Source organism: Massilia sp. ZL223 (assembly GCF_018119395.1).
Classification (GTDB): Bacteria; Pseudomonadota; Gammaproteobacteria; order Burkholderiales; family Burkholderiaceae_D; genus Telluria.
On the sequence record NZ_JAGPWD010000012.1, the window covers coordinates 54,472 to 112,142 of the forward strand.

General features: G+C 63.6%; 45 protein-coding genes (2 of these 45 only partly in view). 10 read left to right on the forward strand and 35 right to left on the reverse strand.

Translation table 11 applies throughout. The features are described from left to right. From KBW95_RS10230 to KBW95_RS10240, 3 genes are all read left to right on the forward strand, one after another. A protein-coding gene (locus tag KBW95_RS10230; RefSeq protein WP_211528166.1) for an L-type lectin-domain containing protein crosses the window boundary here: on the forward strand, positions 1 to 227 show its 3' end. The gene continues 628 nt to the left of window position 1, outside the view; the window shows 227 of its 855 coding nt (coding positions 629–855); the start codon falls outside the window, past its left edge; it ends in the stop codon at positions 225 to 227. Between the two features lie 417 nt (positions 228 to 644). Beyond that, the gene (locus KBW95_RS10235; RefSeq protein WP_211523823.1) at positions 645 to 881 is read left to right on the forward strand and encodes a hypothetical protein; all 237 of its coding nucleotides are present in this window, start codon (positions 645 to 647) and stop codon (positions 879 to 881) included. A 126-nt stretch (positions 882 to 1,007) separates the two neighbouring features. Further along, entirely contained in the window at positions 1,008 to 1,466 is a 459-nt protein-coding gene (locus KBW95_RS10240) for a DUF2778 domain-containing protein (RefSeq protein WP_211528167.1), read from the forward strand. Between the two features lie 350 nt (positions 1,467 to 1,816). Here KBW95_RS10240 and flhA read toward each other — a convergent pair whose 3' ends face one another. Together flhA and flhB are read right to left on the reverse strand one after the other, a co-directional pair. Next, positions 1,817 to 3,928 (reverse strand): flagellar biosynthesis protein FlhA, encoded by a 2,112-nt coding sequence (flhA, locus tag KBW95_RS10245; RefSeq protein ID WP_211528168.1) that lies wholly within the window; start codon positions 3,926 to 3,928, stop codon positions 1,817 to 1,819. Then, positions 3,925 to 5,121 carry a flagellar biosynthesis protein FlhB gene (flhB, locus tag KBW95_RS10250; RefSeq protein ID WP_211528169.1) on the reverse strand — a complete coding sequence of 399 codons (1,197 nt, stop codon included), beginning with the start codon at positions 5,119 to 5,121 and terminating at the stop codon, positions 3,925 to 3,927. Before flhB ends, flhA begins: the two co-directional genes overlap by 4 nt. 283 nt (positions 5,122 to 5,404) lie before the next feature. On the opposite strand from flhB, the gene KBW95_RS10255 reads away from it, so the two are divergent. Beyond that, positions 5,405 to 5,665: a hypothetical protein gene (locus tag KBW95_RS10255; RefSeq protein ID WP_211528170.1), complete on the forward strand. Its 261-nt coding sequence runs from the start codon at positions 5,405 to 5,407 to the stop codon at positions 5,663 to 5,665. 134 nt (positions 5,666 to 5,799) lie between these two features. Here the strand turns inward: KBW95_RS10255 and KBW95_RS10260 are convergent, their stop codons facing one another. The 24 genes from KBW95_RS10260 to KBW95_RS10375 form a co-directional block, all read right to left on the reverse strand. Then, on the reverse strand, positions 5,800 to 8,637 hold the full coding sequence (locus tag KBW95_RS10260) for a YjbH domain-containing protein (RefSeq protein ID WP_373888782.1): 2,838 nt from the start codon (positions 8,635 to 8,637) through the stop codon (positions 5,800 to 5,802). A 96-nt stretch (positions 8,638 to 8,733) separates the two neighbouring features. After that, a complete protein-coding gene (locus tag KBW95_RS10265) occupies positions 8,734 to 9,873 on the reverse strand; it encodes a glycosyltransferase (protein WP_229429660.1) in 1,140 nt (379 codons plus the stop codon). 324 nt (positions 9,874 to 10,197) lie between these two features. Beyond that, the gene (gene wecC / locus KBW95_RS10270; RefSeq protein ID WP_211528172.1) at positions 10,198 to 11,442 is read right to left on the reverse strand and encodes a UDP-N-acetyl-D-mannosamine dehydrogenase; all 1,245 of its coding nucleotides are present in this window, start codon (positions 11,440 to 11,442) and stop codon (positions 10,198 to 10,200) included. Continuing rightward, positions 11,443 to 12,531 (reverse strand): non-hydrolyzing UDP-N-acetylglucosamine 2-epimerase, encoded by a 1,089-nt coding sequence (gene wecB, locus KBW95_RS10275; RefSeq protein WP_229429661.1) that lies wholly within the window; start codon positions 12,529 to 12,531, stop codon positions 11,443 to 11,445. It abuts the gene before it with no gap. After that, positions 12,443 to 13,900, reverse strand: coding sequence for a glycosyltransferase family 4 protein (locus KBW95_RS10280; RefSeq protein WP_229429662.1), 1,458 nt, complete (start codon positions 13,898 to 13,900; stop codon positions 12,443 to 12,445). The genes wecB and KBW95_RS10280 overlap by 89 nt, the downstream gene beginning before the upstream one ends. Then, positions 13,809 to 15,458 carry a heparinase II/III family protein gene (locus KBW95_RS10285; RefSeq protein WP_211528174.1) on the reverse strand — a complete coding sequence of 550 codons (1,650 nt, stop codon included), beginning with the start codon at positions 15,456 to 15,458 and terminating at the stop codon, positions 13,809 to 13,811. The genes KBW95_RS10280 and KBW95_RS10285 overlap by 92 nt, the downstream gene beginning before the upstream one ends. Further along, positions 15,455 to 17,584 carry a bi-domain-containing oxidoreductase gene (locus tag KBW95_RS10290; protein WP_211528175.1) on the reverse strand — a complete coding sequence of 710 codons (2,130 nt, stop codon included), beginning with the start codon at positions 17,582 to 17,584 and terminating at the stop codon, positions 15,455 to 15,457. The genes KBW95_RS10285 and KBW95_RS10290 overlap by 4 nt, the downstream gene beginning before the upstream one ends. Next, positions 17,581 to 18,363 (reverse strand): AglZ/HisF2 family acetamidino modification protein, encoded by a 783-nt coding sequence (locus tag KBW95_RS10295; protein ID WP_211528176.1) that lies wholly within the window; start codon positions 18,361 to 18,363, stop codon positions 17,581 to 17,583. Before KBW95_RS10295 ends, KBW95_RS10290 begins: the two co-directional genes overlap by 4 nt. Positions 18,364 to 18,366: 3 nt before the next feature. After that, entirely contained in the window at positions 18,367 to 18,978 is a 612-nt protein-coding gene (hisH, locus tag KBW95_RS10300) for an imidazole glycerol phosphate synthase subunit HisH (RefSeq protein WP_211528177.1), read from the reverse strand. After that, a complete protein-coding gene (locus KBW95_RS10305; protein ID WP_307727644.1) occupies positions 18,975 to 20,126 on the reverse strand; it encodes an N-acetyl sugar amidotransferase in 1,152 nt (383 codons plus the stop codon). The genes hisH and KBW95_RS10305 overlap by 4 nt, the downstream gene beginning before the upstream one ends. Before the next feature lie 3 nt (positions 20,127 to 20,129). Continuing rightward, positions 20,130 to 21,182, reverse strand: a complete 1,053-nt coding sequence (locus tag KBW95_RS10310) for an acyltransferase (protein WP_211528179.1) — start codon at positions 21,180 to 21,182, stop codon at positions 20,130 to 20,132. After that, positions 21,175 to 22,353 (reverse strand): hypothetical protein, encoded by a 1,179-nt coding sequence (locus KBW95_RS10315; RefSeq protein WP_211528180.1) that lies wholly within the window; start codon positions 22,351 to 22,353, stop codon positions 21,175 to 21,177. The genes KBW95_RS10310 and KBW95_RS10315 overlap by 8 nt, the downstream gene beginning before the upstream one ends. Continuing rightward, positions 22,354 to 23,601 carry a hypothetical protein gene (locus tag KBW95_RS10320; RefSeq protein WP_211528181.1) on the reverse strand — a complete coding sequence of 416 codons (1,248 nt, stop codon included), beginning with the start codon at positions 23,599 to 23,601 and terminating at the stop codon, positions 22,354 to 22,356. It abuts the gene before it with no gap. A 6-nt stretch (positions 23,602 to 23,607) separates the two neighbouring features. Then, a complete protein-coding gene (locus tag KBW95_RS10325) occupies positions 23,608 to 24,927 on the reverse strand; it encodes a lipopolysaccharide biosynthesis protein (RefSeq protein ID WP_211528182.1) in 1,320 nt (439 codons plus the stop codon). Between the two features lie 14 nt (positions 24,928 to 24,941). Further along, positions 24,942 to 26,006, reverse strand: coding sequence for a pseudaminic acid synthase (gene pseI / locus KBW95_RS10330; protein WP_211528183.1), 1,065 nt, complete (start codon positions 26,004 to 26,006; stop codon positions 24,942 to 24,944). After that, positions 26,003 to 26,539 (reverse strand): UDP-4-amino-4,6-dideoxy-N-acetyl-beta-L-altrosamine N-acetyltransferase, encoded by a 537-nt coding sequence (pseH, locus tag KBW95_RS10335; RefSeq protein WP_211528184.1) that lies wholly within the window; start codon positions 26,537 to 26,539, stop codon positions 26,003 to 26,005. Before pseH ends, pseI begins: the two co-directional genes overlap by 4 nt. 40 nt (positions 26,540 to 26,579) lie before the next feature. Beyond that, a complete protein-coding gene (pseG, locus tag KBW95_RS10340; protein ID WP_211528185.1) occupies positions 26,580 to 27,665 on the reverse strand; it encodes a UDP-2,4-diacetamido-2,4,6-trideoxy-beta-L-altropyranose hydrolase in 1,086 nt (361 codons plus the stop codon). Positions 27,666 to 27,669: 4 nt separating this feature from the next. After that, complete coding sequence (locus tag KBW95_RS10345) at positions 27,670 to 29,697, reverse strand: aminotransferase class III-fold pyridoxal phosphate-dependent enzyme (protein WP_211528186.1); 2,028 nt, start codon at positions 29,695 to 29,697, stop codon at positions 27,670 to 27,672. 3 nt (positions 29,698 to 29,700) lie between these two features. Then, complete coding sequence (locus KBW95_RS10350) at positions 29,701 to 31,305, reverse strand: aldo/keto reductase (RefSeq protein ID WP_373888783.1); 1,605 nt, start codon at positions 31,303 to 31,305, stop codon at positions 29,701 to 29,703. A gap of 5 nt (positions 31,306 to 31,310) precedes the next feature. Further along, positions 31,311 to 32,468 carry a UDP-4-amino-4,6-dideoxy-N-acetyl-beta-L-altrosamine transaminase gene (pseC, locus tag KBW95_RS10355; protein WP_211528188.1) on the reverse strand — a complete coding sequence of 386 codons (1,158 nt, stop codon included), beginning with the start codon at positions 32,466 to 32,468 and terminating at the stop codon, positions 31,311 to 31,313. 2 nt (positions 32,469 to 32,470) lie between these two features. Next, positions 32,471 to 33,469, reverse strand: a complete 999-nt coding sequence (pseB, locus tag KBW95_RS10360; RefSeq protein WP_211528189.1) for a UDP-N-acetylglucosamine 4,6-dehydratase (inverting) — start codon at positions 33,467 to 33,469, stop codon at positions 32,471 to 32,473. Between the two features lie 84 nt (positions 33,470 to 33,553). Continuing rightward, positions 33,554 to 34,759, reverse strand: a complete 1,206-nt coding sequence (locus tag KBW95_RS10365) for a GNVR domain-containing protein (RefSeq protein ID WP_211528190.1) — start codon at positions 34,757 to 34,759, stop codon at positions 33,554 to 33,556. Positions 34,760 to 34,833: 74 nt separating this feature from the next. Beyond that, positions 34,834 to 37,341: an SLBB domain-containing protein gene (locus tag KBW95_RS10370; RefSeq protein WP_229429664.1), complete on the reverse strand. Its 2,508-nt coding sequence runs from the start codon at positions 37,339 to 37,341 to the stop codon at positions 34,834 to 34,836. A 616-nt stretch (positions 37,342 to 37,957) separates the two neighbouring features. Further along, positions 37,958 to 39,103, reverse strand: a complete 1,146-nt coding sequence (locus KBW95_RS10375; RefSeq protein WP_211528191.1) for a glycosyltransferase — start codon at positions 39,101 to 39,103, stop codon at positions 37,958 to 37,960. Between the two features lie 243 nt (positions 39,104 to 39,346). Here KBW95_RS10375 and KBW95_RS10380 point away from each other — a divergent pair, with 243 nt between their 5' ends. Next, entirely contained in the window at positions 39,347 to 40,519 is a 1,173-nt protein-coding gene (locus tag KBW95_RS10380) for a hypothetical protein (RefSeq protein ID WP_229429665.1), read from the forward strand. A 153-nt stretch (positions 40,520 to 40,672) separates the two neighbouring features. Here the strand turns inward: KBW95_RS10380 and KBW95_RS10385 are convergent, their stop codons facing one another. The 3 genes from KBW95_RS10385 to KBW95_RS10395 all read right to left on the reverse strand — a co-directional run bounded on the left by KBW95_RS10385 (position 40,673) and on the right by KBW95_RS10395 (position 43,632). Next, positions 40,673 to 41,659 carry a fumarylacetoacetate hydrolase family protein gene (locus tag KBW95_RS10385; protein ID WP_211528192.1) on the reverse strand — a complete coding sequence of 329 codons (987 nt, stop codon included), beginning with the start codon at positions 41,657 to 41,659 and terminating at the stop codon, positions 40,673 to 40,675. Between the two features lie 40 nt (positions 41,660 to 41,699). After that, positions 41,700 to 42,782: a phospholipase A gene (locus tag KBW95_RS10390; RefSeq protein ID WP_211528193.1), complete on the reverse strand. Its 1,083-nt coding sequence runs from the start codon at positions 42,780 to 42,782 to the stop codon at positions 41,700 to 41,702. Positions 42,783 to 42,915: 133 nt separating this feature from the next. Continuing rightward, on the reverse strand, positions 42,916 to 43,632 hold the full coding sequence (locus tag KBW95_RS10395) for a pseudouridine synthase (protein WP_211528194.1): 717 nt from the start codon (positions 43,630 to 43,632) through the stop codon (positions 42,916 to 42,918). A 267-nt stretch (positions 43,633 to 43,899) separates the two neighbouring features. Here KBW95_RS10395 and KBW95_RS10400 point away from each other — a divergent pair, with 267 nt between their 5' ends. After that, positions 43,900 to 44,262, forward strand: coding sequence for a hypothetical protein (locus tag KBW95_RS10400; RefSeq protein ID WP_211528195.1), 363 nt, complete (start codon positions 43,900 to 43,902; stop codon positions 44,260 to 44,262). 252 nt (positions 44,263 to 44,514) lie between these two features. On the opposite strand, the gene KBW95_RS10405 is transcribed toward KBW95_RS10400, so the two are convergent. The 4 genes from KBW95_RS10405 to KBW95_RS10420 form a co-directional block, all read right to left on the reverse strand. Further along, entirely contained in the window at positions 44,515 to 45,516 is a 1,002-nt protein-coding gene (locus tag KBW95_RS10405) for a S49 family peptidase (RefSeq protein WP_211528196.1), read from the reverse strand. 35 nt (positions 45,517 to 45,551) lie between these two features. Continuing rightward, complete coding sequence (locus tag KBW95_RS10410) at positions 45,552 to 45,923, reverse strand: Rieske 2Fe-2S domain-containing protein (protein WP_211523853.1); 372 nt, start codon at positions 45,921 to 45,923, stop codon at positions 45,552 to 45,554. Between the two features lie 2 nt (positions 45,924 to 45,925). Beyond that, a complete protein-coding gene (locus KBW95_RS10415) occupies positions 45,926 to 46,585 on the reverse strand; it encodes an HAD-IIIA family hydrolase (protein WP_211523854.1) in 660 nt (219 codons plus the stop codon). A 65-nt stretch (positions 46,586 to 46,650) separates the two neighbouring features. After that, positions 46,651 to 47,634, reverse strand: a complete 984-nt coding sequence (locus KBW95_RS10420; RefSeq protein WP_211528197.1) for an RluA family pseudouridine synthase — start codon at positions 47,632 to 47,634, stop codon at positions 46,651 to 46,653. An 800-nt stretch (positions 47,635 to 48,434) separates the two neighbouring features. On the opposite strand from KBW95_RS10420, the gene KBW95_RS10425 reads away from it, so the two are divergent. The 4 genes from KBW95_RS10425 to glp all read left to right on the forward strand — a co-directional run bounded on the left by KBW95_RS10425 (position 48,435) and on the right by glp (position 55,881). After that, positions 48,435 to 51,458, forward strand: coding sequence for an Rne/Rng family ribonuclease (locus KBW95_RS10425; RefSeq protein ID WP_211528198.1), 3,024 nt, complete (start codon positions 48,435 to 48,437; stop codon positions 51,456 to 51,458). Positions 51,459 to 51,586: 128 nt separating this feature from the next. Beyond that, positions 51,587 to 52,900: a chromate efflux transporter gene (chrA, locus tag KBW95_RS10430; protein WP_211528199.1), complete on the forward strand. Its 1,314-nt coding sequence runs from the start codon at positions 51,587 to 51,589 to the stop codon at positions 52,898 to 52,900. Then, positions 52,893 to 54,002, forward strand: a complete 1,110-nt coding sequence (gene moaA / locus KBW95_RS10435) for a GTP 3',8-cyclase MoaA (RefSeq protein ID WP_211528200.1) — start codon at positions 52,893 to 52,895, stop codon at positions 54,000 to 54,002. The genes chrA and moaA overlap by 8 nt, the downstream gene beginning before the upstream one ends. 4 nt (positions 54,003 to 54,006) lie before the next feature. After that, on the forward strand, positions 54,007 to 55,881 hold the full coding sequence (gene glp / locus KBW95_RS10440) for a gephyrin-like molybdotransferase Glp (RefSeq protein WP_211528201.1): 1,875 nt from the start codon (positions 54,007 to 54,009) through the stop codon (positions 55,879 to 55,881). Between the two features lie 10 nt (positions 55,882 to 55,891). On the opposite strand, the gene KBW95_RS10445 is transcribed toward glp, so the two are convergent. After that, complete coding sequence (locus KBW95_RS10445; RefSeq protein ID WP_211523860.1) at positions 55,892 to 56,548, reverse strand: PEP-CTERM sorting domain-containing protein; 657 nt, start codon at positions 56,546 to 56,548, stop codon at positions 55,892 to 55,894. Between the two features lie 251 nt (positions 56,549 to 56,799). Then, a protein-coding gene (locus KBW95_RS10450) for a DNA recombination protein RmuC (protein ID WP_211528202.1) crosses the window boundary here: on the reverse strand, positions 56,800 to 57,671 show its 3' portion. Its footprint extends 448 nt past the window's final position; 872 of the gene's 1,320 nt are visible here — the last part of the coding sequence; its start codon lies off the right edge, out of view — the gene reads right to left on this strand; the stop codon is at positions 56,800 to 56,802.

Sequence of the window (57,671 nt, forward strand, 5' to 3'; positions counted from 1 at the left end):
ACAAGCTGGCGATCGACATCGCCTCGGTCCTCGGCACCAACCAGGCTTATGTCGGCTTCACCTCGGCCACCGGCGCGGCCAGCCAGAACCACGACCTGCTGAACTGGACCTTCGCCGACACGGCCGAGCTGCCGGTGGATGTGCCGGAACCGGGCAGCCTGTGGATGCTGGGCCTGGGCCTGGCCGGACTGGCGGCGGGCAAGCGGTTGGGCAAGCAGCGGGTTTGATTTTCGGCTGACAGCTGCGAGGGCGGCTGTTCATGTGAACTTGGGTCCCGGCCTGCACCGGGACGACGTTGAGTGAAAGTGCGGATGAATATCGTTTAGCGATTTCAGCCCGTGCCTACAGCACGTCGTCCCGGGGCAGGCCGGGGCCCGAGTTTTTTCACCGCTCATCTACCTTGTTCTTGACTTACGCAGGCGCGCGCTATCAAACTGGCAAGCATGCGAGAATGATCACAGAGTAGGAAATTTGCAACAGTGCCATCATACGTTTGCACTTTTCTTATTCAATTTGTATGAGCTAGCGCACAGTCATGCAAAATTTGCCTGAAAGCATATTATCGCCAATTGTAACGATCACAAATAAAGTGCATACTTGACCACAATCGGAACGATTCCGTCAGCGTCATGAAAGGGGCAGCAATGAAATTTCGGATACCGAAGCGTCACCCTGGGACGACTGATTTCGCGACATTCCTGATCCACTGCTGCGATGCCCTCGACCGCAGCCTCCCCGCCCTGCGCACCGTCTTCCTCATCGCCGGCGTGATCGCCGCTGCCCTGCGTACTGGCCTGCTGGCCGATTTCCTGTTTGTGACCGGCCTGTTGCTGCAGTTCTCGATCTGGTTCGAGAACTGGTGGCTGCACAAGATCCGCTGACGCCTGCTCACCTCCGGCGGATCGCTTTCGCTACTGGCCAATCAAGGCTTGTACTCGATCAAAGATCGTTTTTAATGGCTGACTATGATCGGAAGCTTGCACTGCAAACTTCCGGGAGAGAGGCCAATGTTAGCGTGTACCTTCGAGCTGAACGGCGAACCGATGAGTCTATTCAAGACGAACAAGATGCAGTTCGCCGCGTTTTCCGGCTTGGGCGCCCACGCAAACCGCAGAGAGTTCGCCTGTCACGCCGGCATTGGCCCGATTCCGCCCGGCGTCTACTACGTACTCGACCGTCAATCGGGCGGCCGGCTCGGCCTTCTGCGCGATCTCTTCAGCGCCAAGTCAGATTGGTTCGCACTCTACGCGGCGGATGGGAAAATCGACGATGAGACCTTCTGTAACAAAGTAAAGAGGGGAAGCTTTCGGCTACATCCGAAGGGCAGTCTCGGTATCAGTCAAGGATGCATCACTCTCGAGAACCGGGCCGATTTCAGCATCCTGCGCGCCCGTCTCAAGGCAAGCAGCCAGATCGCTATCCCAGGCAGCTCCTTGAAAGCTTATGGCCGGGTGACGGTCAAGTGAGTACGGCGGGCAGGCGCGCAGGTCTTTGTGCATGGGTCTTTGCGGCCACGTTCGCAGTTGGACACATATGGCTCGTGCGCCCGGATCTCGGCCCGCCAATACCTCGTGCACTGTCACTCCGGCTCGTCGAGCTCTACGGCTCGAGCAACGGAGAAGAGCTGCGGGATCTCGAAACGCTGGTGGCCCTCAGCAGTGCGTTCACCTTGGTCCTGGTGGTGACGGTATCCGGCTTGCTGATCTGGCGGCAGCTCAGGAAAAAAACGCGCCTGTAGCGCTGGAAGGGGCAGAGCCGTCGCGGCTCGCCCCTCGCTCATCATCGGGCGCGGCGCCCCTCGCCTGCCCAGCGACCTTTACATCTGCGCGCCCACCAGGCTCGTCACCCGGATCGTCTTGGTTTCCGGAATCTCCGCATGCGACAACACCTTCAGCTGCGGCACGGCGCGGCGCAGGAAGCGCGACAGCAGCACGCGCAACGGCGCCGGCACCAGCAGCACCGGAGTGAGGCCCATCTGTTCCTGCTGCTGGGCGGCCTGGGCCGCCTGCTGGGCGATGGTGTCGGCCAGGCCCGGCTCGATACCGGTGCCGTCGCCGCCGGCGCTCATCGCGCCCATCAGCAGGCGCTCGAGGCGGTTGTCCAGGGTCATCACCGACAGCTCGCTGGCGCCCGGGAACAACTGCTGGACGATCGCGCGGCCCAGCGCCACCCGCACCATCGCGGTCAGCTCGGCCGGATCCTGGGTCTGGCTCGCGTACTCGGACAACGCCTCGATGATGGTGCGCATGTCGCGGATGTGCACGCCTTCCACCAGCAGGTTCTGCAGCACTTTCTGCAGGGTCGACAGCGGCATCATCTTCGGCACCAGGTCCTCGACCAGCTTCGGGGTTTCCTTGCCCAGGTGGTCGAGCAGCGCCTGCACTTCCATGCGGCCCAGCAGTTCCGAGGCGTGGGTGGTGATCAGGTGATTCAGGTGGGTCGCCACCACGGTGCCGGCGTCGACCACGGTATAGCCCATGCTTTGCGCCTCGTCGCGCAGGCCGGCTTCGATCCAGATCGCCGGCAGGCCGAAGGCCGGATCGGTGGTCACCAGGCCCGGCAGCGTGCCGCTCGCCATGCCCGGGTTGATCGCCAGGAACTGGCCGTTCATGGCCTCGCCCGCGCCCACTTCGACGCCCTTGAGCGTGATGCGGTAGCCCGAGGGTTTGAGCTCGAGGTTGTCGCGGATGTGCACCGGCGGCGCCAGGAAACCGACTTCCTGGGCGAACTTCTTGCGGATCCCCTTGATGCGCTTGAGCAGCTCGCCGCCCTGGGTCTTGTCGACCAGCGGAATCAGGCGGTAGCCCACTTCCAGGCCGAGGGTATCGACCGGCATCACATCCTGCCAGGTGGCTTCCTCGGACTCGGCCGGGGCCTGGGTGGCCGCCGCGGCCTGCTCTGCCGCGGCCGCCGCTGCTTCCTGGGCCGGCTTTTGCTTGGCGCGCTTGGACAGCAGGTAGCCGCCGCCCAGCAGCGCGCCGCCCAGCATCAGGAACACCAGGGTCGGCATGCCCGGGATCACGCCCAGGCCGAAGATGATGCCTCCGGTGATGTACAGCGCCTCCGGGCGTGCGAACAGCTGGTTGGTCAGCTGCGAGCTGATGTCTTCGTCGCTGGCCACGCGCGACACGACCATACCGGCCGCGATCGAGATGATCAAGGAAGGCAGCTGGGCCACCAGGCCGTCGCCGATCGCCAGCAAGGTATAGGTAGTGGCGGCGTCGCCGACCGCCATGCTGTGCTGGACCACGCCGACGATCAGGCCGCCGATCACGTTGATCAGGGTAATCATGATGCCGGCGACCGCGTCGCCCTTGACGTACTTGGACGCACCGTCCATCGCGCCGTAGAACTCGGCTTCCTGGGCCACTTCGTTGCGGCGCTTGCGCGCGTCGGCTTCGCCGATCAGGCCGGCGTTCAGGTCGGCGTCGATCGCCATCTGCTTGCCCGGCATCGCGTCCAGGGCGAAGCGTGCGCCGACCTCGGCGATACGGCCCGCACCCTTGGTGACGACGCTGAAGTTAATGATGGTCAGGATGACGAACACGACGATACCAACCGTGTAGTTGCCGCCGATCAGGAAGTGGCCGAAGGCCTCGATCACCTTGCCCGCGGCCGCGCCGCCGGTATGGCCTTCAGTCAGGACGATACGGGTGGACGCGACGTTCAGCGCAAGGCGCAACATGGTCGAGACCAGCAGGATGGCCGGGAAGGCCATGAAGTCGAGCGGCTTGACCGTGTACAGGGCGGTCAGCAGCACGATCACCGACAGCGCGATGTTGAAGGTGAAGAACACGTCGAGGATGAAGGCCGGCAGCGGCAGGATCATCATCGCCAGCAGCAGGATGATCAGCACAGGCGCGGCCAGCGCCTTGCCGCCGCGGCTGCCCAGGCCGCTCAGCCAGGTGGGAAGTTTCAGGCTGTTCATTGCATCACTCCATTATTCGAGTCCGGGCGCGACGGTCGCTGCCGGGCCAGCTGGAAGGCCGGGTCATGCGGGTCCATCTCCGGCGGCACGGCCAGCTTGCCCGGCCGGTCCGGATAGGCGCCGTCGCCCTTCTTGTAGGCGCGCAGCTGGTAGACGTAGGCCAGCACTTCGGCCACCGCCGAGTACAGTTTCTCGGGAATCTCTTCGTCGATGTCGGTGTGCTTGTACAGCGCACGGGCCAGGGCCGGCGCTTCCAGCATCGGGACCTTGTGCTCGCCGCCCAGTTCGCGGATCTTGGCCGCGACATCGTCCACGCCCTTGGCGACCACGCGCGGCGCGCCCTTCTGGCCGTCGGCGTATTTCAGGGCCACGGCGTAGTGGGTCGGGTTGGTGACGATCACGTCGGCGGTCGGCACGTTCTGCATCATGCGGCCGCGCGCCATCTCGCGCTGCATCTGGCGGATCTTGCCCTTGATTTGCGGGTTGCCGTCCGATTCCTTGTGCTCCTGGATCATTTCCTGGCGCGTCATCTTCATCTTGTCGTGGTAGTGCCAGAGCTGGTAAGGGCCGTCGATCAGGGCCACCACGCCCAGGGCGCCGACGATGAACAGGAAGGCCTTGGCGATCATCTCGCCGGCATGGGCGCTGCCCGCGTTCAGCGGTTCGACCGCCAGGCCCAGCATCGCTTCCTTCTGGCCCATGATGACGACCCAGGCGACCGCCCCGACCAGCACGGTCTTGGCGATCGCCTTCAGCAGTTCGATCAGCGAATTGGTCGAGAACATGTTGCCGATGCCCTTGATCGGGTTCAGCTTCATAAAATTGGGCATGAAGGCCTTGGACGAGAACAGCCAGCCGCCGATCAGCAGCGGCGAGACCAGGGCGACCAGCATGATGGCGCCGGCGATCGGCAGGCAGGCCAGCATCACGCCAAACACGTCGTTGAACACGCGCTCGAGCAGGACGTCGGGGTTGTAGACCTGCTCGCGGTCGAGCGAGAGGCCGGATTGCAGGGCGGCGCCCAGGCGCCCGACCAGCGAGCCGCCGAACATCCACAGGGTGGCGCCGGCGGTCATCAGGACGGTGAAGGTGGCGATCTCGCGCGAGCGGGGAACGTCGCCTTCCTCGCGTGCTTTCTCTAACCGCCTGGGTGACGCTGGTTCGGTGCGTTCCGCGTCGCTGTCGTCCGCCATCTATGCTCCTGGGCCTGCAAATCGTTGTCGAGCCAGGATTATCGCCGGGATTTCCTAGAATCTATATTCTGAGAAAGAGGTAAAAGCACCCGTTATTTACGCTGTGGAAGGATTTGGTAGCATAAAGATAATGAGGTCATTTGATACGCATATATACAATTTTGTGACAAGTTTTGGCGTTTTCACATTACCGGATTAATACAACTCAACTTTTCGTTGCTATAATGCCGTGGCAGTTAATGCACCATACGGATATACCGTCACTTTGAACAAAGGATCTACAATGAAGAAGCTCCTCGCTATGACCGCTGCCCTGAGCCTGATGTCGGCCCAGGTGTTCGCACAAACCGCATCGACCGAAACCCCTGCTGCGCAGTCGACCACCACCACCACCACCGCTACCACCACCACCGCTACCGGTGTTGCTGGCACCGGCCTGTCGACCGCTGCAATGGTCGCTATCGGCGCTGTGGTCGCTGGCGTTGCAATCGCTGCAGCTGACAGCGATTCGAGCACCAGCCACTCGGCAACCACCCACCACTGATCGACGGCGCCGCGAGGCGCTTGCGACAATGGAAAAACTGGCCGCAATCGCGGCCAGTTTTATTTTGCGGGTGCGGCTGGCGCACATGTCGCATCCTTGCAAAAGCAAACCGGCCGCACGAGGCGGCCGGTCGATCAGTAGGTAGTGCTCCAGGTCACGCTGAGCTCTTTCCTGCCTGGCGTAATCGCCAGGCGCGAGCGCGGATCCTCGCGCTGGGCCTGCCACAGCCAGCTGCCGATCGCATACCCCACCAGGCCGCCGCCGACGACATCCGACACCCAGTGCTGGCGGTCCGCCACCCGGCCCATGGCGCCGACCGCGGCCAGGCCGTACAGCCAAGGCGCGTCGTATTCCTGGGCGAATGGCGTCACCGCCGCGAAGGCCACCGCCGCATGGTTCGACGGGAAGGACGCATCCGAGCGCTTGCCTGAGCTGCTGAAGGCGCCGCGCTCCTCGTAAGGGCGGGCGCGGCCGACCAGGCGCTTGGTGGCCATCGACACCCCTGCGGCGCCGGCGATCGACTGGAGCGAAATGATGCCCATGTTTTGCATGCGGTCGTCGCCGAAGGCGATCGCCGAGCCCGCGGCACCGGCCAGCAGCCAGGGCATGGCCTTGCCGACGTTGCCGTAGGCATTGGCCGCGCGCGAATCCGCGTGCTTCCTGATGATGCGGTCGACCGGCTTGTCCAGCGCGGCGCCGGCCAGGATCGCGCCGCCGCCCAACAGGGCGCCGCCTGCCCATTGCGGCAGGGTCGGCGAGTTCGACACCGACTGCTCCAGGCGCCAGCGGAAGGCCGGCCAGGCGCTCGGCAGGGGGCGTACCGGCTGGGTAATGACGTCCAGCTTCTGCTCGTCGCGGCGCTCGGCAAAATTGCCCAGACCATCATAGGCGGTGAGGTCTCGGCGCGGATCTTCAAGCATTTCGTAGAGGTCGCCGGGAGTGGCCACCATCTGGCCGACGTCGCGCGTCCACGGTGAGATCGCCACGCCTGCCACTGCTTGGGTATCGCTCGGCAACATCGAGTTGATCGGGATCGACAAGAAGACGCCTTTATCATAGTACGGCTCGGCGGGGGTACCAGGACCCGTCGTATCGCGACCATTGGTGCGGGTGTACCACGCGCCGATCTCGATGCCTGAACGGAAGCGGCGCTTGAACTCGAAGCGAGCCCCCTTGTCTCCAGCCAGAAAGCGCCCTGCCCGTGCGCTCACGGTCATATCGTAAGGCAACCTGTAGTGCATAGTCCCCAGCGTCGTCACCGTCCGGTAATCGCGCTTGTCAAACCATCCCTTGAAACCGCGCTGCTCGAGCGCATCAACCGCAAAATCGGCAGCCCATCGGCTGTCCCTCGGCAAATACAGCACCTGGCCACCCAGGCCGCGGTACATCTCTTCGTACAAGCCGGCTGAGAAGCGGGCGTATACGCGCTCGGCTGGAAGGGCATAATGGTTGACCAGCATCCTGTTTAGCTTGAGGCGACTACCGCGCTTGTACTCGGCAACGTCGCTTCGCACGTGCGGAAGCAGGCTGTTCGAGGTCTGCGTCACGCCCGACACGTTCTCGAACAGGTTGAGCTTCAACGCGGCGTTCAGGTAGGTGCCTTCCGCGAGACGTCGGTCGTAGTTAGCAGCGGCCCAAATCTCGTAACGGAGGGCGCCGCTGGGATCGTTGAAGAAGAAACTGGCTTTAGGCACAACCTTGAAACGATTTGTTTCGCGATCCTCGGATTGCGCACTGACCATCTCTCCTTCGTGACCGACCTGCACGTTCAGCCCGCCCTGCTCGCCTACCGCCAGCAACATCTGGTTCTCGTCGATAAGGATGCGGTCCGCCGGCGTGGCGTAGCGCACCACCGTCGTCTGCAGGAACGCTTCACGTCCAACCATACCAGTCAGGTAATCCGACATAGTCGGCAGGTCGAGAAACTCGAAGGTGGCGACTGGCTGTTCGAGCTTCGTATACGTCACCTTGATGGCACGCGTGCCGGTCGGCGCGAATGCCAGCGCGGTCCGCGACGCGCGCCCAACGGCGCGACCGAGATTGGAAATGCGCTTGCTGGTCAGGCTCAGTTTGAACGTGGTGCCGTCGACTTCGATGCGAATGTTCTTGAAACCCTGTCGGGCCAGGGCGTCGATCAACGCAGCCGAGTGTTTTGGCTGATCTTGCCATTGGGCCAGGGTCGCACGCACCGGCGCGTTTTTCGGCTGGTAATAAGGCGGCTCGAACAGCTTGGGAATGAACTCGCGTTCAGAGAACGGAATACTTACATAGGCGTTGGCGCTGAAATGATTGCGGTGGCGGGCCACTTGCGCGCCCAGCCATCCCCAGCGGTATTCGACACCGAGCGCCGGGCCTTTTTCGCGCGAGCTGGCGGAAGTCAGGTTGGCGCGAAAGTCCCTCTTGTAATCGTTCGCGTCGTATTCGGCGACGACCGACCAGCCGGGCAAAGACTGCGGGCTCCAGCGCACCCCGGCGAACGGCCCTTCCGGACGTCCACGGCCGAAGCCCAAGCTTGCTTCGATATTGTGTGCGGGGCCGAAGGTCTTCGTGGCAACAATATATTTGCCCTTGAACAGCTCGGTGCCCAGCAGGTCGGTCGCTCCCACGGCAACGGCGGGAAGCCAGTCGGACTCGCTCCAGAGACGCAGCTTGGCGTCCGCCACCTTGTCCTTGTAGCGACCATAGTCCTTGCCGTAGCCACCACTAAAGCCTTGGATGCCCGAGATCGCGACGTAACGACCGGTAAACTGGAGAAAGGGCAGCACCGTGGCAGTTGCCCACAAGCTGCCGTAGGGCTTGTCGTAGCCGTAGCCGGCCGAGAAAGTTCCGTCCGCCTCGACGACAGCGGAAGGCATGTTGATATATCCGGATTGGCCCTGAAGGGTCGGTGTCGCTGCGATGGCATTAGCCGCACCGAGCACCAGCCAGCTGTAGCAGCCACCTTTGAAGGAAGTCCTAAGTCGAGTCAGCACACTAAGCAAACGCCACGGAGGGCGTGATTAAAAACATGGGATGGATCACGGCTCGATACGGGCACGCCGACATGCCGGCCGCCCGCGAAGCGGCGATCAGGCGGTCATCGAGAGGTTGTCTGCATCCATCTCTTCATTGGCCGCCGCCGCGGGGACAGCGAGCGCCAGGCTGCGCTTTACCGAGGCGAGATACCAATAAAAGCATAAATAGACGGCGAAGCTGAGCACGAACGACAGCCCGAGTGTAACTGGCATATCCGGGAAACTGATGGCCAGGCAGGCAGGCAGTGCCGCAATCGCCCAGGAAAACGGCGACACGGAGGAGTTGCGCAGATCGGCGCGCAGGTTCGGGAACCACCGCAGGGCAATCGCCACCTTGACCAGGCTGTGCAGGTGGTGACTGTCGGGCTGGCCCGGATCGCTTCTGGTCCACAGACGGCGCGCGATGGTGAACAAGGTTTCGAAGATTGGGTAGGCGCAGGCCAGCAGCGGCGCCCATGGCGAGACACTCAGATTGCGCGCGGGAATCATCACTGCGATCCAAGCCAACAGGAAGCCCAGCAGGTAGGCTCCACCGTCGCCAAGGAACAGCTTACCAAATGGGAAATTAACAAAGAAAAAACCCAAGGTCACCACTAACACCGCAAAGCACATTTTGGCTAGCACGACATCGCCGCAGTTTAGGGAGATAACACCTAGCGCAGCCAGGCAGATGGCGACTGTACCGCTGGCCAGACCATTGAACCCGTCGATGATGTTGACGGCATTGGCTACTCCACCAACTGCGAAGGCGGTAAACAGCACCGACAACGGAGCGAACGCGAGCAACTGGTCGATGCCCCAGATTCCGGTATGGGAGAGGCTGACGCCGGTAATCGCCCAAGCGAGCATCCCGCTGGCCATGGTCGCGAGCAGACGCGTACGCACCGAAACCCCCTTGGTCAGGTCTTCGGCGACGCCGAACAAGAAAGCCGGCAGGCCCGCGAGCAAGATCGGCGCGAAGAGTGTGCGCAGCGGGGCGTCGGCGGCGGCGCAGGCCGCAATCAGTCCGAGCATGATGGCCACGCCGCCGACACGTGGGGTCGGGACAGTGTGGAATTTCTGCACACCGGCAGTCCCGTCGAGCGTCAGCTTGCCATGCCACTTGGTGGTCAACACGGTGACGACAGCGCATGCGAAGGCGACGACGAATCCGAGTCCCACTCCGCCATCAACAAAATTAAGCAAATTCATCATTTAATGACTGGAGGTTCTCGACTTCCCAATAAAGATCGTAGACAACAAAACAGCATCTTAACATAAGGAAACTTGAATCCAGACTATTCCAGTATAAGAATCACGCATAACGTTGTTTCTAAACCGCATATATCCATTAATCAATGTGAGTTACCCCAAGTCATTGAATTCGAATGGAAAACCGTCTTTGATATGCTGTTGACATAAACATTACGCGGCTGGAATCGACGCTAATTCAGACACAAGGATCTGCTTCACGCCGTAAACGTTGCGCTTGTCTTTGCGAGGCGGAGATGGTCCGCCTCGCGAAGACAAGTTGACTGCTCAGGCGGCCGGACGCGCCTGTTCGGCCAGGACCCCGCAAAAATCGAGCGCATTTGCCTGGGCCAACGCTGCTTTCACCTTGCTATCGGTGAACTGACGATGTTTAACGAGCACGGCGATCACGTCGGCCGTGGCGATGGCCTCATCGACTTCTGCCAGCTCGAATTTCCCATGGCTTTCGATGTTCGGCTCGACTGCGATCACGTCGTAGCCCTGATCGAACAGCGCTTCCGCGATCGACAGGGCGGGAGATTCGCGCAGGTCATCGATGTCCGGCTTGAAGGCCAGCCCAAAGCAGGCGATCTTCGCCTTGCGTCCAGTACGGGCGTTGGCGTCTGCAGCGGCAATCTTCATCTGGTCGATAGCCCATGCGGTCTTGGCGTTGTTGACCTCCCGTGCCGTGCGGATCAGACGCGCATTTTCCGGGTCGCGCGCAACGATGAACCACGGATCGACTGCGATGCAATGTCCACCGACGCCGGCGCCTGGCTGTAAGATGTTCACACGCGGGTGGCGGTTGGCGAGCTGGATGAGCTGCCAGACATTGATGCCCTCCTTGGCGCAAATCAGCGACAACTCGTTGGCAAAGGCAATGTTCACGTCGCGGAAGCTATTCTCGGTCAGTTTGCACATCTCCGCGGTCTTGGCGTCGGTCTCGAGTACCTGGCCATGGACGAAGGTGCGGTAGAACCCTGCAACCGTCGCAGTCGCCTCCGCGGTCAGCCCGCCGATAACACGGTCGTTCTCCACCAGTTCCGACATGATCTTGCCGGGAAGGACGCGCTCCGGGCAGTAAGCGATATGGACCGTGGACACGTCCACTCCGGCTTCGGACAGTACGTCGGCCATGTGCTGGGTCGTCCCGACCGGAGAAGTCGATTCCAAGATCACCAGGTCGCCTGGCTTCACAAAGCCGGCGATACTCCGGGTGGCTGCCAGCACGTAGTCAATATTCGGCTGGGGGATGCCTTCGCCCTCGTGGAACGGGGTCGGCACGCAGATCATGTAGACATCACCGGGCTGCGGCGTGGTGAAGGCTTTTAGACGTCCCGAAGCGACCGCCGAGCGGACAAAGGCGTCGAGATCGGGCTCGACGATGTGGATGCGACCCTGGTTAATTGTATGGACCGCATCGGCATTCAGGTCGACGCCGACCACATCGTAATTGCTGCTGGCGAGCAAAGCAGCGGTGGGCAAGCCGATGTAGCCCAGACCAACTACGCAGACCGTCTTTTTCCTTAACATTTAAAATTTCCTCAACACTTCAATAATTCGTTCGCAAGCGTCACCGCCGCCATAGGGATTGTGAGCCCACGCCATTTGGCGGTAGCTATCCTCGTTCGTCAGCAACTCGGCGACGTTGGCGACGATCCGCTCGCGGTTGGCGCCCACCAGGCGCACCGTCCCCGCTGCAACCGCTTCGGGACGCTCGGTGACGTCGCGCATCACCAGCACAGGTTTACCCAGGCTCGGCGCTTCTTCCTGGATGCCGCCGCTGTCCGTCAGCACCAGATAACAATGCCTGAGCAACAGCACGAAGGGTTCATAGTCGAGCGGCTCGATCAGGTGCACGTTGGGCAGCCCGGCGAGGATCGCCTGCACTGGTTCGCGCACGTTCGGGTTCAGGTGCACCGGATAGACGAAGCGTACCGCTGGAAAGCGCTCTGCAAGTTCCTTGAGCGCCTCGCAAATCTGCAGGAACCCGTCGCCGAAATTCTCGCGGCGGTGCCCCGTGATAAGGACGAAGCGCTTGCTGCGCCAGTCGACAGGCAGGCGCATCGCGAGGAAAGTCTCTACCTCGTCCTGCCGGCGCGGATCGGAATCGATCTTCTTGAGCATCCACAGCAGCGAATCGATCACAGTATTGCCGGTCACGTGGACCTCGTGTTCCTTCACGCCTTCCGCCAACAGGTTGGCGCGGCTTTGCTCGGTTGGCGCGAAATGCCAGCGGGTGAGCTTCGAAGCGACTTGGCGGTTGAACTCTTCCGGGAAAGGCGAGTGCACGTCATGGGTGCGGAGGCCTGCCTCGACGTGCCCAACCGGCACCCCGGCGTAGAAACCGGCCATTGCCGCCGCCAAGGTCGTCGTTGTATCGCCGTGGACAAGCAAGGCGTCAGGCCGGTATTCGCGCAACACATGGCGCATGCCGAGCAGCACCGACGAAGTGACGTCGAACAGATCCTGGCCTGACTTCATCAGGTCCAAGTCGATGTCGGGGACGATATCGAATACGCGCAGGGCCTGATCAAGCATCTGCCGATGCTGCGCTGTCACGCACAACATCGTCTCGAACTGGGCGGGGTTCCCCCGCAAGGCGTGGTACAGCGGCGCCATCTTGATAGCTTCCGGTCTCGTTCCGAATACCATCATTATTTTCTTGGTCATGCTTAGTCAGCTTCCTCAGGATATTCAACATGTTGCCAGCCAAGTTCTTGCGGTCATAGCGCTTGGCAGCATTCAGCCCATTGCGGCGATAGGTATCGAAGCGCGCGGTATCGGCGCGCAGGCGCAACAGAGCGTCAGTCAGCTGTTCCGCGTTATCGGACTCGAACACTTCCCCGACGCCTTCGTCGCGGACGATCTGGGCCGATTCACCCGGCACCCCATGCAGGACGGGAATGCCCATGCCCATGCATTCGAAGAGTTTCGACGGAATCACCGAGCCAAACAGCTCGGTCTTGCGCAGGTGGATGATCGACACGTCCAGCAGGGACCAGTAGTGCGGAACCTCGGCCTTGGGCACCGAGTCCAGGAACAGCACGTTATTCAACTCCATGGAATTCGCCAGCGCGATCAAGTCCGCCTTGCGGGCCCCATCGCCCAGGAATAACAGGCGGACTTTCTCCGCCCCCGGGGTCTCCTTCAGCCTGCGGGCAGCCTCGAGCAGGGTTTCGAGCCCGTGTGCCATGCCGTGGGTGCCGATGTAGCCAGCCACGAAGCAGCCTTCAAGCCCTAGCTTGCGCTCGAGCTCACTGTGTTTGTTCTGCGGACCGAAATTGCTCAGATCCACTCCGTTGGTGACGACATCGATTTTTTTCGGATCGACGCCGCGTTTGGCCAGCACGTCCTTGAACGCATGGGTCACGCCGACGATACGGGTGGCCTTGCGATACAGGAACATCTCGAGCCGCTCCAGCATGCGGATTGCGAACGAGTCGCCCAGGGCGCCTACCGCCTTGATGGACTCGGGCCAGATGTCGCGCAGCTCGAAAACCCATGGCTTACGCTTGAGCAGGCCCACCACGTAAGCGGCGCAGGCCGTGAAGAATTGCGGAGAGGTGCCTACCACGACATCCGGCTTGCGCACGAACAAGGACGCCAGCGTCGACGTCGCCATGAAGCTCACGTAATCGAGGATACGGCGCGCCGTGCCTTCGTTGGCCGTGATGTAGGACCAGACACGGATTACCCTGATGCCGTTCATGGTCTCAGTCTGCCAGAGTTTGTTCTTATACCCTGGAAACACCTTCCCTTTTGGAAAGTTTGGAGCGCAAGTAATCACTGTAACCGCCGCCCCCTTGTTGACCCATTCGCGACAATGCTCATAGGTGCGGCTGGCCGGAGCGTTGACTTCCGGGGGGAAATTGTCCGTTAGAAATAGAATATGCACATCAGATCCAGTTGATGGTGATGGTTGCTGCCTTGTCGTCCAGCTCGACGGCAATGCACATGGTGTCTTGGACGGGGCCGAACACAGGTCCATAGCGCGCCGGCTCGAGGCTGGCGCGGCCTGCCGCAACCTCGAAGACGCAGCGCTGTCCGCCTGCGAGCTTCAGCACGAACGACTGCCCTTCTCCGGCCTCGACGGCAACGTCGGGGTGCAGGATGTAGCGCGCCTTGGCACGCATGAAGCCGCCGCTGACGAGGTCGGCGATCTCGAGCCTGCCGTTGCGCAAGGTCCAGCTACGGCGGTGCACCGGCTTGCCCGGCAGGCGCCGGTAGCCGTCATGCGAGCAAGCGACCTCTACCTCGCCGTCGGCGCAACGCGCGGCGTAACCGAACGGATAGGCTCGCCGGGCAACCCGGAACCCGGACCAGACTTCGGAAGAGCTCTGGCCGTCGACCTCCACGGTGCTGTGCGAGCAGGTGGCGCGCTCACGCTCGCGCTCCGGGCCGAGTCCGTAGCGCGAGGTTCCGCCGTTGACGATCACGCGTTGCCTGAACAGCGACAATTCGAACGAAAGCGTATCGGCGTGCGCATGGCCCGGAAGGTAGTCCGGCCCGACCGGGCCGACATCGAGCAGCGCTACCGCTTCCGCCGCCTCGAGCCGCACGTAGCCGCTCTCGGGCCAGGCTTGGCAGGCCGGCAGCGGCGCCCCGGCGGCAACCGGAAGCGCCAGTTGCAGCCGGCGGGCATAGGCTTCGAGCCCCGCATGGTCCGGCGCGATGCCCAGCGCGGCGTCGTTGAACAGCGCTATCCCGCCGTCGGGATGGGACATCCCGCGCAACCAGCCAAGCATGCGGACGGCCGTTTGCTCCCAGTCCCGCACGACGCCCGCATCGATTCGGCCCGGGCGGGCACCCGCCACATTCACGAGGTCGAGCATGTCTTCCAGGAAGATTGCATGGTACATCGGGCTGCGTTCGAAGTTCCCGCCGTCCGCCAGCACCTGCTCCGGCAGTTCGCGCGCGATGATGCGCAGGCCGAGCGCGAGCCACTTGCCTGCCTCGGCACCCTCGAACGCCAGGCCGGCGAAGACCAGGGCCTTGGCGTTGGCGAACAGGTGATTGCCCAGCAGGTGGCGCTCGAGACGGCCCGTAAGCCATCGAGTCTGCACCGCCAGGCTATGCAGCGCCGCTGGCGGCAACGGGTTCCCCGCGCACATCCACTTCACCCAGTTGACGATGCGCAGCGAAGTCGGATACGGCTCCCACGCGGTTCCCGTACCCGGCGCGTTATCGGCGACCCATTGCGCGATCAGCGCCGCATGCCAAGCGGCCCGCGAAGCGCCGCCTTCGGCGTTCAGATCGTCGAAGTAATGCTGGTTGTAGCGCCACAGTTTCTCCAGCCTAGGGTTGTCCCAGCCGATGTCCTGCAGGCGCGCCTGCGTGCCCAGGAACGAGAAGCTGCCTGGTCCGGTCATGCTCGGCGCGCGTCGCGCCGGCTCAACCCAGCGCCCGAGCGCGGCGGCCGGCGCCGGCGCCGGCGCGGTGTCGACGCGCGGCCGCAGTAACCGGAACGCGAAGCGACCGTACACCTGCACCGGCTTGAGGTGCCTGATCGTGTGCCAATACTTTCCGGCACCTGCGAGTACACTCAACGCAAGGCCTCGCCGATCTCGATCGCGACGCGGCTGACCTCGAAGATCTCGTCGACTGGAATTGGCGCACCGGCGCTGCGGGCGACCGCGCCGATGAAGGCGGCGGCGCAGGCCTTCTGGCCCTTGTCCTGGCGCCACAAGTTCATTTTCTTGAACCCCGGCCAGCCGAAGCCGCTCAGCTTGCGGAAGTTATCCAGCTGCAGCACGCGCCCCTCGGCGAACACCTCCAGACGCTCCTTCGGGAAGGCTTTGCTGCCGTTGGCGAAATAATGCACAGTGCCGATCGAACCGTCGTCGAAGCTCATCGTCACAGACACCGAGTCGCGGGTGGCGCTATCGAGCGCCATGTGGCGCCATTCCTTGATGCGCGCACCGGCCAGGAAGCGCAGCAGGTCGACGAAGTGGCAGGCCTCGCCCACGATGCGTCCGCCGCCTATTTCGGCGTCCTGGGTCCAGTGCGAGGCGGGAATCGCGCCGGCATTGACCGTCATGATGAAGGACTTGGGTCCCTGCACGCCTGCGAGCAAGCTCTTGATCTTTTGAACCTGGGGGGCGAAACGACGGTTGAATCCGACCATCAGCACCGGCGCGGCACCGCGCGCCAGGGTGGCCTGCTTGAAGGCGCGCTCGATGCCGGACAGTTCGTCCCGGGTCAGGCACAGGGGCTTCTCGACGAAGACGTCGCGTCCCGACTCGAGCGCCTTGTGCACGAAATGCGCGTGCGTGTCATGGCGGGTGGTGACGACGATTGCATTGGTGCCTTCGTCGGCGAACACGCGCTCGGTATCAGTGGTGGTTTCGTCGAAGCCGAACTTGCGGGCAGCGGCCAAGCCGCTCACTCCGGTACTGGAGGCAACGCTGCGCAGGCGCGCGCCCGCCTCTTTAAAGGCTGGAATCAGCACTGCGCTCGCGTAGTTGCCGGAGCCGATGAAACTGACTGCGGGCGCGCTGCTCGCCGCGCCAGACGTTGCGGCGGCGGCAACAACCTGTACGGTGCGTCCTTCGCGCGTGAGCGCCACTCCCGGATACTGTAGCAGGATGCCCCAGGACGGCGCCGCCCCACCTACCAGCTCGTAAGCCTGCTGGGCGTCGGCGATGCCAAAGCGGTGCGAGATCAAGGGCTTTACGTCCAGGCGGCCATCGGCCACCATGTCGAGCACCGCCTCGAAGTTACGCTGCTCGGTCCAGCGCACAAAACCGACCGGGTAGTCGTTGCCCTTCTCCTCGTAGTTCGGATCGTAGCGTCCGGGGCCGTAAGAGCACGACACCTGGAAGGTAAGCTCTTTCTCGAAGAAATCGGCGCGCGACAGTTCCAGGCCGGTGACGCCGACCAGCACGATGCGCCCGCGTTTGCGGCACATGAGCGCGGCCTGGTGCATCGGCTCGCTGCTCTTGGTGGCGGCGGTCACGATCACGGCGTCGACGCCGCGGCCGCGCGAGTACGCCTGCGCCGCTGCGACCGGGTCCTGGCCGGCCGCCAGGTCGACCACCTCGGCGCCAAAACTGCGCGCCAGCGCCAGCTTGTCTTTGTCGAAGTCCAGGCCCAGCACGCGGCAACCGTGCGCGCGCAGCAGCTGCACGGTCACCAGTCCGATCAGACCCAGGCCGGTCACCACGACCGTCTCGCCCAGGGTTGGGTTGGCCAGGCGAATGCCCTGCAACGCGATGGCGCCGAGCACGGTAAAGGCGGCCTCTTCGTCGCTCACGCCGTCCGGCACCTTTGCGCACAGGTTGACCGGCACGCTGACCACTTCGGCATGCTTGCCGTTGCTGATGACGCGGTCGCCGGCCTCGAAGCCGGCGACGCCCGCGCCTACCTCGGCCACGCGTCCCACGTTGCAGTAACCCAGCGGGAGGGGTTGGTCGAGCTTGTTGAACACCGCCTCGATGGTCGGCTGCAGTCCGTCGGTCTTGATCTTGTCAAGCACCATGCGAACCTTGTCCGGCTGCTGGCGCGCTTTCTCGATCCAATTGGCTTTGCCAAATTCGACAAGCATGCGCTCGGTGCCGGCCGAAACCAGCGTCTGGGTGGTCTGGATCAGCAACTGACCGCGCTTGACACCGGGTGCGGGCACGTCCGCCACTTCGGTCGCGCCGGTTTTCAGGCTTTGCAAAATCTGTTTCATCGTACGCCCATCCCGCTTGCGCAGAGCTGGTCCTTCTCGTCCCGGTTCGGGTAATTGATCAACACGGCCCTATACTTTCCTTTGAATACAAACAGGCTGCCGGCGGCAGCGCCAATGGTTCCATGACGGCCGATCAGGCCCTCGATATCGGTCAGGCTGCCGGCACCGCCCAACACCGACATCGGCAGCGTGGTCGCGTCGCGCACCTGGTCGACCAGGTCCATGTCGTAGCCTTTCATCACGCCATCTTGGTCGATCGAATTCAGCAAAATCTCGCCAGCGCCCAATTGCGCCACCTTTTTCGCGAACTCGACGGGATGCATCCCGGTGGCGCGCGTGCCGTTGTGGGTGAACAGCTCGTAGCGCTTGAAGAAGCCGGACTTCTTGACGTCCAGGACGGCTACGATGCTCTGGCTGCCGACCCGTTTTGCGGCGTCGGCGATGATGCCCGGATTGTGCACGGCGGCCGCGCCGACAGCCACCTTCTCCACGCCCAGCGTGATAATGTGCTCGATCTGTTCGGCGGTCTTCACACCACCGGCATAGCACAGCGGCATGCGACATTCCGCCGCCAAGTTGCGGATCAGGTTGTAGTCCGGCTCGCGGTTATGCGCGGTCGCGTCGATGTCGATGACGGTGAGCTCGTCGACTTCTTTCTCGTTGAAGATGCGTACGGCATTGATCGGGTCGCCGACATACTTAGGTTCGCCGAAGCGGACCGTTTTCACCAAGCCGCCGTTTTGCACCAGCAGGCAGGGAATGATTCGTGGACGCAGCATCGGTCAGATCTCCGCAAAATTCTTCAGTAACTGCATGCCCCAATGATGGCTCTTCTCCGGATGGAACTGGGTGCCGTAGACGTTGCCAGAACGGACTGCCGACGCGTACTGGCCGTTGTAGTCTGTGGTGGCAAGCACATGTTCCTGGCTGTCCGGGACGAAGTAATACGAGTGCAGGAAATAGAAGCGCGGGTCATCCATGCCATGGAACAGGCTCTCGCCAGCGCGCGGCAGGGCGTCGTTCCAGCCCATGTGCGGCAGGCGCGCTTTCTGGGTGAAACGGCTGTCGTCGAAGCGCTTCACGCGGGCCGGGATCCAGCCCAGGCCCGGCAGCTCGCCTTCGTCGCTGCTGTCGGCCATCATCTGCATGCCTACACAGACGCCCAGCACCGGGCGCTGCTCTTCCTTGACCAGGCGGTCCAGCGTCTCGCGCATGCCCGAGGCATTGAGCCGCGCCATGGCCCAGTCGAATGCGCCAACGCCCGGCAGGATGATCTTTTTCGCGCTCTCGAGCTCCTGCGCCGTACGGGCCGGCCTGGCCTCGATGTGCAGGCGCTTGTACATGTCCGCGAAAGCCTGGATGTTCCCCAGGCCGTAATCGACGATCGTGATCATCGCTTGCCCCCGACTTCCAGGCCCATAGCCTTCATCACCTTGGCGCCAGCGTCGTAGATCCAGCGCTGCGACTTGTAGTCCCGGTAGGTCTTGTTGGGGGCCTCGAGGTAACCCTTAAGCTCGTTCACCGTGATGCCCAGCTTGGTCGCGACGAACTCGAAGTCCTGGGCGATGGTCGCCTCATCATAGGGTCTGGTGGCCAGCTTGGTCAGCGCTTCCTCGCGGGTCATCTGCCCGGTCAGGATCAGGCTCGAGAACTGGACCTTGCGCGTGTCGTAACCGAACTTGACTGGCAGCCAGTAGCTTTCGTAAAAGCGCGTGAAGCGCGATTCGAAGTGCTTTTGCGGATAGGGCTGCCAGCCGAACCTCTCGCTCAGCAGCTTGACGGCGTCCTGCTTGATGTACTCGACGTTGTTCAGCGGGCGGACGACCTTGATCTTCTTGACATACGGCAGCCAGATCTTGTGCCACAAGATCGAGGTCACCGGATAGCGTTTGAGCGGGCGCTGGCCAAACTTGCGATGGATGTCGCGCAGCTGGATCGAATCGGACTGGTAGTACATCCACTCGACCGGGTTGCGCACGCATTCGGTCGACAGGTTGGCCCCGGTCAGGATGTACTTGACGTCGTACTTCTGGGCGAACTTGTACATGGTCGCGAAGAACGAATGATCCTGCGGCGTATCGATGTGCGATACGCCGGACTTGAAGAAGGCCAGCTGCAGGTCCTTCATTTCTTCCCAGTCGATGACCTCGGTGTACAGGTCCAGGCCGAGGCCGTCTACCAGCTTCTCGATGTTGTTGACGGCGATCTGCGAGTTCCAGCCGGCGTCGACATGAAAAACGAGCGGGCGCAGGCCCAGCTTTTCCTTGGCGATGTACAGCAGGTAGGAGCTGTCGATGCCGCCGCTCATGCCGATGATGCAATCGAAATCGCGGCCTTCGCCGGCCTTCTTGATTTCCGCGACCATCGCATCGAGTTCGCGTTGGCCCTGCTCACCGGTGTGCCAGTTCGGCAATGTGTGCGCATAGTAGGAATTGCAGTGGTCGCACACGCCTTTGTCGTCGAACACGATCTGGGTATCGGTCGTGTCCATCACGCAGTTCGTGCAAACTTGGTAAGGCCGCGTCTTGTTCATTTCACTCATTGTTTATTTTCGATCAATCTTCACTTTTGCACTCAGCGCCGGCTTCTCCACCACGTACCAGGAAAGCACGGCAGCCACTACGCTCAACGTCGCCGTCGCCAGCAGGCTGAATTGCCCGCTGAGCCAGCCTGAATAAAGCACTACATTAATCACCGGCATATGGTAGAGATACAAGCCGTATGAGAAATCGTTACGCCGGATAAAGTCGTTCAACGCAGTGGGCAGGCGCAGCGGACGCTTGGCCACCTTGAGGATCAGCGCGGCAAGCAGTGCGAACGACAAGGGGCTGATGGCGTTACTCGAATTCAGCTCGTACGGGCCGAAAAACACCATCGAGGCCAGGAAGACCGCCAGCACCACCGCCAGCGGAATGCGCCGCAGGAACCCGTCGACCCGGTCGCGATAGGCGTGGACTAACATGCCGGTGATGAACATGTATACCCAGGGCAGGAAGGACACGTAGACCAGTTTCATCGGCACGCTGCTCCAATCCAGCTTGTAGCGGAAGAACAGGTTCAGCGCGAGCGACAGTCCGAACAGCGTGGCCAGCAGCGCGCGCCGGCGCATGAACATCCAGTACAGCACCGGCGTGATCAGGTAGAACTGCAACTCTACCGAGATGGTCCACAGGGCCCCGTTCAGGACGCCCACGCCGAAGCCGCGCATGAAATCCGGGTTATAGAACTGGAACAGGCTGGCCTGCCCGGCCAACCAAGCGGCGAAATGCGCGATCGTGAACGACTGGCTCGACAAGTAGCCCAGAGCCAGAACCGTGCCCAGGGCGACCAGGATCGACGCCCACAGCGCCGGAAAAATGCGCAGGAAGCGGTTGCGGAAAAAGGCCGCCAATCCGGCCGGCCGCGAACGCTCGTAGGCGGCGCTGATCAGGAGGCCGCTGATGAAGAAAAAGGTTGGTACGCCGGGAGCGATCTTCAGCGCGGAAACCAGCGGCCCCTCGAACCCGAAATGGTTCAGCGCATGCACCCACATCACCTGGAAGGCGGCGATCAGGCGCAGCAGATTGAAGTTGTTGGCGTGCGACTGCTGGTTAGCCATGCGTCGCTCCCGGCCGGCGCTGCGCCGCTCGCGGCATCATGAAACACACCGAAAAGAAGAATACGTCGAGCATCGTCGGAAAGAGAATCGGTTCGGTGGCCGCGCGGAACAGCATGACCGCCGCCAAGGCCAGTGGATACGCGCGCAGGCGCCAGGGCAGCCTGAGCGAGGACAACAGGGGAAACAGCAGCATCAGGGCGAGGTAAGGCAGGCCGAAGATGTGATGCGCACGGATGTACGAATTGTGCGGATTGTTATTATAGTCCAGCTCGATCACCGTGTTCCGGTAATCGGCCCCGGCCAGGATCGCGAGCGAATCGTCGTCGATCTTGCTGCTGTAATCCTGGATGATCGCGTCGCGGTGGCGGTCGTACAGGCCTGAGCCGATCTTCGTATTTGCCTCCACGAACAGGCTGATCTGTTCCCCGTACGCCACCGCCAGCCCGCCCGCGACCGCGGTGCACAAGCCAATGGCCACGAAGAAGTGGCGCGGGTTCTTGCGCAGTGCGAAGGTCATGAAATTGGCGGCGATGATCACGGTCGCAGAGAGGATCGAGCCACGTCCATAGCCAACCACGCAAATGCCGAGCGTGAGCAAGGTGCTCAGCAAGGGCAGCCTGCCGCGGTTCAGATAGCTGGCTACGCAATAATTGGCCTGCAAGATAACAAGATAGGACGTGATGCCATTGCTGCTCGAATCCGGAATCATGCGTTCCAGAGGGAAGTTGGCCAGACCGCTGGTCGCTAGATAGGCCGCCACGACACCGATCGAAGCGTACAGCGCGACCCGAGACGCCTGGAAATACGCCTCGAGCGAACGCGTCAGTAGGAATGCGGTCAGAAGAGACAACAGGGTCACAAAAAAGTGCGCGAGCGCGGTTTCGCTTCGCAGGACTGCAAACGGCAGGCTCAGCGTCAGGATGCAAGCGGTGCCGACGAGCAAATATTTTTCACGGGGCGGCGCGGCCAGCAAGACATCGAGGCTACGCAGAACGAGGACGATGCCGGCGCCGAGCGCCGCCGCCGAAATGACGAGGGAACGGGAGGCCACCGCGAACACGACGAGGACGAGCAGGGCCGATGCGTACAGGCTTCCCGGTCCGCCGGACTGCGTCATGTCGGTACCTGCCGCGCCCGGCGTGCCATCTTGATAATCTGCTTGGAGCATCACTCAATTCGCCAGGAAATCGAGCAGACGCGCATAGGCCTGGTCGTAGGCGCCAAAGGCTTCGGGAGCCTGCCTGCTGTCAAGGTTTGCGGAAATCCAGTCGATGATACCATCCTGGGTTGGTTCGAGGAAATCGATCATCCCTCTATTCCGATAATACGTGTAATAGTCCCCAAATTTGTTTGGGTCACGCAACGCCGGCTCCATCAGGCCGCTGCGAATGCCGCATTGCGCCGCCTCAATGGCTACGGAACTGGCCCACGACAGATGCAAGTCGGTTTGCGCCAGTACCACCGGTAAAGGCGCGCGAGTCGCGGCTTCCCATTCGACCAGTCCCTTCAGGTGCTTCTCGAAGAACTGGTTGAAGCGCTGCCCTTCATGGGTCGCGAAACCGCTCAGCTGGTTCGGGTGCAGACGCACCTTCCAGTCGTAGCGTCCCTGGGTGCTGCGGATGATGTCGCACAGCGCATCGGGCAGAAAGCCGTTCGGAATGTTTTCGTTACCCCAAGATAGCGTGATCAGAATGGATTTCATGCCCGTCGGCGCGGCCAGCCGGTCACCGTAGGTCGCGAACAGTTCCTCCACCAGGCGATCGTGCGGCGCGCGCTTGAGGAAGCGGGCAACCCAGCGGTTGCCGGTCACGATGGTCTCGATGCCCTTGGCCGCGGCCCAGCGGTCGATCACGGCAGCGCTGCCGGCATCCCAGACGACAAAGGCGTCCGGCAACCATTCTTTCGGGTCCTCGCCACGGAAACGGATGCCGTACCAGGGGTGACTCTCACCGATCACGCCATGTTGCACGTCGGCCACCCAGACGCCGCGCTTGTGGCAGGCCACGCACATTTCGCGCGAAGGCTGGATGCCGAAGACCTTCCTGGCGCCGGTCTCGTCGAGGATGTGTCCCCAGATCTTTTCCTCCATCGCCGAGTACGGGTATACGCCGCCCGAGAAACGGCTTGAAAGCCGCTTGACCAGGAGCGCGCGCGCGAACGCGCCCTCGGGCGACATCACGTTGCCGTAGGCGACGTCGCCCTTGATGCGTGAGATGATGCGGGCGATGCTGGCGCACCGCAGGTCGCGCAGACGCAGATCGTCTTCCATCGTATCGACCAGCGGCGAGTACCAACGACCGTTGTGCAGCAAGCTGCGGTCGTTGTCATGCGCGACCGTCAGCACCCTGGACTCGGGATAGCGCACGCGGTCGATGCGAAACGCGTCGCGCAGAATTTTCAAGACTATCGATTTATCCATGTTTTTTTACAAGGCTGCCAGCGCGGGAACCGCGATCAGCGCGCAGGCGATCGCCGGGCCCTGCCAGGGCAGGCCGATTGACCACAAGCGCCGCGCGACGAACCAGATGCCCGCCGAGCGTAGCGCCATCAGCAGGAAAAAGCCGAGGTAAATCCCGGCCGGCCCCAAGGCCACCATGACGCCGAACCAGGCGAGCATGCCGGTCGCGGTGGTCGCCAGCACGATGCGCATCAAGCGCGCGCCCTCGCCTTTGAAGAGGAAATAATTCTGCGCATGCCACCATGGGATGGTGACCGCGTAGCCGGCGAACAGCCACGCCAGGCCGCCGGTGACGTGGTACTCCGACAGGTTGCCACCGAACAGGCGCTGCAGATGCGGCAGGACTACGAGGAACGCGACCGACACGAGCCCCAGCACCAGCCCCTGCAGACGGTAGAACTTCATGTTCTGCGACTCGATCTCGTGCGGTGGGAGCGTGCCGACGATCTTGAAGAAGCGCGGGCTCCAGACCTGGTTCATGGCGTTCGCCGCCAGCTGGAGAATCGACGCCAGCGTGTAGGCGAAGGCAAACTCGGCTACCAGGGCCGGCGTGAACAGGCCCTCGACCACCCAGACGTTGCCGTAGCCGCTAGCCCAGCCGAGTACGGCGACCCCGATGTACGGGCCGATCGACTTGCGCACCGGCGCGATCTCGGCGGCGTCGCGGCTGGCGCTGAAATAGCCGGCGCCACGGAGCCGCGCCGCCAGCATCGTCAGCAGAGAGGCCGCCGCGAAGCCGAAGAAATAGCTGTCGACCGCCGGCCGCAGTGCGAAGGCGCAAGCGGCGCCCACGAAACCCGCCACCGGCGCCCAGAAGGCGAACACAATGGCGGCGCCGTGGCGCTCCTCGAGGCGCACGAGGCTGGCCTGCACAAGGAACTGGGCAGCCAGCAGCGCCCCCGCCAGCACGCAGACGAAAGGCCACATGCCGATCCCGGCGCCGCGCAGGTAAAGCAGGTAGACCGCCACGGCGCCCACCGCCAGCAGTCCCGACAAGCCGAGAAACACCGTATTGGCCGCGCGATAGAGGCGGGCGCGGGCAGGGGCGTCTCGATGGGTGCCGAGGAAGGAAATCACGACCTCGACGATCCCTGCCATCGCGAACGCGGTCAGGCCGGACTGGAGCGCGAACAACAGCCCGAATTGCGCATACTCGTCTTTTGTCAGCGTGCGCGCAAGCCACATCGCCAGGAGGAAGCCGAAGCCCTTCTGTGCGATGCCGGTGCCGGCGTACGCCAGGGCGTACCACGACATCGAGCGCTGCTTGACCGCCTGCGACATGGACAAGTCCTTTTCCTCGCTCAGGCCGCTGGGCCGATCAGGTCGAACGAGACCGGCGTATTCACGGCCACGTCCTGGCGCACGGTCTTGCCGATGATCTCTTCGAGATGCTTCGGCGCCACGCCAAAGCCGGGACGCACGCTGCGCACTGCGTCGGCGCTGATGACGGCGCCGGCCTGCAGCGGCTTGACGAAGTACAGCGAACGGCGGAATTTCACATTGCCCTGCTCACTCGACTTGCGACCGTAGTCGACCGTCCCAAGCGCCGCCCATGCGGTCTTGCTGTCGCGGCACAGACCGGCCAGTTCGGCGGGCTCCAGCGAAAAGCTGTCGTCCGGCCCGCCGCCCTTGCGATCCAGGGTAAAGTGCTTCTCAATGATCGAGGCCCCCATCGCAACGCTGGTGATCGCGGTGGTATTGTCCAGGGTGTGGTCCGAGAGCCCAGTCACCAGACCGAAACGAACGATCATGTCCGCCAAGGTGCGCAGCTTGTACTCCTCGGCCGGAGCCGGATAGCCGCTCACGCAGTGAAGGATGGCGAGCTCCCTGCAGCCGCCGTCGCGCGCCGCAGCGATCGCTTCCTGGATTTCCTCGGCGTCGGCCATGCCGGTCGAGATGATGAGCGGCTTGCCGGTGCCGGCAGCGTACTTGATCAGCGGCAGGTCGACCGCTTCGAACGAGGCGATCTTGTAAGCGGGGGCGTTCAGGTCTTCGAGCAAGTCGACCGCGGTCGTGTCGAAAGGCGAACTGAAAATGGTGATACCCAGCTTGCGGGCGTGCTCGAACAGCGGCGCATGCCACTCCCAGGGCATGTGCGCCTCCTCATACAGGTCGTACAAGGTGCGCCCGTCCCACAGCCCGCCGCGGATACGGAAATCCTCTGCATCGCTCTTCAGCGTGATGGTGTCGGGCCGGTAGGTTTGCAGCTTGACCGCGTCGGCGCCCGCCTGCTTGGCCTTTTCGATGATGGCCAGGGCCGTTTCGAGCTTGCCGTTATGGTTTGCGGACAGTTCCGCGATGACATAGGGCGCGAAGTCGGGGCCGATATCGCGGCCGGCGATGGTAATTTTCGGAGTGGTGTTCATGCTTGGACAAATCGAATAAGTTTAACGAACATGGGACCACGTTGGATGGTCCACTCAGCGTCGAGCATGCCGAGCCGGTATACGTCGACGAACTTGTCATCGACCTTGTGTTGGTCGCGCAGGATGCCTTCGACCTGGAAACCGAATTTCTGGTGCAGGCTGATGACGGCCTCATTGAAGGCCAGCACTTCGCAATGCAGCTTGTGCAGCTTCAGCTCGTCGAATGCGTAGTCGAGCGCCAGCAGCTCCATGCGGCTGCCGGTCCCCTTCGGGGCATCAGGCGCCGCGTAGAAGGCCCAGGAGGCATTCAGGCTCGCCGCGTCGATGTCCGTAAATCCGACAACGCCGCAGGCGCGGCCCTGGTACTCGTACATGAAATAGCGCCGATCGGGGCGCTGCTGGGTGGCGCGCCACCAGGCCGAATGCTCCGCAAGGGTGATTTCGTGACGCGTGTACATGTTCGCGCGCACGGTCGGCGCATTTCGCCAGGCCAGCATCAGCTCGAGCTCGTCGTCGGCGATTGCGCGCAGCATTCCTAATACGTGGGTATCCATATCAAGCAGGTGTTTGTTTTCAGGAAGAACCGAGTGCTGCCCTGACGAGCTCGCATCCAGTTCCTTCGGTAATGCGCAGCGCGTTCGCGCTCATCCACGCAAGTTCGCCGCCGTCACGCTGTAACCGGGCGACGATTGCTTTCAGTCTGGCGTCGAAATCGCCGTCCAGGTCAAGCACCAGCGCCGCTCCCGCATCCGCCAGGCGGGCTGCCGCGAAGCCCTGATTGGGCGCCAGCACGACCATGGCCGCCGGCAACCCGAGACTGCAGCGCTCCCACGCGGTCGCTCCCGCGGCGCCGATGGCGAAATCGGCGTCCGCCATCAGCCGCGCCATGTCGTTCACACCGACCAGCACCTCTACCGGCAATTTCATTTGCGCGGCAAAAGCGCGCACTTGGTCGAGCCAGGGCGCCGTGGGCCCCATGACGACCGTGATGCGCGTCTGGAGCGCCAGCGTGGCTCCGGCCAACGCCTCGAGTACGCGCTGGGTCGCGTTCGGCTTGTCGACTCCGCCCAGGCTGACCAACACATGGCGCAGCGTCCCGTCGCGGCGGCGCGCCACGCTGTGACTGCGCAAACGCGCGAAATCGGGACGCAGCATTGCATACTTCGCTCCGCACAACAGCCGCGCATGAGCCGGCACAAGATCCGCGTACGCCGCCGGATCGCGCCCGAAGGTCTGATCGAGCAGCAAATCGCAGTCGTGGCGACGGTCGGCGAGGTCGTCGATCACCATCACGCTGTCCACGCCGGCGCGCAACGCGGTTTCCCATTCCGCGTCGAGCGCATAATGGTCGACCACCAACCAGGCCGGCCGCTCGCCCGCGTTCAAGATCGCGGCGCATTCGGCGGCGTCCTGGGCTTGCGTCGCGCCCAACCAGGCCGCATGGGCGAGGCGCCCATCCGGCGCAGCGTCGCGCCCCTCCAGCAGCACGACGGCATGGCCGCGCGCGCTGATCTGCCCTGCCAGGTTGCCCGGATGCGGTCGGCAGACAAAGGTACAGGACGCGCCATGCCGAACGAAGGAATCGGCCAACGTCAGGCATCGCATGACGTGTCCTGTCCCTATGTCGACCGAGGCATCCGTGCGGAAGACGACGTGCATGGAATCAGTTCAGGCGCTTGAATCCACCGTGGCACACCGGGCCCTTCAGCAGGCCAGTCACATCGCGCCCTTCCTCGCACTCGCGGATCGTCTTGAAGATCGGATCGAGCGCGGCGAAGTAGCCGTCGATGACTTCGGGCGTATGTTCGGTACACACATAGACACTGTTGCCGGCAAGGTAGCCCTTGGCTAGCATTTCCTGCGTCACCAGGGTCTTGTAGGCCAAGTTGTTCTCGCTCTGGAAGCTATAGCCGGTCAGCGCCGGTAGCCCCCAATGCTCGATCTTGAGGCCATGCTTGTCCGCCAGCTCCTGCCAGCGCTTGCGGATCTGCAGGCCGGTTTCCGTAATGACATCCCATGACTTCGTACGCTCCATCACCTCGAGGGTTTTCAGGCCCGCGGTCGGGCCGATGCGCTCGGTCCAGAAAGTGCTGCTGATGAAAGTCGACTGGGCGGCTTCCATGATTTCGCGCTTGCCGATCGTGGCGGTAATCGCGTAGCCGTTGCCCAGCGCCTTCCCGAACATGGCCATGTCCGGCTCTACACCGTACATCTTGTGCAGGCCGCCGAAGGTCTGGCGGAAACCGGAAGTACATTCGTCGAAGATCAGGACGATGCCGCGCGCGGTCGCCAGCTCGCGCACCTTGTGCAGGAAGTTGTCTTCCGGCCCCTTGTTGCGGACCACTTCCATCTTGATCACGCCGATGTCATGATTGTTGACAAGCGCTTCCAGTTCCGCGAAGTTGTTGTAATTAAACGGGAACACGGTGCCGCGCAGGCTCTGCGGCACACCCTTCGGGTCGAGGCCCGGCAGCAGGTGGCCGGCCAGGTTCTCATCGTCGCCCAGATTGGCTGACAGGTACCAGTCGTGCCAGCCGTGATAACCGCACACGGCGATTTTGTCGCGCCCGGAAGCGGCGCGCGCGATCCGGATAGCGATCGCATTCGCTTCGCCCCCGGAGCGCGCGAAACGTACCATATCGGCCCAGGGATGCAGTTCGATCAGCTTTTCTGCCAGATAGACCTCCTCCGGGCAATTAAAGGTCGACATATTGCCGGCGTCCACCGTCGCGCGGACCGCGGCGTCGACCTCCGGGTGGCCATAGCCGAGTACGTTGGTGCCGATACCCATGATCGACATGTCGGTGTACATGTTCCCGTCCAGGTCCCATACCTGACAACCCTTGGCCTTGCTGAAATACGCCGGCCATTGTTCGGGGAGGAACATCTCCGCCCGTTTGGACAGCAGCATGTTCCCGCCGGGGATAATCTGCTTCGCGCGCTTCCACAGCTTTTGACCGTTACTCATTGAAGCTCCTTCGTTACGAGTGATTTGTTGATTGGGCGAGAACAGCTCCGGTTGCGCAAGCTGCAACTCGCGGACCTGCCGCCAACTGAAATGAATATCCGGGGCGAAATGGCCGAACACGGCGGAGACTACTGCGTAGTCGGCGGGCTCGTCTACGGTCCAGCGCAGCGCCGACAGGTCCTCGTCGTTGCCGACCGAGGACTGGCTGAACAGCTCAGGGCGGCGCAGGTACGGAGTGACGTGCTCGCGATCGAAAGGGTCGCTGGTCTCCTGCCAGGCGCGCTCGAGCGCACGCATGCTGAACACCTCCGTGTCCAGGCCGTCCGGGTAGCTCGGCGGGCTGGTGTTACTCATGTAGTCGACGCCGCGCTCGCGGTACGCGCGGATCACGCCGTCGACCAGCTCGGGGTCGATCAGCGGACAATCGCCGGTGATGCGGACCACCACATCGGCTTCCGCCCCTCGGGCGGCCTGCACATACCGGTCGAGCACGTCGTTTTCGCTGCCGGCGAAGCAGCGGTAGCCCAGTGCACGTACGCAGTCCGCGAGCGGAGCGTTCCTCGGGTCTTCCGAGGTCGCCACCACGATCTCGTTGATCTCGCGCGACTTGCTTAGACGCTGCAGCAGCAACTCGATCATCGGGATGCCGCCGATCGGTTTCATCACCTTGTTCGGCAGGCGGGTCGAGCCCATGCGGGCCTGAACGATAACAACGGTTTTCATGGTTTACTTCGGCCACAAGGCCGGATTGAGGATTTCAGGAATGTCGATGCCGAACTGTGCATAGTCGATCGGGGGGGCGGCCGGGAAACTTGCGAACAGCTGCTCGAGCTGCGTGACCGACTCGACTCCCACAATGACGCGGTCGATCTCCGGGATCCCGAGCAGGAAATGGAGTGCGGCGTGCGCCGGACTCACCTGTGCCGCGCGCGCTGCGGCGTGGAAGCTTTCCAGCGCGGGCCTGGCCGTGTCGAAGAAAGGCGCGAGCGCGGCCGGATCGGCCAGCAGCAGCCCTTGCAGGAAGGCCGAGCGAACCTGGCAGCGAACGCCTGCGGCGGCCAGGCGCGACAAGGCGCCGCTGGTCAGAGAGCGCTGGTCGAGCACGTTCATGGGCAATTGCACCATGTCCAACGGGAACCTCGCCTGGATCTGCTCGGCGATCTCGCCGCTGTAGACCGACACGCCGATGTTCCTCACCAGCCCCTCTTCCTTCAACCCAAGCATGGTTTCGTACAGGCGTTCACCGCCCTTGGCCAGCAGGTCCGGTGCGTGGTGCACCAGCAGGCCGTCAACCGCGGGCTGGCGCAGGTCCCGCAGCGACTGCTCGAACGCGGCGCGCAGGCGCTTCCCATCCTCGGCCGCAATATGGTCACGGTCGAAGCGAGGTGTCTTGGTGACCACCTGGAAGCCCTGCAGATGCTCACTGCAGCGGCCCAGCGCTGCTTCCGACTCGCCATACAGGTGCGCGGTGTCGATCGAACTCAGCCCGAATCCGCGGGCCGCCTGCAAGATCGCTGCCAAGACCTCGGTCGACGGCTTGCCCTGTACATTGAAGCGGCCGTAATGCATCCCGAACTGAGCGGCGCCGAGCCCGACTCGTCCCAGCACGAAGCCGTTTCCGTGCTCGCGACGCTGCCAGTCGGCCTCAAGCAGATTCAGGTTCAGTTCGCGGGCTCGCTGCATCTGCGCTGCAAGGGTGGTGTCCGGCAATTCGCTCTCCAGTAATGCCTTGATGTTGTCGTAGTCGCTCGGATAGTCTAGGGTCAGCCGGTAAGTGTCGTGCCGCTCGCGCGCGACGACGCTGATGATCCCGTCAGTGCCCGACAGGACGCGGCGGATCCAGGGTGTGACATGTTCGCGGTCGTAGCAGGTCACCGCAGCGCGATCGGCTTCCTCCAGCAGCGCCCGGGGGAATACCTCGACATCCATGCCCCGCGGGTAGCTGCGCGATACCCCGTTGCTGGCATAACGGCGCTGGGACGGCGCAGCCAGCCAGGCGGCGATGACTTCGTCGACGATCGCCGGATCGATCAGCGGACAGTCGCCTGTGACGCGGACGATAACGTCCGCGTCACTCATGCGCGCGGCTTGCACGTAGCGCGCCAGCACGTCGTCCAGGCTGCCGCGCACCAGCCCGACGCCCTGGCCGGCGCAATAAGCAGCGATGACGTCGTCATCTATCTCTGTCGAGGTGGCGACGACCAGTTCGGCGGCATTGCGCACCTGGCGCAGGCGCTCGATCTGATGCCCGAGCATAGGCCTGCCCGCCGCGTGCATCATCACTTTGCCTGGCAAGCGGCTTGAACTCATGCGCGCCTGAACGACGATCACGACTTTCAACGAAGCGACTCCGCCAGCGCGCGCACCACGCGATCCTGGTCCTCGAAGCTCAAGCCGGAATACATGGGCAGGCTGATCGCTTCGGCGTAATACTGCCGAGCTTCGGGGAACTCGTCACCCTTGAAGCCCAGCTTGCGGTAGTAAGGCTGGGTATGCACCGGGATGTAGTGCAGGTTGACGCCAATACCCTGCGCGCGCAGCGATTCAAAAACTTCCAGATGGCTGGATGCGATCGCGTCGAACTGGAGACGGATCACGTACAGGTGCAGGCCGGAATAGGTTTCGGGCAGTTGGTACGGAATCGTCACGGGCAGGCCGGCCAGCAGCTCGTCGTAGCGGCGCGCCAGCGCGTGACGGCGGGCGACGAATTCGTCAAGGCGCGCCATCTGGCTGACGCCCAGCGCCGCCTGCAATTCGGTCATCCGGTAGTTAAAGCCCAGCTCCACCTGCTGGTAGTACCAGGGGCCGTCGGCCGCATGGGTCATCTGCGCCTGGTCGCGGGTGATGCCGTGGCTGCGGTACAAGGCCATCCGGGAAGCAAGTTCGGCATCGTTGGTCAAGGCCATGCCGCCTTCGGCGGTGGTGACGATCTTCACCGGATGGAAGCTGAACACCGTGATGTCGCTGTAGCGGCAGTTGCCGATAGACTCATTGCGGTACTTGCCGCCGATCGCGTGCGAGGCGTCCTCGATGATGCGGAAGCCATACTGGTCGGCCAGAGCCCGAATCGCCGCCATGTCGCACGACTGTCCGCTCAGGTGCACGGGAATGACCACCTTCGGCAGCGTCCCAGTTTGCTCGGCGAGCGCCAGCTTCTCGGCCAGGCATCGCACGTCCAGATTATAGGTGCGCGGATCGATGTCGACGAAATCGACCTGCGCGCCGCAGTACAGCGCGCAATTGGCGCTCGCCACGAAGGTGATCGGAGTCGTCCACACGATGTCGCCGGAACCGACGCCAAGCGCCAGACAGGCGATGTGCAGCGCGCTCGTCGCGCTGTTGACTGCGAGCGCGTGGCGCACCGAGCAGTAGTCCGCGACGATTTTCTCGAACGCGGGAACCGCCGGTCCTTGAGTCAGGAAGTCGGAGCGCAACACCGCGACGACGGCTTCAATGTCCGCTTCGCTGATGTCCTGGCGGCCGTATGGAATCATCCTCAGATACTCCCGATCTTGGCACGGTTGATGTCGATCCAGGTGCGCAATTCTTCGACGCTCATCCACTCGTTATTGTTATCGCTCGAGTAGACGAAGCCTTCCGGCACCTTTTTGCCATCCTTGATGCGGGACGCGTCCGAACTCCAGTTGTTGATGACCGGCAGGATCTTGAAATGCTCGGGATATTCATAGGTGTAGTATGCATCTTCGGCACTGATCATCTGTTCGTGCAGCTTCTCGCCAGGACGGATACCGATGATCTCGTGCTTGGCGTCCGGAGCCACCGCCGCGGCGACGTCGGTGACCTTCATCGACGGGATCTTCTTGACGTAGATTTCGCCGCCCTGCATGTCCTCGAACGCGTGCCACACCAGTTCCACGCCCTGCTCCAGCGAGATCATGAAGCGGGTCATGCGCTCGTCGGTGATCGGCAGCACACCCTGGTCCTTGATCGACATGAAGAAAGGGATCACCGAGCCGCGCGAACCCATGACGTTGCCGTAACGGACAACGCCGAAGCGCGTGTCATGGCCACCGGCGTAGGAGTTGCCGGCAACAAACAGCTTGTCGCTGGCGAGCTTGGTCGCGCCGTACAGGTTGATCGGGCTGCTGGCCTTGTCGGTCGACAGGGCCACCACGCGCCGCACGCCTTTGTCGATGCAGGCATCGATCAGGTTCATGGCGCCGTTGATGTTCGTCTTGACGCACTCGAACGGATTGTACTCCGCAGTCGGGACGATCTTGGTGGCTGCGGCGTGAACCACGTAATCGACGCCGTCGAGCGCGCGGTACAGGCGTTCACGGTCGCGCACGTCGCCGATGAAGAAGCGCACGCGGTCGTCGTTACCGTATTTCTTTGCCATATCCCACTGCTTCATCTCATCGCGCGAGTAGATGATCAGCTTTTTCGGATTGTACTTGGCGAGGGTCATCGGCACGAACGTGTTACCGAAGGAGCCGGTGCCGCCGGTGATGAGGATGGTTGAATTAGTTAGCATGGCGTTCCTACAAATCGACACTCTGAAAAATTAATAAGGATTACTGCCGGCCCTCACAGCGCGCCTGGGCGACGACATAGCGGTTCACGATGGCGACTTTGGCGCCGTCGACCACAGGTAGGAGCGGAGCCTGCCCCACTTCTCGCCTCCCGAGCGGATGCTGAAGAGCAGACCCTCGCGGGCAAGCGCGAGCGCCATCGCGAACACCAGCGCTGTCAAGCCGGCGACGACGATGATCAGGCCGCGCTTCGGCTTGAACTTGCGTTCCGGGACGATCGCTTCATCAAGCACTTGAATCACGGACGGGTCATTGGCCTCGTCCAGGCGCGCCATCTCGTACTGCTTTGCGAGCAGTTCGAACAGCATCTGGTGATACTTCAGGTCACGCAGCATCTTGACGCTCTCGAACCCTGCCTTCGACTGGCTTCCTTCCGCCGCAATACCGCTTCCAGTCCGTCCGTTCTCGAGACGGGAGAGCTCGGCCCGCAGACTCTCCAGCTCTTCCTGCGCGCGCTTATATTGAACATTGCTGGGCGTTACGAAGGCCTGGAGCGAACCAAGCTGGATTTCCTTGGCGGAGACCTGGGCGCGCAGGCGACCGATCACTTCGGCGACGGCGCGACTCTCGGCGTCGACGCTGATCACGCCCCGGGTCTCGATGGTCGTCTTCAGCTGTGCTTCGATGTCGCCAAGCTTGTTTTTCGCGCGCTCCAGCTGGCGCTCGTAGAACAGGCGCCGCTGCGCCGCCGACGTCACCGCCAGTCGCTTCGTCAGCTTTTCCAGCTCTTCGACATAGGCGCTGGCGAGCTGGGCGGAGCGGCGCGGATCCAGGTCTTCAACGACGATCGTGATCATCCCTTCCTTGTTCGAGCTGATCGTGCTGCGCTCCTCGAGCAGCAGGCGGGTCTTCTCCATCGACGGCAACTCGTAGACGTCAAGCAGCTTGAAACGCGTGATCAGGGCATCGGCCACAGTCCTGCTGCGCAGCATGCCGACGTAGATATCGTTAGGATTCTTGATCCCAGCCGCACCCGCCACCATGCTGGCCGCTCCGCCGAGCTGCGACAAGAGGGCGGCGGCGCCGGACTGCTGCTGCTGCGGGGGCATCAGGGTGGTGGTGGAGCGAAATACCGGCGGTAGCCAGAAAGCGATCGCGGCAGCGACGACCGCTGCGGCGAGCGGCAGCCAGAACAGCAGCCTCTTGTGTTTTGCGAACACGATCAGCAAGTCCAGCACGTCGATCTTGTCTCTTGCCCCTTCCGGGACAATAACGCTGTGATGTTGGTTCATTCGAAACTAAGCCATGCAGGCGGTATCTGGTGGATTGGCTCGGGAGAGCGGGGCCGGGACCCCGCGTCCGGCGGTTAGTTGTTCAGCGTCTTGATCGCCGCGGCGCCCAGGCCGAAGTTGGCGAAAATCTGTGCCCACTCGCGCGTGCCCTGGGTGAACTTGGTCCAGGCGGTTTCCTTGTCAAACTTCTCCGGGATCACGATGCTATCGCCCGGCATGACTTCGAGCCCGCCGATGCCGCCGAAGAAGCCACCCGAATCGCGCGAGACGACCGTGCCGTCGATGCGCATGATGAAGGTGTTAGCGACGTCCGCCTCCGAGGTTACACCGGCGAGCTCCAGGTAATCCTTGACGCGGCTGTTCGGCCGCCAGAGTGGCGACGCTTCCGCGTTGACCGCGCCGAACACGTGCACGAATGCGGGGCGGGCCGGAATCACGAGGCGATCGCCGTTCTCCAGCTTGATCTGCGGCAGGCTGGCGAAAGAACGCTCCGCAGGCTTCAAACCGAAGGCAATGCGGCCGGTCGGCTTCAACTGACGGAAGCGCTCGATGGTTTCCTTGGCGATTTGCACTTCGGCCTGGCGCTGGCTCACCGCCGCCTGGGCCTCTGCGCTACCAGCGGCACGGACGTTGGCCAGGCCCCTGGACTGCTCGCTGCGCAGCTTGGATTCAAGGCGGTTGGCGGCCTTTTCCAGGTTCGCTTCCTGCTCCTTGCGTACCTCTTCACGGTAGAAAGCGGTGCCGAACAGATAGGCGTTCGACGTCGGCCCGCCGGCCTTAGCCAGCAGCGACTGCAGCGTCTCTCCGGCCGTCATCTGATAGACACCGGGAACGTTCACTTCGCCTTCGATACGCACGAACACGCGGCGCTTGTCCATCGGCACGGCAACGTCGTTTTGCGAGAAGACCGTGACCGTGTCACCCGGTTGCAGCTGGATATTGTCCGGCCCGTCCGGCTGGCTAAAGACATTTCCGAGATTAAAGGGAATCAACTTGACCGACAAATCCTGGCGATTTACGCGTTCGACCACAGCGTAATCCCAATTGATTTCGTCGATTAAGCTGCCGATACGCGCGGTGATGGACTCCGCTTGCTCACCCTGCCCCGCCCCTTGGACCTGACCTAGGCCCTGGCCCAGGCCCGCCTGGCCAAGCCCCTGCCATTGGCCCATTCCCTGGCCCTGCCATTGACCTTGCGATTGGCCTTGCACGCGCGCTTGCGGGCTATCGTTCACAGAAACGGCGTTATTCTGGCGGCGTACCGATTCGCGCGTGATCAGGTATTCCTTGCTGGGAATGAGGTCGCTTACCCGCATGCCATCCTTAAACGGCGCTCGGACCGGTTGATCGACGTTGCCACGCAAGATGACGGCATTGGAGAAATCAGGCGTGATCGAGGTAACGTTAAGCAAGTCGCCAGTCTTGAGGCCGCGCTTCAGCCCTTCAGCGTCCAAGGCGAATTGCTCCACGCTGCGCGGCCGTGCCTTGCTCGGATCGATCCGCTCCAGGAAGGCGCGGCGCGGGTCGGCCAGCACAGGCAGTCCTCCTGCAATGTCAAGCACGGAGGAGATCGACTCGCCTGATTTGAGTTCGTAGATGGCCGGAACATTCACCTTGCCGGTCAGCGCGACATAGCCGCTAGCGGCTGGGATATAGATCGAATCGCCGTCCTGCAGTTTGATGTCGCCCGATTTGTCGCCCTTGGCGATGAACGCATACAGATCCAGTTCGGCCACAACCTTGCCGGCGCGCTTGACCTGCACGCGGCGCATGCTCCCGGTGGCGTTCGGACCGCCGCTCGCGAATAAAGCGTTGACTAGGGTCGACAGGCTCGACACCGTGTAAGTACCCGGGCGCTTGGCTTGGCCTACTACATAGACCGTGATGGCACGCAATTGGCCAAAGTTGACGCTGACCGTAACACCCTTGTACAGGCGGGCCACGGCGCTGCGGATCAAGCCTTCGGCATCGCCTGCCTTCACGCCACCCAGCACGACGGTGCCGATTGTCGGAATGTTGATGGTACCGTTGCGATCAATGGTCGCTCGGAAGTCGATGTCAATCGTGCCCCAGCCGCGGATAAGCAGTTGGTCGCCCGGACCAAGAGGATACTCGGACGGCACCGGGGTATTGGAAATCGGCGCAAACGTCGATGGAGCATTGGCGAAAAATTCCGTTCCGTACACCGGCAGGACCGTTCCAGTGTTTTCCAAAACAAATTTCTGGAACTCGCTCAGCGGCTCCCGCTTTGTGCGCCCTTGCGGCGCGCGGGCCAGACCGCCATCGCGCTGCTGGCGCAGCGCAGCGCCCTCGCCTTGCTGCCACGATCCCCGCTCAGCTGCATCGAGCGGACCTTCGCGTTCGACCAGCCCATCCGGAGCCGGCGCGCCCTCACCAAGACCCACCACACCGGCGTTTGTGATACTCACTCTGCGCGGCTGCGCGAAAATTTCCGATGGCATGGCCTGTTGCTCTTGGCCAAACCGGTCGTCAACCTGGTTCTGCGGCGCTTGCTGCGCATGACTAGCAATGGAAGTGACGGCCAGAGCCACGGCCAGGACAGTGCGATTGATCTTGGACATCGGTTACCTAATGAGAGGAAATGCTTGGAGCCCTGCTTGGAAGAACACGAGATGATACCCTAAACCTATTGGGGATTGGAAAGTTTTAATTATCTATGAGCGCTCTTGATCGTGCTGGACGTATGCGCGCCACACCGCCAAGCAAACTTGACATGTCGAATTTCGAACACATCCTGTTTCAATTTAATTATTGTGAACATTGGTGAGAATTCACATTTATTAAACCCGACGTATGCGAAGCTTATCGACGACCGGCCGCTCTAAGCGGGCACCCTACAGCTGGATGCGCCGCTTTCGAAAACCTCGCATAGGAAATAATAATTTGAAAAATCAGTTCCGTGATTGAATAAATAATCCAGCTCGCGGTCTATACTTCTTGTTTCAATAACGCCTCGATACCAATATCATTTGAAATCCGCAGGACATGGAATGCGATTTCACTGAAAGCCGTTTTACCGCATTGTTTTGCAAACGGCTTGCAAGAATAAATCGTTTCTGGAAACGCCTTACGAACATGAACTGAAAATAAGACTCTCCTTCACCTTGAATGCACCTAAGGCTGACTAAAGGCATGGCACAACCCGAGCTGGTCAATACGAGTGGCCCTAAACGTTGCTCAGCCAGCCGCGCGGCGACTGGCAGGCTCAAAGTCGAGTTCTTCCTTTGGCTCGACAGCGCCCAGCTGCACATGGCGACCGTGCCTGCCCAGTGACGCCACCCAAGTGTAGCCTGCGCAATACAGCGAGAAACTTGCGATGCCGGCACACGCCAGGAAAGTAGGCAGTTCGAAGAAAATCACTCCACATGCGGCAGGGACCAAGGCAACTACCCAAGCAAAAGGCGACACGGCCGCATTGCGAAGTGGTGCTGGCCATGCAGCGAAATAGCGAGCCGAAATATTCACTTTGATCAGGCTATGCAAATGCCGGCTGTCCGGCAGGCCGGGATGATGCCGGTGCCAGAGCCGACGTGCGATCGTAAATAGTGTCTCGAATACCGGGTAACCGCACGCGAGGAACGGCGCCCAAACCGACACGTTCGGGTTACGGGAAACAAGCATCACCGATATCCAGGCCAGCAGAAAACCGAGCAGATAGGCACCGCCATCGCCAAGGAACAATTTACCGAAGGGGAAGTTGACCAAGAAAAACCCGAAGGTGACGGCACAGATCAGGAAGCACAGCTGTGCCAGGTGCGCATCGCCGCACCCGAGCGCGATCAGCCCCAACGCTCCCATGCTGATCATCAGCGAGCCGCTGGCCAGGCCGTTGAAACCGTCGATGATATTGAGCGCATTGGCGACGCCGCCGACCGCGAAGGCCGTGAACAGGACCGAGAACGGCACCCATGCCAACAGGGCATCCAGCGGTCCGACACCGATATGGCGCAGGCTGGCGTCGGTCAGCCACCAGCACAGCACCCCGCTGGCCATCGTGGCCAGCAGGCGCGCCCGCACCGACACGTTGCGCGTCAGGTCTTCGACCAGTCCGAAGCTGAAGGCGGGCAAGCCGGCCACCAGCACCGGAAACAGCAATTCCTGCTGCGGCTCGGGCAGAAGCGCCAGGGCCAGCCACAGGCCGGCGAAGATGGCCGCGCCACCGATGCGCGGCGTCGGGGTGATGTGGAATTTCTGGACGCCGTGGGTGGCGTCGAGCGAGTAACGTCCGTGCCAGCGCTTCGTCCAGACGAGCAGAAGCGAGCAGACCAGGGTCGCGGCGAAACCAATTCCGAAGCTATCGACTGGCAGGGCAAGATTGTTCATAGAATCACTTTTTGTTATCCCATCAATTCTAGCGCAGACTGCGACAGCAGCAGCCAAATCGTGCGGTGCCTCGCAACGCGCCAAGACCTGGATCATCGCCGACGTTGCTGGGGCGTAAGCGGCTGATTCTAGCGAGTTTGCGATCGTACAATCAACGCGCCCGAAACATCTCCTACTATTTACAGACAATTTGTTACATATTTCCACCGAGAAATCCAGGGAATGAGGCAAAAAGGAGACACGATGGGCTCTCTTACCCGCTGTTTGTCACTCTTCTGCCTGGCGGCCAGCATGGCGCCAGTGCCTGCCCTCGCTCAGCAGCCTGCCGGACTGCTCGACGCCCGCGCCGGCCTGCTGGAAGCGGAAACCCGGCAAGCCATTGCCGAGGCCGAGCGCGCCGAGCTGCTGGCGCGGCTCCCGCCGGCGCAAGCCAAGCCCCTGAGCGGCGCCGTCGACACCCGCCAGTTTGGCGCCGCCGGGCTGGCGCGCGCCTTCGACCTGGCCCTCGAGCTGGCGCAAGAGGTCTGCGCCGTCCTGCCGGCGGACCGCCCCACCCTGCTCTACGACCCGGCCACGGCCCAGGGCATGGTGGCCGCGCGCGCGGTCGAAGCCGCCCTGGTGCGCCTGAGTGAGGACCTGGCGGCGCGCAACCGCGAACTGGCACTTTACATCGAAGCCCACACGCCGGCCGAGGGTGCGCCCCGCGCCCTGCCGCTGGCCTGGCTGGCCGTGCCGCCGGCCACCCTGCGCGCCGCCGCCGACCTGGCCGCCCTGTTCAAGGGCGACACCACCCTGGCCGGCATCGGCTATGGCGAAGGCGCGCGCGCCTTGTTCGCCAGCGCCATGGCGCGCAGCTGCCCGGCGCGGCTGGCGGGCCTGGGCAGCGGCTACCTGGGCGAGCTCGACTGGTCACGCCACGAGCGCCTGCTGGGAAGGGTACGCGCCCTCGGCGGCCACCGCGCCATCCTGGCCCAGCATGCGGAAACCCTGGCCCGGCTGGCCGGCAGCGCCAAGGGAGAACTCAAGAAGGAACTGGCGGCAATGGAAGACGCTGTTCGCGTCCACCTCAAGTCGGTCGACGCCTTCGTCGACTCGCTGAAGGCGGGGGAAGCGAGCGACAAGAGCCCGCTGTTCGTCGCGGCGCGCTACCTGGGGCAGGCCGAGCGCAGCGAAGGAGCGCTGGTGCTGGACGTCGACGTGCGGCTGGAGGGCATGAGCGTGGTGCGCGACAACTTGTTCACGGGGCAGAAGCTGGCGCTGTCGGGGGTCGCTTTCCTCTGGTACCGGCTGCACGAAGCGGACGGGAGGCTGGTGAAGGCGGATGCGCTGAGGCGGATCACACGGCCGGTCGAGGTGAAGCTGGGTGGGAATATGGCTGGAGATGCGTTTTGGGCGGCTGCGCCGGGTGAGCGATAGCGGTGTTCAAACAAACTTGGGTCCCGGCCTTCGCCGGGACGACGGTTTTGAAGTGGCTAGCCGAAACCGGGCTTCCGTTATTCTCGCGCTCTAAATCAAGGTCGTCCCGGCGCAGGCCGGGATCCAAGTCTGGTTGCGTATCACCAGCGCCAATTACTTCTCCAAGCGCTTCACCACCTGCTCGATCGCCCCAAAAATCGACTTCCCCTTCTCATCCAGCATTTCGATCCGGATCGTATCGCCAAAGCGCATGAAGGGCGTCGAGGCCGCCCCATCCGCGATCATCTCCAGGCAGCGCTTCTCGGCGATGCAGGAATACCCGCGCGACGCATCCTTGTTCGACACCGTCCCCGAGCCGACGATGCTGCCGGCGCGCACGTTGCGGGTCTTGGCCAGGTGCGCGACCAGCTGCGGAAAATTGAAGACCATGTCCACGCCCGCATCCGGCTGCCCCACCAGGTGCCCGTTCCACACCGAGCGCAGCGGCAAATGCAGCTTGCCGCCGCGCCAGGCCTCGCCCAGCTCGTCCGGCGTCACCGCCAGCGGCGCGAAGCTGGTGGCGGGCTTGGATTGCAGGAAGCCGAAGCCCTTGGCCAGTTCGTCGGGAATCAGGTTGCGCAGCGAGACGTCGTTGGCCAGCATCAGGAGCCGGATCTGCTGGTGCGCTTCGTCCGGCGTCGCGCCCATGGGCACGTCACCCGTGACCACCGCCACCTCGGCCTCGAAGTCGATGCCCCACTCCTCACGCGCCAGCACGATGTCGTCGTGCGGCCCCAGGAAGTCGTCGCTGCCGCCCTGGTACATCAGGGGATCTTCCCAGAACGAGGCCGGCATCTCGGCGCCGCGCGCACGCCGCACCAGCTCGACGTGGTTGACGTAGGCCGAGCCGTCGGCCCACTGGTAGGCACGCGGCAGCGGCGCCATGCAGCGCGCCGGGTCGAAATCGAAGGGGCGGCGCGCCCTGCCCTCGTTCAGCTGGCGCGAGAGTTCGTCGAGCTGCGGGCCGATGAAGGCCCAGTCGTCGAGCGCGGCCTGCAGGGTCGGTGCGATGCCGTCGGCGATATGGGCGATCTTGAGGTCGCGCGACACCACGGCCAGCTGGCCGTCGCGGGTGCCGTCGTTGAGGGTGGCTAGTTTCATGGGCGCTCCTGTTGGCGGGAGCGCCATTCTACGGGCCCCTTCAATACTTGACCATCACCCCGGCGCCGATACTGCGCTGGAAGTAGTTGTAGTCGATCATGCTCTGCCCGTAGCCGGAGAACCAGTGCAGGTAGCCCTTCAGCGGGCCGGCCACCGGGAAGGCCCAGCCCAGCTGGGTGGCGCCCTTGTGCGTGTGGAAGTTGTGGCGCAGCAGGGCCGACACTTCGTGGCCGCCGTCCAGGCGCCAGGTGCCGGACAGCTCGCCGCGGCCCAGGTAGTCGATGATGTCCGGGTTGTTGTCGTCTTCCAGCGCCTCGTTGACCCGCTTCCACACCCTGGCGGTGACGGACAGCGGCCCGCGCTCCAAGCCCACCTGGGCGTAGAAGCGGTTCCAGCTGCGCGACAGGGTCGAGGACTGGCCGTTCGACTGGTGCACAAAGCCGAGGTTCAGGAAGCGCAGGTTGGCGCCCAGGATACCGACATTCAGCGGCGTCACCACCATGACCTCGGGCGCGTAATTGGTTTCACGGAAGGGGCTCGAGGCTTCGTCGTTGGTCGCCTGCCAGAAGCTGTTCTGGGTATAGCCGAACCAGACGTCGACCGGCTTCTCGAACAGGGTCTCGACCACCTTCATCTTGAAGCCGAGCTGGAACGCCAGCTCCCCTTTCGACAGGCCCTTGTCGATGCCGGCCGCCTCGCGGAACGGCAGGTAAGGCTGGTCGTTGGGGCGGTAGGTGCCGGTGGCGATCAGGTAGTTCGGCCGGTGCGGACGGAAGATGAAGGTGCCGCGCTTGTCCTTGGGGTCCAGCTCCCAGTGGCTGCTCATCGTGTAGCCATTCGCGGCTTCGACGGTGGGGTCGATCGAGGCGGCGGGATCGGCCTCGGCGCTGCGCGGCGGCGGGAAGGCCGAACCGGACGGCGCGACGGCGGCCGGAGCCGCAGCAGCAGCGACCGCCTCCGCCCGCCCGGACTGGGCGGCCGCCAGGCGGTCGAAGCAGGCCAGGCGCTGGACATTGTCGAGGAGCGGCGTGCAGTCCGCCATCGACTGGGGCTGGCTTTGGGCCAGGGCGGAAGCGGAGAATAGGAAGGGAATCAGGGACAGCGTGGAGCGGGCAAGGACCATAGATGAACTTTTCGATAAAACAATAGCGCGACGGCCCTTTCCGGGCCGTCATCCGCCACAAGTGTCGCGGAAATTGCTTATCGATGTCGCACGTGTTGCAGCCGTGCATGCACGGCTGCCGGGCCAGCGCTGCTCAGGCGGGCACGAGCAGGTCGAGCTGGGACTGCTCCAGGAAGCACCATTCGCCTTCGCGCAGGCCGAGGGCGTCCAGGGTCAGGCCGCCGATCTGGGAGCGGTGCAGCGCGCTGCAGTGGTTGCCTGCCGCGGCCAGCATGCGCTTGACCTGGTGATACTTGCCCTGCTCCAGCACGATCTCGAGCTGGTGCTCGTCACGCGGGATGCAGGAGACCGCCTTCAGCGGCGCCGGCTCGTCGTGCAGCTGCACGCCGGCCAGCATCTGCTCGACCAGGGCGTCCGTGACCGGCTCGGCCGTGGTCGCCTGGTAGACCTTGGGCACGTGGCGCTTGGGCGAGGACTGGGCGTGGATGAAAGGGCCGTCGTCCGACATCAGGAGCAGGCCGGTGGTGTCGTGGTCGAGGCGGCCGACAGGCTGCACTTCGCGCCAGGTGAACTGCTCAGGCAGCAGGGTCAGCACGCCGGGGTGGTGGCTGGGTTTGCGCGAGCACTCGTAGTTGGCCGGCTTGTAGAGGGCGATATAGACGCGCTCGCGGTAGCGCCATTCCTCGTCGAAGACGGTCAGGACCAGGTCCTGGGTGTCGAAAGTGGCTTTGAAATTGTCCTGGATCTCGCCGTTGACGGCGACATCGCCGTCCTCGATCAGGGCGCGGCAGTATTTGCGGGTACCGAAACCCTGGGATTGCAGGATGCGGTCAAGGGAGAGTTTACTCATGGGGCGAGACTTTAACAGAAGGGCTGGGGGTGGGAAAGCTGGGGAGTTGGCGAGCCGCCCCATCCACAGTTGGGGCTGCGGGCCATTTGATACTTTCACCCGGCTCAACTGCACGCCAATCCGTTTTCGCGCACCACTCCCCCGCCCAGCATGCAACCGTTCATTTGATAAGCGTCAAGCACCCCAAATTTCCGGTTGATAGACTTCAAAGCGTTAGGAATTTCCCTAATCGCCCTCCGGAATATTTACTCGACATATAGGAAGGCAATGCGCAAGCAGAGGACCACTACCGTGAACGACAATCTCGACACCGGATACCGACAGCCTTCCGCAGCCGAAGCCCATCAGGTACGGCAGCGCGTGGCGTCCAGCCATGCAGCGCTCTTTCCCACCCAGCTGGCGCTGGCGCGCTGGCGCCGTGGCGGCGATCTTCCCCATCTGCATGAGGGCAGCCCGCCCCTGCGCGCCGCCTGGTATGCGCGCGCGGTCCGCGAGCACCAGGCCTGGCTCGACCGGGGCGGCTTCGCCCAGCATGACGATTTCTGCCCCTTGTCCTCCGCTCCCCCGCAGCCGGAACCGGCACGCCCCGCCCTCGACGGCGACGCCCAGCACCTGGGTACCTGCACCTGACATGCATATAAATGGAAACGACGGCCGAAGCCGTCGTTCCCAATCCCGAGGGGGAATCACAACCGTGAGGAATTGAATTCACTCGAAACTGCACGGCAGGTGCAGCGGGTAGCGCTCTTGCGTATCGTCCGATAACGAACAGGCTGGATTTAAGGGTATCGTCCGCCGCGGCAGCAACTACACCCTCACTATAGTCTCTTTGTCACCGGATGCAAGCGAAATCCAGTACAACCGTACTCGGTGTCTCTATTCTTAATGCAACTTCGGCAGGGTCCCGCGGGTGGCCGCCTTGACCGCGTTTTCACCGACCGCCGCACCGAATTTCTTCAGCACGCGCTCCGGCAAGCCTTCATGCGCCGTGTAGTCGACGATGTCCTCGGCCTTGACGATGTCTCGCGCCACCGTGTCGACGGTGCCGAAGCCGTCCGCCAGGCCCATCTCGACCGCCTTGGCGCCGGTCCAGTACAGGCCGGAGAAGGTTTCCGGCGTTTCCTTCAGGCGCTTGCCGCGGCCGGCGCGCACCACCGAGATGAATTGCTGGTGGATCTCGTTGAGCATGGCCTGGGCATGGGCCTTGTGCTTGTCGGATTGCGGGCTGAAGGGATCCAGGAAGCCCTTGTTCTCGCCCGCGGTCATCAGGCGCCGCTCGACGCCCAGCTTTTCCATGGTGCCGGTAAAGCCGAAGCTGTCCATCAGCACGCCCACCGAGCCGACGATCGAGGCCTTGTTCACGTAGATGCGGTCCGCCGCCGAGGCTATGTAATAGCCGCCCGAGGCACAGATCTCGTCCACCACCACGTACAGCGGCTTGTCCGGATAGCCGCGCTTGAGGCGCTGGATCTCGTCGACGATGATGCCGGCCTGGACCGGGCTGCCGCCGGGGCTGTCGATGCGCAGCACCACCGCGGCCGAGCCGGAATCGGAGAAGGCCTTGTTCAGCGAGGGAATCACGGTATCGGCCGCGCCGCTGCCTTCCGCTTCGATCTCGCCGTTAATCTCGATGAGCGCCGTGTGGCGGCCCAGGCTTTCGTCGCCGGTGCCGCCGAAGTTGAAATCGTAATAGGCCCACAGCGCCAGCAGCGCCACGAGCAGGAAACTGAGCTTGAAGAAAATCCCCCAGCGGCGAGCCGCGCGGCGCTCCTGCACGGTGGCGAACACCAGCTTTTCGAGCGTCTCGCGCTCCCAGTTGCTGACCGTCGGGTTGGCGGCAAGGCGGCTGTCGCCCGGGTGATCGTTGCTCGTGTGATCGCTCATAAACTCTGTCGTTATCTGAAGTTCGCCGCAATATTCTATAGTGGGGCCCGGATCTGCTGATCCGGCTGCCAGAAAATCTTTCCATCCTGCTCGACCACGCCGATCGGCAGCAGCCGTCCGCCGCGGCAGGGGCCGCCGGCGCAGCGGCCGCTTTCCGGCTCGTACACGGCGCCGTGCGTCGCGCACATCAGGTACAGGCCGCTCGATTCGAAGAAGTCGCCCTCTTTCCAGTCGAGTTCGATCGGCACATGGGCACAACGGTTCAGGTAGGCATAGGGTTTACCGGCGAAGCGCACCACGAAGCCGGTCGCCGGCTGGCCATAGACCAGCACCGGAAACCTGATCCCCCTGCCGCCATCGACCAACTGGTCGGCATCGCACACGAACAGGCCCGCTTCCGCGCTCATCGCTACGCGTTTTCCATCAGCCAGCCATGCAGTTCGGGGATCGAACGCGCCGAATACAAGGGCTTGCAGGCCTGCAGCTGCTGGACCGGATGGGCGCCGAACTCGACCGCGATCCCCGAGGCGCCGGCATTGTTTGCCATCATCAGGTCGTGGGTGGTGTCGCCGATCATAACGGTACGGCGCAGGTCCTGCCCCAGCTCCCTGGTCAGCTCTTGCAGCATCGCAGGGTGCGGCTTGGAAAATGTCTCATCCGCGCAACGGGTAGCGTCGAAGGTCGACAGCAGGCCGGCCGCGTTCAGGGCGCGGTTCAGGCCCACCCGGCTCTTGCCCGTGGCCACGGCCAGGAAATAGCCTTCGCCGGCAAGTTCGCTCAACATCTCGCGAACTCCCTTGAACAGCACCAGTTCATGATCCTTCGTCAGGAAGTGATAGCGATAGCGCTCGACCATGCGCGGGTAGAGCGCCGGCTCGATGTTCGGCATCACCGCCTGCATCGCTTCCGACAGGCCGAGGCCGATCACGTGGGCCGCCGAGGCGTCGCTGGGAACCGGCAGGCCCAGGTCGCGCGCGGCCGACTGGATGCACTTGACGATGGTCGCCGTGCTGTCCATCAGCGTGCCGTCCCAGTCGAACACGATCAGATCAAATTGTTTTCTTGCCATGTCATGCGGCGGCTCGAGGCCGCCGCTCCCTTCAATATAGTGTGGTCATCGCGGAGGGATGAAGCTCATGCGATCGGTTGCCCCAAGCTTACCAAGAATTTCTCGCACTCCGCCGGGAGCGGTGCGCGCAGGTTCAGCGGCTTGCCGGTGTCCGGATGGGTGAAGGTGATCTGCCAGGCGTGCAGGAACATGCGGCGCAGCGGGCCACGGCCCTCGCCCGCCTTCTGCAGCTGCTTGTTGAGCGCGAAATCGCCATACTTCTCGTCGCCCAGGATCGGGAAGCCGGAAGATGCCAGGTGCACGCGGATCTGGTGCGTGCGCCCGGTCTTGAGCTCGGCTTCGAGCAGGGCGACATCCTGCCACTTGCGCTTCAGGTTGAAGATCGTGTGCGCTTCCTGCCCGCCCGACTGCACCACCACGCGGCGCTCGCCGTCCGGGGTGGTGAACTTGTGCAGCGGCAGCTTGACGTGCTGGCGCTTGTTGACCCAGTCGCCATGGACGGCGGTCAAGTAGCGCTTGTCGGTCAGGCCGTCGCGCATCTGCGCATGCAGGTTGGTCAGGGCGGTGCGCTTCTTGGCGATCAGGAGCAGGCCCGAGGTCTCGCGATCGAGGCGGTGCACCAGCTCCAGGAACTTGGCTTCCGGACGCGCGGCGCGCAGCTGCTCGATCACGCCATACGACACGCCCGAGCCGCCGTGCACGGCGATGCCGGCCGGCTTGTCGATGACGAGCAGGTGGCTGTCCTCGTACACGATGGCGAATTCGGCGCCCGGCGCGGCCTGGGTGCTGGCCTTTTCGGCCAGGCGGATCGGCGGAATCCGCACCACGTCGCCCTCGCCCAGGCGGTACATCTGGTCGATACGGCCCTTGTTCACCCGGACTTCGCCCGAGCGCAGGATGCGGTAAATATGGCTCTTGGGTACGCCTTTGCAAACACGCAACAGGAAATTGTCAATTCGCTGACCGGCTTCTTCTTCGGTGATGGTCACGAACTGCGCTTGGAGTGCCGGCTGTGATGAAGGGGGAACAACATCGTTTTGTATTGCCATTCTCTCTGTCTTCCCAGAAATTCTCTCTAAGTCCTTCATTTTGAATATATAATCGACAGGCGGCGGTCAAACCTCTGCTGGTGTAAGAAATAAAACGATATTTTACACAGGGGCGCGTTCCACCGGCCCCGCCAATGGCAAATTCGGTGGAAAAATAGTGTACGCACACCTAGATGGCGGATCAGGGTTGCACCTGCAGTTGTAATCGGGTCGCGCGTCTGGGTGCAGGATTGGATTGTTTGGATTGTTAAGGATAAGTACCGGCAAGCGGCCCGTGGCGGCTCGCCGGATGATGGTGTCGATAACGCTTGTCGTTTTCGCCCGACCCGATGTAAGCCTCATCCTGAAGGCTTGAGTCAAGGCAGATTGATTTGAAAAAGCTGGAAAAACCCTAGCGGGCGGCCACCGATTGGCCGGGACGCAGTCGCGCGAGGAGCGCGGCGGGCATCGCAGGCCGACAAGCGGCAACGCGCAACACGGTTTTTCCGGAGAATTCATCGCCTGAGTATCGAAGTCCAGGTTTGTTCGCTGGCTAAGGTTTGGCTGGTTGTTGCGCACCGCCCTCCCGGCGCTGTGCCAGTCCCGAAGGGATGGCAGGCGCCCTGGTCGAGGTTGCGGAGTGCGAAGGCAATGACGTTCGGCTCCATTCGCGCCCTGTTGCGGGCAGCGACGCATCGCGTCGCCGCGCCGTACGCCCCGGGCATTACTCCCTCCAACGCTCCCATCTTCGCGTATTCCCTGTACTTCGCCGTTCGCAAGGACGGCAATGACACGGCCCCAGGGTCGCGGAGTTTATAAAAATGAAACGTATGTTGTTTAACGCTACGCAGCAAGAGGAGCTGCGCGTAGCGATCGTCGATGGCCAGAAACTGATCGACATCGATATCGAAACGGCCGGACGCGAACAGCGCAAGTCGAATATCTACAAGGGTGTCATCACCCGCATCGAACCCTCCCTCGAAGCCTGCTTCGTCAGCTACGGCGAAGACCGCCACGGTTTCCTCCCCTTCAAAGAAGTTGCCCGCTCTTATTTCCGTGACGGCGTCGACGTCCGCAACTGCACCATCAAGGAAGCGCTGCGCGAAGGCCAGGAAATCATGGTCCAGGTCGAGAAGGAAGAGCGCGGCAACAAGGGCGCGGCGCTGACCTCCTTCATCTCGCTGGCTGGCCGCTACCTGGTCCTGATGCCGAACAATCCGCGTGGCGGCGGCGTCTCGCGCCGCGTCGAAGGCGAAGAACGCCAGGAACTGCGCGAGACCATGGACAAGCTGGACCTGCCGCAGGGCATGTCGGTCATCGCCCGCACCGCCGGCATCGGCCGCACCGTCGAAGAACTGCAGTGGGACCTGAACTACCTGATGCAGCTGTGGCGCGCGATCGAAGGCGCCGGCAAGTCGGCCCCGGGCGCCTTCCTGATCTACCAGGAATCCTCGCTCGTCATCCGCGCCATCCGCGACTACTTCCAGCCGGACATCGGCGAAGTCCTGATCGACACCGACGACATCTACGAGCAGGCCCAGCAGTTCATGAGCCACGTGATGCCCGACATGGCGCACCGCGTGAAGCGCTACAGCGACGACGTGCCGCTGTTCTCCCGTTTCCAGATCGAACACCAGATCGAGACCGCCTACGCGCGCACCGTGCCGCTGCCGTCGGGCGGCGCGATCGTGATCGACCACACCGAAGCCCTGGTTTCCATCGACGTCAATTCGGCCCGCGCCACCCGCGGCTCGGACATCGAGACCACCGCCTTCAACACCAACTGCGAAGCGGCCGACGAAGTCGCCCGCCAGCTGCGCCTGCGCGACCTGGGCGGCCTGATCGTGATCGACTTCATCGACATGGAAGTGGCCAAGAACCAGCGCGAAGTGGAACAGCGCCTGAAGGACGCCCTGCACCATGACCGTGCACGCGTCCAGATGGGCAAGATCTCGCGCTTCGGCCTGATGGAACTGTCGCGCCAGCGCCTGCGTCCGTCGCTGTCGGAAGGCTCCCACGTGACCTGCCCGCGCTGCTCGGGCACCGGCCACATCCGCGATACCGAATCGTCCGCCCTGCAGGTGCTGCGCATCATCCAGGAAGAGGCGATGAAGGAGAACTCGGCCGCGATCCACGTGCAGGTGCCGGTCGATGTCGCCGCCTTCCTGCTGAACGAAAAGCGCGGCGAAGTGCTCAAGATCGAGAACCGCCACCGCATCACCGTGATCCTGATTCCGAACAAGCATCTGGACACCCCGCACTACAAGCTCGAGCGCATCAAGCACGACGATCCGCGCCTGGAAGACGCCGCCGCCAGCTACACCCTGGCCGAGTCGGCCGACACCGACATGGCCTACGCCAAGCGCCAGAAGGAAGAGCAGAAGCCGCGCCAGGAAGCCGTGGTCAAGACCATCACCCCGGCCCAGCCGGCGCCGATGGTGGACCGCAGCGAAGCCGCCAAGCCGGCCAAGCCGGTGGAAGCGCCTGCCGCCGCCGCACCGGCACCGGCCGCCGCGCCGGCAGAACAGGGCTTCTTCGCCCGCCTGCGCAACTTCTTCCTGGGCGCCCCCGCCGCGCCCGCCCCGGCCCCGGCGCCGGTGCTTGCCGAGAAACCCGCCGCTCCGGCGCCTGCCGAGCGTGGCGGCGACCGTAGCGGCCGTGGCCAGCGTTCGCGCAACGGCCGCTCGGGCGGCAAGCAGCGTGAGGAGCGCGAACCGCGCGAGGCGCGCGAGACCGTCGCCAAGGGCGCGGTGAGCGAGGATGCCGCCAAGGCGCCGGAAGCCGACACCCGTCCGCCGCGCAAGGAGCGCAAGGAACGCCAGCCGCGTGAACCGCGCGAGCAGGTCGAGACCACGGCACGCGCCGAGGGCGCCGAGCAGCGTCCGGAGCGTGGCGAGCGCAAGGAACGCGGCGAACGCCAGGAACGCGCACCGCGCCAGCCGCGTGAGCGTGGCGAACGCGCTAGCGCCCCGGCAGCCGAAGCCAAGGTGGAAGAACTGAAGCAGCCGGTCGCCGTGCCGGAAAGCGAACTGTCGACCTCGACCCCGCACGGCGACGTGCTGGAGCATGCCGTGAAAGTGGCCGTCACCGGGCCGGACGGCGAGGATCTGGACGCCGAAGGCGGCGACGAGCCGCGCCGCCGCCGCCGCCGCGGTGGCCGCAACCGTAACCGCCGCGACCGCGACCAGGCCGAGGGCATCGAGACCGCCGAAGGCGCCACGGAAGCGCCAGCCTTCACGCCGGTAGCGGACGTGGAAGCCGCCAAGGTGGCTGCCGAGTCCAGGAAGCCGGCTGCCGTGAAAGGCGAACCGGGTCCGTGGCCGTTCCCGACCGCCGCGTCGATGGCGGCCGCTGCCCAGCCGAAGGCTGACGTGGCGCCGGCGCCTGCTCCGGTTGCCGCTGTTCCGGCCCCGGCTCCGGTGGAAGCACCGGCCGCAGCGCCGCAGCACATGTTCCCGACCTCGGCGTCGATCGCCGCTGCCCGTGCCGCGGCAGCCGCAGCCGAGCAGGCTGCCGCTGCGCCGGCGCCGGTTGCCGAAGTGGCGCCTGTCGCTGCTCGGGCTCCGGCCCCTGCTCCGGCGCCGGTCGTCGAAGCTGCTCCGGTGGCTGAGCCGGTCGCCGCGCCGGTGGTGGCCTCGGCTCCGGCCCCGGCCGAAGCGCCGATGGACCTGAACGACCTGCTGTCCAAGGCCGGCCTGCAGCTGGCCTCGACCGATCCGGAAAAACTGCGCGCTGCGCAGGAAGCAGCCGCCCAGGCCCCGGAACCAGTGCGCCCGCGCCGCGTCCGCAAGCCGCTGCCGCCGCCAGTGGATGAACCGCTGATCCAGGTGGATACGCGTCAGTGATGCTGATGTGATTTGAAAAGGGAAGCTTCGGCTTCCCTTTTTTATTTTGAGCTGGTGGTTTGCGTGGAAACTTGGGTCCCACCGCAGCCCGTCACCTTACCGAAATACCAACACGCTAAAATACCCGGATGCCCACCCCCATCCCCTTCCGCACCGCCCTGCTCTACTGGCTCAAACTCGGCTTCATCAGCTTCGGCGGCCCCGCCGGCCAGATCGCGCTGATGCACAGCGAACTGGTCGAACGCCGCCGCTGGATCTCCGAACAGCGCTTCCTGCACGCCCTGAACTACTGCATGCTGCTCCCCGGCCCCGAAGCCACCCAGCTGGCGGTCTACATTGGCTGGCTCCTGCACCGCGCACCAGGCGGCATCGCGGCCGGCCTGCTGTTCATCCTGCCCTCGCTGGCGCTGCTGATCGCCCTGTCCTGGATCTACCTCGCCTTCGGCCACCTGCCCGCGATCGCCGGCATCATGGTCGGCATCAAGCCCGCCGTGGTCGCCATCGTGATCGGCGCCGCCTGGCGCATCGGCAGCCGCACCCTGCGCAACTGGGCATTGAGCGCCATCGCCGTCGCCGCCTTCATCGCCATCGCCCTGCTCGACCTGCCATTTCCCCTGATCGTGCTGGGCGCCGCGCTGCTGGGCCTGGCCGGCGGACGCCTGTGGCCGCACCGCTTCCAGCCGGGCGGCGCCCACCCGGGCGAAAGCAGGCACTACGGCCCGGCCGTGCTCGACGACGACACGCCCACGCCCGAGCACGCGCGCTTCAGCCTGCGCCGCCTGGCAACCAGCACGGCCATCGGCTGCCTGCTCGCGCTCGCGTGCTGGCTGCTGCTGGCGCTGCTGTTCGGCCCCCAGGGCACGCTGGCGCGCATGGGCTGGTTCTTCACCAAGGCCGCCCTGATGAGCTTCGGCGGCGCCTACGCCGTGCTGCCCTACGTGGTGCAGGGCGCGGTCGACCAGTACGGCTGGCTCAGCGCGCACCAGATGATCGACGGCCTGGCGCTGGGCGAGACCACGCCCGGCCCGCTGATCATGATCGTCGCTTTCGTGGGCTTCGTGGGCGGCTGGACGCACGCCCTGTTCGGCCCGGAAGCACTGACGCTCGGCGGTATCGCGGGGGCGCTGGTGGCGAGCCTGTTCACCTTCCTGCCCTCCTTCGTGTTCATCCTGGCGGGCGGTCCGCTGGTCGAGTCCGGGCGCGGCAATTTGCGCTGGAGCGCCCCGCTCACCGCCATCTCGGCCGCCGTGGTCGGCGTGATCGCCAGCCTGGCGGTGTTCTTCGGCCAGCATGTGTTCTTCGCTGGCGGGACAGCCCAGCCGGCGGCGATCGCCATCGGCGCGGCCGCCAGCGTGGCGCTGCTGCGCTTCAAGGTCGGGCCGATCAAGCTGATTGCCGCCTGTGCATTGGCGGGGCTCGTGCTATCGTATTGGCATGGCTGAAAAAATTGTCCTGATCAACGACCTGCGCTCGCCGGCGCTGGCGGTGCCGGCCGCGCCGGAGGAGCCCAGCGGGCTGCTCCTGGATGCGCTCGGCCGGCCGCTGCATGACCTGCGCATCTCCGTCACCGACCGCTGCAATTTCCGCTGCGTCTACTGCATGCCGAAAGAGGTGTTCGACAAGGACTACGCCTACCTGCCGCACAGCGCCTTGCTCTCGTTTGAAGAAATCGCGCGCGTCGCGAAAGTGTTCGTGGCGCATGGGGTCGAGAAGCTGCGCCTGACCGGCGGCGAGCCGCTGCTGCGCAAGGACCTGGAGCGCCTGATCGCCATGCTGCGCGCCATCCCGACGCCCACCAAGCGCCCGCTCGACCTGACCCTCACCACCAATGGTTCGCTGCTGGCGCGCAAGGCGCGCGCGCTGAAGGATGCGGGCCTGGACCGCGTCACGGTCTCGCTCGACGCGCTCGACGATGCGATGTTCAAGCGCATGAACGACGTCGACTTCTCGGTGTCCGACGTCCTGCACGGCATCGACGCGGCGCACGCCGCGGGCCTCGGCCCGATCAAGATCAACATGGTGGTCAAGGGCGGCACCAACGACGGCGAGATCCTCCCGATGGCGCGGCACTTCAAGGGCTCGCCCTTCATCCTGCGCTTCATCGAATACATGGACGTGGGCGCCTCGAACGGCTGGAACATGCAGGAAGTCGTGCCCTCCAGCGAAGTGGTGCGCCGCATCTCCAGCGAACTGCCGCTGGCGCCGATCGATCCGAACTACAGCGGCGAAACCGCCGCGCGCTGGCGCTACCTGGACGGCGGCGGCGAGATCGGCGTCATTTCCAGCGTCACCCAGGCCTTCTGCCGCGACTGCACGCGCCTGCGCCTGTCGACCGAGGGCAAACTCTACACCTGCCTGTTCGCCACCCGCGGCCACGACCTGCGCGCCCTGCTGCGCGAAGGCCGTTCGGACCTCGAGATCGCGGGCGCCATCGCCCAGCTGTGGAAGCTACGGGCGGACCGCTATTCCGAAACGCGCACCGTGGATACCAGCGGACTGGCGAACAGCGCACGCAAAGTCGAAATGTCGTATATCGGCGGATAATACAATGGACAAGAATCTGATCAGCGGCCTGATCCTGGCCGGCGGGCGAGGCTCGCGCATGGGCAACGTCGACAAGGGCCTGCAGCCCTTCCGCGGCTCGACCATGGTGGCGCAGGTGCTCGAACGCCTGGCGCCGCAAGTCGGCAGCGTGGGCATCAACGCCAACCGCAATCTCGACACCTACGCCGCGCTCGGCGTGCCCGTCTGGGCCGACGAAACGCCCGACTTCGCCGGGCCGGTGGCCGGCCTGGAAGCGGGCCTGCGCCATTGCGCCACGCCCTTCCTGCTGGCCGTGCCCTGCGACTCGCCTTTCCTGCCGTACGACCTGGCCGAGCGCCTGCTGACGGCCCTCGAGGAGAACGAGGCCGACGTCGCCTTCGCGGCCACCCGGGAAGCGGGTATGCGCGTCCAGGCCCACCCCGTCTTCTGCCTGGTGCGAAGCAGCCGCCTGCCGGTGCTCTCCACCTATCTGGCGGAAGGCGGACGGCGCGTGGACGGCTGGTACAAGGAATTGAAATCGGTCGAGGTGCTGTTCGAGGATGCGGACGCCTTCCGCAACATCAACACGCTCGACGAACTGCAGGGCCTGGACGACACCCTGCCCCCGACCCTGGCGAAAGTGGCCAGCTGCATCGACGGCTACGATCCGGACGCCCTCAGCGTGCGCGGCGCCCAGCGCATCATCCGCGACTTCGTGCAGCCGGTGCACTCAAGGGAAATGGTCGCCCTGCGTGCGGCGCTCGGACGGGTGCTGGCGCGCGACCTGGTCTCGCCGATCAACGTGCCGGCCCACGACAACTCGGCGATGGATGGCTACGCGCTGCGCGGGAGCGACCTGCCGGGCGAGGGTGTCGCTTCGCTGCGCGTCATTGGCGTCGCTTATGCAGGCAAGCCTTCCGGCCTCGTGCCCGGACCGGGCGAATGCGTGCGCATCATGACGGGCGGCGTCATGCCCGAAGGCTGCGACAGCGTGCTGCCGCAGGAATTCGTCGAACAGGAAAGCGAAGACGCGATCACGCTCCGCGCCGGCGTCATCAAGCCCGGCGACAACCGCCGCTTCGCGGGCGAGGACCTGAAGCTGGGCAGCGCCGCCCTTAAGACGGGCCGCATCATCCGCCCGGCTGACCTGGGACTGATCGCCTCGCTCGGCATCGCCGAAGTGCCGGTGCAGCGCCGCCTGCGCGTGGCCTTCTTCTCGACCGGCGACGAACTGCGCTCGATCGGCGAAGGCCTCGACGAAGGCTGCGTCTACGACAGCAACCGCTACACGATCTACGGCATGCTGCAGCGCCTTGGCTGCGACATCGTCGACATGGGCATCGTGCGCGACGATCCGGACGCGCTCGAAGAAGCGCTGCGCAGCGCCTGCGAGAACGCGGACGCGATCGTCACCTCGGGCGGCGTGTCGGTGGGCGCGGCGGACTACACGAAGCAGGTGATGGCGCGCCTCGGCGACGTCACCTTCTGGAAGATCGGCATGCGGCCCGGACGGCCGCTGGCCTTCGGCCGCGTGAGTTCGAACGGCCGCAGCGCCTTCCTGTTCGGGCTGCCTGGCAATCCGGTGGCGGTGATGGTGTCCTTCTACTTCTTCGCGCGCGAAGCGCTGCTGCGCATGATGGGGGCGGAAGCGCCGCTGCCGCTCCTGAAGGCGCGCTCTGGCGGAGCAATCCGCAAGAAGCCGGGCCGCACCGAATACCAGCGCGGCATCGTCGCGCCGGGCGCCGACGGGATGCCGGAGGTACGCATTACGGGCTCGCAGGGCTCGGGCATCCTGCGCTCGATGTCGGAGGCGAACTGCATGGTGGTGCTGCACGACGAACAGGGGAATGTCGCCACTGGCGACATGGTCGACATCCTCCCGTTCGAAGGCCTCGTTTAAGAGGGCCGCGTCAGCGGCTGCCGCTCGTCACGATCGACAGGTTGTCGACCACGAGATCGTAGCTGGTGAAGCCGTAGAGGAAGCCCGGCACGAAGGTCGTGAACGCGATCTCGTCGACGCCGGCCAGCACGTCGGCGAAGCTGCGTCCCGGCGGCAGCGACACGTCGCCCGAGCCGAGGCCGCCCCAGCCGGCGGGCATGGCGGTGGCGCGCGTATCCGGAATCGTCACCTGCATGCGCTTCCAGGTCCCCTTGTTGCTGATGGTGCCGAGCTTGTACCACACGGCGGTGTAGGGCATGCCGTTATACGGATTGTCGTAGTCGCGCAGTTCGACCACCAGTTCGCGTTCGACTTCGCGTCCACGGAAGCGGATCGAATTCACGTTGATGTCCAGCCCGATCGTCACCGATTGCACCGAGCCGAAATTGCCGACGAAGGCCGGGTTCTCCCGGTTGACCCATTCCAGGCCGAAGGTCTCGGGATGGACCGTGTACAAGGCTGGACCGTATTTATTGCCGGGCGTCGAACTGATGTAGGACGCCGCGCTGCCGGATGGCCCGACCCAGCCCTCGTAGCCTTTCGAAAATGTGACCGTGGTGCTGGACGGTCCGGCCAGGGCCAGGCTGGAAACGAAGGACAACAGGAATGCCGCACATGCTTTGTTCATGGAGTCTCCTTATGGGGTTTCACGCGTAAAGACAATGCCTCTTGGGCAAGCCATACTGCGTTTCCTGCTGAACAGTTGTCAAAGGTGCGAAGGTAAAACTTTGTACCGATATGTATTTCGCAACACGACAAAATTCGGAAAGAATTTTCCGGATTTTTGTCGTATTGGAGGGTGAAATACCTGTCTCACCTCTTCTTTTAGGAAGAGGCGAAAATGGCAAAAAGAGAGGGATGGCGCGGCTGAGCCAGCCTTCAGTCTTCGTGGGACGCGGGATCGCCCAGCATCAGCTGCGCCGCTTCGCTCGGCAGTGCCTCGACGGATTTCAGCTTACGCGCCATCTGGCGGCTGCGCACTTCGGCCGTTTCGATGTTGCGGGCCGCTTTTTCCAGGGTCGCCTTGGTGGTGGCCAGCACGTCGCCGAACTTGGTGAATTCGGTCTTCACCGCGCCCAGCACCTGCCACACCTCGGACGAGCGCTTTTCCAGCGCCAGGGTGCGGAAGCCCATCTGCAGGCTGTTGAGCAGCGCGCTCAAGGTCGACGGCCCGGCGATGGTCACGCGCAGGCTGCGCTGCAGGTCGTCCGCCAGCCCGGGGCGGCGCATCACTTCCGCATACAGGCCCTCGGTCGGCAGGAACAGGATGGCAAAGTCGGTCGTCTGCGGCGGCGACACGTATTTTTCGCAGATGGTCTTGGCCTCGCCGCGCACCGCGCGCTCCAGCTCCGCGCCGGCGCGCGCCACCCCCTCTGCGTCCGCGCATTCGGCCGCTTCCAGCAGGCGTTCGTACTGCTCCTTCGGGAACTTGGCGTCGATCGGCAGCCACAGCGGCGGGCCGCCATCGACCACGCCCGGCAGCTTGATCGCGAACTCGACGCGCGCGTTCGATCCCGCCACCGTCTCCACGTTCTTGGCGTATTGATCGACCGTGAGCACCTGCTCGAGCAGCATCTCGAGCTGCACTTCGCCCCAGGTGCCGCGCGTCTTGACGTTGGTGAGCACGCGCTTGAGGTCGCCCACGCCGATGGCCAGCTGCTGCATCTCGCCCAGGCCTTGGTGCACCTTTTCCAGCCGCTCCGACACCTGGCGGAAGGATTCCGTCAGGCGCGTCTCGAGCGTGGCGTGCA

Bases quoted from the DNA above. Each gene is read 5' to 3' on its own strand.
- chrA (WP_211528199.1), top strand. From the start codon at position 51,587: ATGCCCACCCCCATCCCCTTCCGCACCGCCCTGCTCTACTGGCTCAAA.
- wecC (WP_211528172.1), bottom strand. From the start codon at position 11,442: ATGTTAAGGAAAAAGACGGTCTGCGTAGTTGGTCTGGGCTACATCGGC.
- KBW95_RS10410 (WP_211523853.1), bottom strand. From the start codon at position 45,923: ATGAGCGCGGAAGCGGGCCTGTTCGTGTGCGATGCCGACCAGTTGGTC.
- KBW95_RS10265 (WP_229429660.1), bottom strand. From the start codon at position 9,873: ATGATGAATTTGCTTAATTTTGTTGATGGCGGAGTGGGACTCGGATTC.
- KBW95_RS10235 (WP_211523823.1), top strand. From the start codon at position 645: ATGAAATTTCGGATACCGAAGCGTCACCCTGGGACGACTGATTTCGCG.
- moaA (WP_211528200.1), top strand. From the start codon at position 52,893: ATGGCTGAAAAAATTGTCCTGATCAACGACCTGCGCTCGCCGGCGCTG.
- pseH (WP_211528184.1), bottom strand. From the start codon at position 26,539: ATGCTGCGCGCAATCGCCGACGACGAGCTCGAGCTGATGCTGGCCTGG.
- KBW95_RS10365 (WP_211528190.1), bottom strand. From the start codon at position 34,759: ATGAACCAACATCACAGCGTTATTGTCCCGGAAGGGGCAAGAGACAAG.
- KBW95_RS10290 (WP_211528175.1), bottom strand. From the start codon at position 17,584: ATGAAACAGATTTTGCAAAGCCTGAAAACCGGCGCGACCGAAGTGGCG.
- flhB (WP_211528169.1), bottom strand. From the start codon at position 5,121: ATGGCGGACGACAGCGACGCGGAACGCACCGAACCAGCGTCACCCAGG.
- pseG (WP_211528185.1), bottom strand. From the start codon at position 27,665: ATGCACGTCGTCTTCCGCACGGATGCCTCGGTCGACATAGGGACAGGA.
- wecB (WP_229429661.1), bottom strand. From the start codon at position 12,531: ATGGCGCCGCTGTACCACGCCTTGCGGGGGAACCCCGCCCAGTTCGAG.
- KBW95_RS10255 (WP_211528170.1), top strand. From the start codon at position 5,405: ATGAAGAAGCTCCTCGCTATGACCGCTGCCCTGAGCCTGATGTCGGCC.
- KBW95_RS10305 (WP_307727644.1), bottom strand. From the start codon at position 20,126: ATGAGTGAAATGAACAAGACGCGGCCTTACCAAGTTTGCACGAACTGC.
- KBW95_RS10405 (WP_211528196.1), bottom strand. From the start codon at position 45,516: ATGAGCGATCACACGAGCAACGATCACCCGGGCGACAGCCGCCTTGCC.
- hisH (WP_211528177.1), bottom strand. From the start codon at position 18,978: ATGATCACGATCGTCGATTACGGCCTGGGGAACATCCAGGCTTTCGCG.
- KBW95_RS10310 (WP_211528179.1), bottom strand. From the start codon at position 21,182: ATGGCTAACCAGCAGTCGCACGCCAACAACTTCAATCTGCTGCGCCTG.
- KBW95_RS10445 (WP_211523860.1), bottom strand. From the start codon at position 56,548: ATGAACAAAGCATGTGCGGCATTCCTGTTGTCCTTCGTTTCCAGCCTG.
- pseI (WP_211528183.1), bottom strand. From the start codon at position 26,006: ATGAACACCACTCCGAAAATTACCATCGCCGGCCGCGATATCGGCCCC.
- KBW95_RS10280 (WP_229429662.1), bottom strand. From the start codon at position 13,900: ATGGACCTGTGTTCGGCCCCGTCCAAGACACCATGTGCATTGCCGTCG.
- KBW95_RS10380 (WP_229429665.1), top strand. From the start codon at position 39,347: ATGGGCTCTCTTACCCGCTGTTTGTCACTCTTCTGCCTGGCGGCCAGC.
- KBW95_RS10390 (WP_211528193.1), bottom strand. From the start codon at position 42,782: ATGGTCCTTGCCCGCTCCACGCTGTCCCTGATTCCCTTCCTATTCTCC.
- KBW95_RS10400 (WP_211528195.1), top strand. From the start codon at position 43,900: ATGCGCAAGCAGAGGACCACTACCGTGAACGACAATCTCGACACCGGA.
- flhA (WP_211528168.1), bottom strand. From the start codon at position 3,928: ATGAACAGCCTGAAACTTCCCACCTGGCTGAGCGGCCTGGGCAGCCGC.
- KBW95_RS10370 (WP_229429664.1), bottom strand. From the start codon at position 37,341: ATGTCCAAGATCAATCGCACTGTCCTGGCCGTGGCTCTGGCCGTCACT.
- KBW95_RS10375 (WP_211528191.1), bottom strand. From the start codon at position 39,103: ATGAACAATCTTGCCCTGCCAGTCGATAGCTTCGGAATTGGTTTCGCC.
- KBW95_RS10240 (WP_211528167.1), top strand. From the start codon at position 1,008: ATGTTAGCGTGTACCTTCGAGCTGAACGGCGAACCGATGAGTCTATTC.
- pseC (WP_211528188.1), bottom strand. From the start codon at position 32,468: ATGATTCCATACGGCCGCCAGGACATCAGCGAAGCGGACATTGAAGCC.
- KBW95_RS10415 (WP_211523854.1), bottom strand. From the start codon at position 46,585: ATGGCAAGAAAACAATTTGATCTGATCGTGTTCGACTGGGACGGCACG.
- KBW95_RS10395 (WP_211528194.1), bottom strand. From the start codon at position 43,632: ATGAGTAAACTCTCCCTTGACCGCATCCTGCAATCCCAGGGTTTCGGT.
- KBW95_RS10385 (WP_211528192.1), bottom strand. From the start codon at position 41,659: ATGAAACTAGCCACCCTCAACGACGGCACCCGCGACGGCCAGCTGGCC.
- KBW95_RS10420 (WP_211528197.1), bottom strand. From the start codon at position 47,634: ATGGCAATACAAAACGATGTTGTTCCCCCTTCATCACAGCCGGCACTC.
- KBW95_RS10295 (WP_211528176.1), bottom strand. From the start codon at position 18,363: ATGCTGCGTCCACGAATCATTCCCTGCCTGCTGGTGCAAAACGGCGGC.
- glp (WP_211528201.1), top strand. From the start codon at position 54,007: ATGGACAAGAATCTGATCAGCGGCCTGATCCTGGCCGGCGGGCGAGGC.
- KBW95_RS10425 (WP_211528198.1), top strand. From the start codon at position 48,435: ATGAAACGTATGTTGTTTAACGCTACGCAGCAAGAGGAGCTGCGCGTA.
- KBW95_RS10320 (WP_211528181.1), bottom strand. From the start codon at position 23,601: ATGGATAAATCGATAGTCTTGAAAATTCTGCGCGACGCGTTTCGCATC.
- pseB (WP_211528189.1), bottom strand. From the start codon at position 33,469: ATGCTAACTAATTCAACCATCCTCATCACCGGCGGCACCGGCTCCTTC.
- KBW95_RS10345 (WP_211528186.1), bottom strand. From the start codon at position 29,697: ATGAAAACCGTTGTTATCGTTCAGGCCCGCATGGGCTCGACCCGCCTG.